Genomic DNA, 56404 nt, shown 5'->3' with positions numbered 1-56404 from the left:
GGCCAGCAGCAGCGCGATGGCCGCTCCCGCGTCGGATACGCACTGATCAGGTGCGGAGCGCCGAACAGGCCACGAACGCCCGTTGCGGATCCAGATTGTGCGTAGGCCGGCTCGACGACCTCCATCGATGTCGGTCTCTGGGTTTTCGCCCACCATCCAGCCGCCTTGGGAGAGGCGGGAGCCACACGCTACGGCTGCCGCCTCGAAGATGGCGGCCGAGGGCTTTCGTGCACCGACGGACTCCGAGACGCAGACGCCATCAACGCGACCGATCAGGCCGGTTGCCTGGAGCTTGGCGTTCTGGATGTCGGTCGCCCCGTTGGTGGCGATACCAACTCGCCAGCCGGTGGCTCGTAGGGCGTCCATGCCCGCGAGCACACTCCCAGGACACCTGACCGCCGCCGCGATGTCGGAGCAGTACTGCCTCCACAGCGAATCGGCGGTGGGTCGGAGACGGTGTTGCACCCGTATGGACTCGAAGGTGGCCGGAAATGCTCGCTCTTGGACCGCCTCGATCAATTGCGTGGAGGCGTGGTCAGGGAGGGAGTACCGAGCGGTGAACTGAGCGGCCCACTCTCGGATGGCGCCGTTCCTGTCGATCAGGGTGTTGTCGAGATCGAAGAGCACCAGCTTCTGCATAGGTGACGACCCTAGTCGGAGTGGAGGCGTCGCTACGGAAGAAGGGACTTCACGGTGGTGACAACCTTGGAGCCCTGATCAGCCGAACGCTGGACTTCCCCCGGCACCTCCGCGGTGTGCCTCGGCAGAAGGGCATGCGTCTCATCCGCGAGCCGACGGAGAGCAGCAGACGGCTCAGCTCACGGAGGTTTCCGTCCAGCAGGCTCTAGGCGCAGCGGTGAGCGAGGTTAGGGCACTCGACGGTGTCGAGCTGTACCTCAAGGAGGCCCGCATCGACGCCTGAGATGGAGTCCGGCGCCGGCGCCCACATCGGTGGGCCGGCGCCGCCCACGTGGGGCTCTGTGCGGCACCGTGAGGCTGAGCGGTACGCGCTTGATGCGGCCTACTCCGCCGGGGCCTGCCGCCGTACAGCGAGCTCGTTCATGGGGTTCCACCGCGCTGGTAGCCGACCCACAGCCGGCCGCCGACCTGCTTCAGCACCTCGTCCACGACTGCCGTCAGAGGCTCAATCCGCCCAGCGCATACTTCACGCAGGCCATCGTGCAGGCGCATGCTGAGCCCCGGCGCTGTGGTCTCAAGGCGGCGGGCCAGCCACTTCCCACCCCCGTTCCAGGATCCGCCCGCGGTCAGCGCCAACTCGGCTGTTCGCCGCACCAGTTCGGTGGCAATGAACAACCGTTCAGCCTGGTCGGTGCTCCCCGCGAGATCGTCCAGCAGGTCGGTGATCGCGTAGCGGCGGTCATCGATCTCTTCGGCCGACGCCGCAGGTGGCCCTGCGGCGGTCAGCTTTCGGGCCTCAGCGGCGAGTTGCGTCCCGACTCCATCCTTGTCGAAGAGCAGGATCCCGTCGGCACACATCCAGAGCAGCGGTGACCGGCGCTTGCGTACCTCCCGCTGGATGTAGGTGTGCCACGTCGCTTCGGTGTGCACGAACATTTCCACCGGCCACGTACCTCTACGGAGGCTTACCCGATAGGGGGCTGGGGATCCGTGGAGGAGCACCACGATGTCGAGGTCCGACATCGCCGTGCGGCGGTCCGTCACGGCACTGCCTCCCAGGAACGCAGCCCGCGCGGCAGGGTGACGTTCCTCTACAACGGCACGCGCAACATCAATCGCATCCATTCAGCAACTATCAGCACTCTGCCCAACGTGCGCACGGGGTTTCTTCGGGCATACGGGCTCAGTCCGACGTCGGCGGGTTCCAGTTCGCCGGAGGCAGACAGAAAAGAGCCGCGAAAGACTGGCCAGCGGGTGCAAGGGGATGTCAACGTAGACGACCTCGCGAAACCACAGGTCAGAGAGGTGATTGCCGTGACCGTGGCATCTATGAGACCCGGTTTCTCCACCACCGTCGAGGCCCTGAAAATGCGCGACTGGCAGCTCGGCCCGGGCCAGCCCACGCTCGTGACGGATCAGTTCTCCGCCGAGGATTTTCACATGGTTGTGGACGACCGCGCTGACGTCCACATCAACTCAAAGGACGGCCGGTTCTACTTGGGCTGGTTTCCGCGCGGCCGCCCCGGGGGCGACGGCGAAGGCTGGAAGATCGCCGTCACCGGTTCCACGAAGGTCCCTGGCTACAGCATCTCCTTCGACGCCGACACGCCGGCCGATATCGTCGCCGCCGCTGTGACGCGCGTGCTGGAAACCGCCCATCCCCGGTAGGCCCGATCAGCTGGCGTTGGCTGACTCGATTACTTTCAGCTACCCCCGCCCATGGGCGCGGTGGTCATCCCGCGTCCGTCGGCCCGCTGCCCGGAAGTAGGACGATTCCAGCAGCTCCGCACTCAGCCCTTGGAGGCGCCCTGTATCCCAACCCTCGGCTCAACCCGTCCACCCCGAACCGGGGCGCTCTGCCTGCGTACTGGGTCGGTCCCCGGCACCTGGCCGGCGACGACGGATGTCTCTACGACGTCGTCGCCGACACTCTCGTCGGCTTCGGTTGGACGAGCCTCACAACCGTCCGCGGGCGACGTGAGCTCGACGAGTCGTTGGAGGACCGCCAGGTCCTGCGCAGCACCGTCCTGCACATCAGTCCCGACGCCCGCCGGTGGGCTCAGTGGACGCTGTCGGACGAACCGTTTCACCTCGGTGGGCTGCCGATCGCGTGGCAGATCTCTGCCCGCTCGGATGCGAGCAAGTCGTTCGCGGACTGGTCCGCCTACTTCACTCCCGGCATCCCCGGCGAGGCTATCGCCGACTTCCTTCTTGCGCTCGATGTGTGCGGTCAGCCCACCGACGCATCCGCCGGTCGCGAGACCGTTCTCGACGCGGCGTCCGCGCATGGTTGGCTCCGTGACGCCGACCAACCCCATGCGGTGGCGATGCACCCCACCTTCACCTCACGCCTCGGTCTTGGCGAGATGCCACCGCTCATCCAGGATGCCGACCCCTGTGCTCTGATCGGCGAGGGCGATGTGCCAGGGGCGGCGGGTTGGCAGGCGTGGGCCGAGCTGGGCGCGGGTGCCGCGTACTTGTGGGCTGCGTCGTTCAGTTCCAGCGTGCCGTACGGCCTCGTTGCCGCGTTCGCCTCTTCGCTCAGTTCCACCGCACCGGTTCTACGCCGGGTGCTGCCGCAAACTACGCGGGACCGGCTCCTGTGCGTCCCTGCCGGTTGAGCCGTACTTCCTCGCTACGAAGCCGGGCCTCCCGTGGGGAGGCCCGGCTTCGCGCTGCTCTGTGAGCTTCTGTGTGGAGCGGACAGCTACCTGACCGGGCGGGTGTCAGTGCTGAATGCTGTATTCAGCTCGGATGTCCCCTTGAGAGGTGCTGATCTCATTCTTCCTGTCTCCGATTACCGGAAGACGGAAGTGCCCTGGGCAGGCGCTTTCCGCGCCGTGGCCAGTGAGCGACGCGGCCCGTTGTCAGAAGGCGTAGGGAGTGAAGGGCCGTATCCGTTCGTCCGCGAGGGCGAGGAGGCGATTGAACTCTGCCAGTTCGTCCTTGCTCATGAGATCGATGGCCTTACCGAGCTTCTTCTCGGTGAGCTGCCTCATGAACGGGGCAAGGAAGCGCTGCATGGCATCAGGAGCGTCGTGTATCGCCTGCACGTATTTCATGTACCGCTTGTGCTGTGCACTCAGCTCTTCGAGTTCGGTGCGGGTTGCCCTGTCGGCGAGGGCCTGTTCCTCCTTGCTGAACGGACGGCCGTCGCGGTGGGACCACGTTCCGGTATCGTCTCGGCGTTTCATGTCCGAGTCGCAGAGAAGGGCGAAGATCCAGGGGTTGAAGTCGGGGTTGGTCATACGGGTGTGATGCTCCTCGTGGATCGGTTGGGGTGCATCAATGGTCTGGAGAATCGCCGGTTTGGCTAACCGGCGATCGTCGGCTATGTTGCGCCCGCCTTTCGGGTCAGGGCCGACGGCTGGAGTAGTTCGCCGCCTTGGCCGCCGGTGGCGTGGCGGGGGGTGTCGGCGAGGCGCGTCGGCTATCTCGGGCGGAAGTGGCCGGAGGGCTTTCGGGCGCGGCGGGCAGGTGGGCGCTGCGGCGCAGGCGCCAGACGAGGACGTCGCTGATGGAGTCGGCGGTGTCGAGCTCGCGACGGTGGGTGACTTCGGCGAGCAGTGCGGCCGGGTCGTGGCCCGCATGCCGGGCATCGGCGAGTGTGGCGGACAGGGCGGGCCAGCCGGGCTCGGCCTGGATTCGCTCCGCGAGCTCTGGCAGCGCCTGGTACAGGAGATCGGCGTGCCGCTGCCGGATCCGTGGCGTCAGACGCTGGCCACGCTGGCGGAGGGCAGCGATGGGGTGGGCTGCGGCGGCCTGATAGGCGGTGCGTAGATGTTCGGCGGCTTGCTGGGCTGCGGCTGCCTGCTGGCTGTGGTGCCTTTTGGCGTGCCAGTTCGCTGCGGCGAAGGCGAGGAAGACGGCCATGTCGATGACCATCGCCGTGGTGGCTCCGTCTTCGCCGCGGCCGAGTGCGGGGCCACTGTGGACGAGATCGTGTGCGGCCTGCCGCAGAGCGTGGTCATGCCCGCGTACGGCGCGGACATGGGAGCGGCCGGCCCGCTCGAACGCGTTGGCCGCCTCCCGCAGTTCCGCACGGGTGTGCGCGGCAGAGGTCTTGGCGAGCGCGTCCAGGACCTCACCCGCTCCGGCGATCTGCGCTGCCGCCATGCCGTCGTCGCCGTGGTCGATGATCAGTAGGGCCTGCCAGCCGGCGGCTGCGGCCCGGCGCCGAGCGAACGCGGGATGGGTCACCTGCGGCAGGGCGGGCTGCGCCGGCTCGGAACCACCCTCGGAGACCGCCTCTGCTTGGAGGGACCAGCGTTCACGGATGCGGGGCAGGGACAAGTCGGGTGCGAGGGTGGAACCGGCATAGAAGACCGGCTCGTCGTCCTTGTTGCGGTCACCGGGCAGCGCGACCTTGTAGCCGAGCAGATCGCCCGAGGGCGCGATCCGCTTGCGGATCAGAAGACCGTCGGCGGCCAGACGGTCGAAGAACTCATCTGTGGAGGCGGCGCCGGCCGACGCACCGCGCACGGTCTCGCGCAGCTCCTCCCGCACCGTGCGCTCTCGCCCTTGGCGTTCGGCCTTGTGGCGCTCGGCGCTGGTGGGGCGTTTGGCCGCGGTGCCGTCGCCCGGGGCAACGCGATACAGGTCGTAGTCAGCTTCGATGACACGGGCTTCGGCTTGGGCGCGTTGGCCGGAGCGGTGGTGATTGGGGCGGCGGCCGTCCTCGCGTACGAGGGTGCCGATGATGTGGATGTGGTCGTCGGCGTGGCGGACGGCGGCCCACCGGCACCCGGCGTCGTCTGGGCCGCCGGAGTCGATGCCGGTGGCGGCCACGATACGGCGGGCGATGGCGCCCCATTCCTCGTCGCTCAGGACGCGGTCGGTGCGGGCTGCGCGGACGGAGCAGTGCCACACGTGCCGGTCGGGCCGCTGGTCTGCGTCGAGGAGGTGCAGTGGCTGGTCGAGAAGCCGCTGGAGGTCTTCCTTCGTCGCGGAGGGGTCGCGGCCGGGGTCTGGCGCCATGTCGTCGAAGGAGGCGACCAGGTGCGGGTCAACGTGCTCTTCGCGGGTGCCCTTGCCGTAGAGGTAGTTGAGCAGGCCGCGGGTGCTGCTGCCTTGCTTGTGGATGCTGGGGATCAAGTGGTCTCGTCTATCTGCCGGTTATTGATCCGCTCGACGGCCGCCTTGGTGGCAGTGGCCGCGCGGCGGACGTAGGTGAGGGTTTCCTTGAGGCGGGCGCTGTCGATATCGCCGCCCGAGTTGAGCGTCTTGGCCACCTGGTTGAGGTTGCTGCCGGCCCAGCCGAGTTTGCGGCCGGTGGCGAAGAGCTCGGTGAGGACGTCGTGGTCGGCGGCGATGGTGGCCGCGGTGCGGGTCTGGTCGCGTGCGGCGGCGAGCGCGGAGTGGGCGAGGAATCCGGCGATACTCATGCCGACGGCATCGGCGCCGGCCTGGATGAGGGTGCGTTCGCGTTCATTAAGTCGGACGCTGTGGGCGGGACGCTGCTTCTTGTCACGCGGGCGGGGTTTGCCCTTGGTCAGGCGGGTGTGACCGGCCGTACGTGGCTGCGAACCGCCCTCGGTCGCAGCCCTCCCGTCCGGCGCCCCCTGGCGCTGGTTGGGCCCCGCCACCCCTGGGGCGGGGTCGGGTTCGGACGCTCCCCCTGCGGGGGAGTGCCCGAACCTCCAACTTGCTCCGCTTTGGGCTGGCGTGGCTTGGGGCGCGTTCTGATGCTCTGGGCTGTGGGTGCACGAATCCTGCATGGAGAGCAGCTCCTGGTTGAGGGGAGAGGGCAGCGGACCAGGTCGACGTACGGGCAGCTTCCCCAACGCCCGCTGGTTCGAGCGGTGAGTCCGAGGGAGGGCCGTGCGTGCCTGGTCAAGCGGTGCCAATGGGGCGGGGCCGTGGGACCAGACGGGGTGCTGGTCCACGGCCCCCGTTCGGCGTTCTGGGCTGACCGGATATCCGGTCAGCCCGTGGGGACGGCGGTCTCGCAACACTGCTCTGTGGCCAGGAGGGCCTTGAGTTCGGTGAGCCTGTCCTCGGAGATGGGGAGTTCGGCCTTGCGGATGGCGTTCCGTAGCACGGCGCGGGTGGCTGTTCCGTGCATGGCGATGGCCGCGCGGCCGATCGCCAGGAGTTCGTCCATCTCGGCACCGGGAGGACGTCCGTAGCGTTGCGTCGCAGGGACGTCGTCCTCGTGGGAGGGCTCGGTGGCCTCGCGGGTGGGGTCCGAATCGTGCAGGGGAAGTTGGTTCTGCACGGATCGAGGGGGCAGGGACTCAAGACGAAGGTTGGAGTCGGCGTGATCCCCGGCTTCCTCGCTCGTCAAGTCGAAATCTGCACCCGATCGGCTGCGCGGCGGAGTCGTCTCGACATGGCGAATCACGCCTTCGTTCTGAGTGAAGGCGGTCCAAGGCGATGGCAGTTCGATCGTGGCCAGCGCTGTCGCGTGACGGCGGACGGCAAGCTGGTGCAGCAGCACTTCGCGCTGGCGCTGGTCGATTCCCACAGACGCTTGGGCGACGGCGCGGGAAAGCCGTCGCGCGGTTCGGCGGCCTCGCCAGCCGACGCGCTGCTTCGGGGTTCGCTCCGCAAGGTGCGCGGCCAGGGCGACGGCCCTGCGGGTGGCACGGTCGCGGCTGATCTGCGAGGCGTCACGATCGTGTTCGGCGACCCCAAGGCGCGAGAGGCCGCGTTCGCGTGCTTCGCGCCCTATCCGGGCGAGGAGGCCGTGGGAGGCCGCCTCGGGCGTGCGGATGCGCAGTTCGATGCCCATGGTCTGATGCCAGAGCAGTGCGGCCATGACCGGTCCCACGAAGGCCCGCACCGTGCCGCCGACCACACCCGACTCGGCGTACGCGGGGATCACCTGTACAGCGGTGATCACCCAGGTCAGGACGCCGGGCAGGCCGGGTGCTTGCTTGGGGCCGTGCAGGTTCTGCCGCGCCAGCAAGGCCGTGGCGAAGAGAGCGAGTTCCGCGGCGGCGAACATCGCGGTGCGCTCGGTGGTGCCGCTCATGTCGAGGTAGTCAGCGGCGAACCTCCAGCTGGTGTCGGCGCTGTAGGCGGTACATCCGACCGCGGCCAGTGCGGCGACCCTGACTGCGGGCGTTCCAGACTGTCGCTTGGCGTGGTTTCGGGGAGAGCGTCGGTAGATCAGCCAGCTGACCAGCAGCACTGTGCAGGTGGCCAGGAGAGCAGCGAGCGCGACAGGCATCGCGTTCCAGTACCCGAGTGCGGGCATGGCAAGTTCCGTCATGCAGGGGTCTCCAAAGGGCCCGCCGCACCGCGGGGGCAGGTGCGGGCGCGGACGGGCGGTGTGGTGAAGGTGAGCTGGTGCGGGGCGGCGCCGTGCGGTCAGGCGGAGAGCCGGCGTCTGCGGTCGGCGCCGGTGAGGACGACGGTGGTGGTCATCTCGGCGAGACGGGAGGCGACGCGGTCGCCGACGGCGTCGCGGAGCGCGGCGGTCGGCAGATTGGTCGTGAGGAGGGTGGGGAGCAGGTCGGTGTAGCGGCGGTTGATCAGCCGGTACGTGATCTCCTCGGTCCACTCCGACTGCTTGGCTGCGCCGAGGTCGTCCAGGATCAGCAGCGGGCAGGTGCTGAGGGTGGCGAGGTCGCGCTCGGCGTCGTGGCCGGGGCGTGGGCGCAAGCGGGCGTACAGGTCGGCTGTGGTGGCTGCCTCCCACCGCAGCCGTACTCCGGCGGTCAGCAGCGAGCGCACCGCGCCGTACGCCTGGTGCGTCTTGCCGGTGCCGGTGGGCCCGGCGATCAGCAGGGACGGTCCGAGTGCGATGCCCCGGGTGCCGCTCGGTCCGGGCCGTGCGGCGAGGGCCACCTCGTCGACCCACGCGGCAACCTGCTGGTTGTCGGCGAGGGCATGGCGGTAGCGGGGCGGGATGCGGGCCGCGGCCAGGTCCAGCGCGGTCACCCGCTCCGGAGGGGCGTCGGCAGGTGACGTAGTTGGATCGATGCCCCGTTCGGCGAGGATGGTGCCGAGGCGGGCCGCGAGGGTGTTCACGCGCTGCGGCTCGCGGCTGGTGGTGGCTGTGGTCACAGCTGACCCCCGTAGGCCGCCTCGACGTCAGCGGGCGCCGGATTGGTCCATGCCCGGTGCGGGGCGGCAGCTGCTCGTGGAGCGTTCATGGCCTCGTCGACCAGGCTCGGCAGCAGCCCAGCGGACAGCCCCTTGGTACGCATGCGGTCCATCCCGGCCCTGATGTGGTCGGGGGACAATCCCTCGCCGAGCAGTTTGCTGACCACCTTGCCGAGGTGGCCGAGGACGTCGCTGGGCGGGCGGTGTTGGCATGCGGCGACGTGCTCGGCGACCAGATCCTTGGCCGAGACCGAACCCGAGACGGCAGGGGGCGTGGGGGCGCTTGCGCTCCCCACCAAAGGTGATCCTAGATCCAGGATCCTAGGTCCTAGATCCGGACCCTGAGTCCTCACCGCAGTCTCCCAGCGTTGTGGTGAGGGCTCACTGAAGTTGCCCTGACCTGCGGTTTCCCGGTTCACGGAGGGCTCGCTGCGTCCGCGTGACGCATCAGGGTGTCCACCGTGAGGGCTCACGGCCTGTTCACGGAGGGCTCCATGAACAGGCGAGGCAGTCTCGTCCGACCGGCTGCCCTGGTGGCGCGGGCAGGCCGGGCAGCGGCTGCCACTGGGCCGGTTGATCCTCTGGTGGCGGGCCCAGGTGACGATGTGCAGGTACCGCTTGCCGTCGTCGCCTTCGTACCGGCAGATCAGACCCGCACTGTCGAGCTGCGTGAGGTCGTCCTCGACCTCCAGCGGGCCGTGCTCGGGGCGCAGGGACCACAGGGCGCCGGCGATGACGGCGGCCTGGTCGCGGAAGCGGCCATGGTCGTCCGCCTGCGTAAGTAGGCCGAAGAAGGTCCGCTCGGCATGGACGCTCACCGCGGCGAGCGACTCGGAGATGAAGGCTTCCGGCTTGATGGTGCGTATCCGCGCCATGTCTATCGCCCCGCCTTCGTTGGCCGAGCAGGCGAGTTCGGCGACGAGGATGCGACTACGGCCACGAAGGCAGTAGCTTGTTGGGGCATGCACAGTTCCTCACCCGGTGGCGTTATGACCGCCACCGTCTTGATCGTTCAGGTACGGGCGATATCGGTAGGGACTTCCTGGCCCCCGGCGTTGGCCCGCCGGGGGCTTCTTCATGTGCTCGGAACCGCAGGGGTTTCCGGGCGCATGGCCAAGACAGCCACATCTTCCCCGCACAAGTCCAGCATTCCGCCGGGAAAGCCAACAGCTCTCGGCGAACGTGTCGTGCGCGGCTTCCTTAAAACGGTAGACCCGAATCGCCGGTTGACCAAGAAGTTGCATAAAGCGGGCAGTTGGCCAGTGAATCCGTGGCCGGCGCTGGTGAGCGCGCGATGCAAGATGCCCACGTCGAGCACCACGTAGGTGCTACCAGCATGAGGGCAGCAGGTGATTTGGTCATCCGCCAATTCCGGTCTATGTTGCGCCGCTCGCAAGGAGCCTGGGGACCAGATCTGACAAAAAAGATGCGAAACATAGCAGCACATCGCCGGTTACCCAAACCGGCAATGCAGAGCTACAACTGACCCATGTCTGAAAGCCCCTTGGGAATTGGTCCGGCCGGCGTGCTGACCGCCCGCGCCATTACCCGTGCCCGCACAGCGCGCGGATTCGCCCAGCGCCAGCTGGCCGAACGTGTCACCGCGCTCGGCCGACCCATGACCATCACGATGCTGTCCCGCATCGAATGCAGACAGCGCCGCTGCGATGTCGACGACCTCGTCGCCATCGCAGCCGCTCTCGGCCTCTCCCCGCTCGCCCTGCTCGCCGAGACGAGTTAGCGGAACGAGCCCCAACAGCGCTCCCCGGGTGGGCCAACACCCGGCAGCCGCTACGCACATCACCCCGCCCGTACCTGAACCACCAAGACCGGCGTACCCGTCTCCGCACGGCCGCGCCAGAGAAGGAACCTCCTTGCGCCGAGAGGCCATTCCCCCTGCCCTGTTGCCGTTCCGCCTCCGTACCGCGAAGGAGGCGATCTCGCATGGCTGAGCAGCCAGGCACCGGTGTAGCGCCGCCCCGCCTCTACCGTCCCGAGGACCTTGCTGTTGTTCTCGGCTGCTCTGCCTGGTGGGTCAAGGACAGGGCCCGCCGACGGCTGATCCCCTTCACTCGGGTCGGCCGCGCGTATCGCTTCACCGCAGAACACCTCGCAGAGATCATCCGCCTCCACGAGGAACGGCCCGCACGGGCACACCAGCCCGTCACAGCTCGGGCCGCCGCCAAGGCTGACGCACAGCAGGCGAAGGCGCCCCAGCGTGCCGCGCCCACAACCCGCCTGCGGGCGCGGCCTCCGGCCCGCGCCAGGCAGAGCCAGTTCAGCACCGTCGCCTGACACGACCGCGTACCAAGGGAGAGGAGGAGCGTGGGTTTCGCGGAGAAGCGCGCGAACTACTGGCGTGGCCGGTACAAGACCGCACCTGGGAAGCACCTCACGGTCGTCGACGAGCAGGGCAAGGCGATCAAGTTCGCCACCAAGGGCGAGGCTCAGCGCGCCGCGAGCGAGGCCGAGAACAAGTACCGGCGCGGCGACTGGCGTGACCCGGCACTCGGGCAGGAGACGTTCGGCGAGTACGCGAGCCGCTGGTACGAGGCCCAGGACCTGGCCGCATCGACGATGCAGAACTACAAGCGTCATATCGAGGAGCACCTGCTTCCCGACTTCGGGGACCATGCGCTCGCCGGCATCCTGCGCTCGGACGTCGACCGGTGGGAGAAAAAGGAAAGGGCCCTGTACGCGGCCTCCAGCGTCAAGACCTGGCGCTCGACGTTCCACCTGATCTACGAGGACGCGATCGACGAAGGGCTGATCACGTCGAACCCGGCGACCAGGCGGCGTGGGCGGGGCAAGCGCGCGGGCCGCTCCCGTGACCGAGGCCCGGAGAAGGTCGTCACCGATCCGCTCGGCATCCTGTTGATCGCCGAACGAGCAGCACTGCTGTCCGGCCGAGATGACGAGTTCGTCGCCGTCGTCCTCAAGGGTTACACCGGCATGCGCTGGGGCGAAATAGTCGGACTGGAGACCGAGTTCGCCCGACCTGGGTCCGTCCGTGTCGAATGGCAGCTGTACGAACTCGACTCGGGCGAAATGGTGCGCTGCCCGCCCAAGGACGACAGCTATCGCACCCTCGACTCGGTGGACTGGCTGTCCGCCCTGGTCGCCAATCACGTCGCCCGCACGAAGCCGACGCCCTGCACCTGCCACGGTAGGACCTACGTCTTCCGCGGGCAGGGCACGGCTCGTACGGGCGGCCACCACGGTGCGAAACTCGTCGACGTCGCACGCCGTGCCGAAGTCTCCACGGGGACGGTGTCCAACGTCCTCAACCACCCCGATCGCGTCGCTGAGGCGACGCGAATGCGGGTGGAGGAGGCCATCACGGACCTCGGGTTCGTACGAGGCGGCGCGGTGGTGGAGCCTGCGGCCCACTGGCGCAGGAACGGTTTCGCGACGTGGCTGTTCACCCCGGCGGTATCGGGCTGGTACCCGAAGAAGGCCCCGCAGGAGGCACGACCCGTGCCGCTACTCGGCGAGCCGTGGCCAGGAGTCCCCGTGCGAGGGCGGGGCGCCGGCCAACGAGCTGACGCCTGCTGGCTCCCGATCGCCAAGGGCCTCACGCCTCACGGACTGCGCCACGCCCATAGGACCGTGATGGAGGACCTCGGCACCGAGAAGGTCCTCATGGACCAGCGCATGGGACACATCGACGGCTCCGTCTCGGCGCGCTATGCCCATGTCACCCCTGGCATGCGCAAGCGCCTCATGCTCGGCCTGACCGAGCAGTGGGAGGCAGCACTCGCTGCCCGCCTAGCTATGAGGCACGGATCACCGGTGCGCGTTCTCGACGCGCTGTTGCAGGCACGCCTCACTGCTCGATAGTTGTAGGTCAGATCGGGGGCACCCGCTGTGTATGGGGCGCCACTATTTGCCGATGTACCAGAGAGATACGGAGGGAGCCCTTGAGGAGGGCTCCCTCCGTTGTGGCGCTATCCGTTGGAGCGGGTCATCTGGCGCTCGGCGACTCGTGTCCAGTAGCTGATCTGTGAATGAGCGTTCATGAGGTGGCTGAGGAGTTCGTTCGGCTTTGCCCAGCCTTCCTTGTCGAGGAGCGGTCCGCCCTGGGTCTCCTCCACGTTGGCGAGCTCTTCGACATCCAGGTTGACCTGTTCGATGTATTGGGCGATCTGGCTCTTCAGCCGGGTTGCCTTCATGCGGGGTGTCTCGTTGGGTGGGGTGACCGGCCGCGGCAGGGCAGCCCCTGTGGGGTAGACCTCGTACCGCAGCCATGCGTCCTCGATGGGCATGGGCGTACCGGAGGGGTCCTCCTCCCAGACTCCGTACTTGTCGCGAACACCGCGCTGGTAGTCCCCGCTCTCGCTAAGGCGACGGGGATGTGTTCCGGCACGCCCATCGATGATCGCTTGGGCAAGCAACCGCAAACCCTGATCGTTGCTGAGCATCGATTCCAGGATCTGCTGGGGCCCTCGCTTGTCTGCCTCGGTATCGCCCATGACTTCCCGCTTTAGCCCGCCCCATGCTGTTAGGTGGTACTGGGCGATGGCCGCCAGCTCCAGCCGATTCACCCACAAGCCAAGGTCGGAATGGGAGCTGCTGGAATCAGCGCGGAGTTCCTCCAGGGCCGCTTCGAGGAGTTCCTCGGGCGACCTACCAGTGACTGCCCACTCGACCTTTCCATATCGGGCAAGCCGGGCTGTGCGGAGGTACGGAGCGCGCATTCGTTCGGCCCGTTGGCGCTCAGGGTCCTTCGGGTCCAGGGTCGTGGCGATGCTTCGGGTGGCTCTGAGGGCCAACTCCGCGATCACGTCGGTTCGTCGGCCGGGGCTGACGCTCTTCTTGGCCGTCACGTCTTGGATGCCTCGATTGACGAGGTCGCGGTGCTGCTCGCGCAGCAGGGCGGCGAGGACGAAGGCCGCCTGCTCGTCTCGTTCTACGGGGAGTTCTTCATCCTCGGCTTGCTCCGGGGTGAGGAGGCCCGCGAGGTAGTCGTGGACTGGGTCGTCGAGTACATCTGCGCCTCGGAGCACCTCCAGGACGGCCTCGGCCATGGCTTCGAGCTTGCCCGTCTGGCTCCACGGTCGGGGAGGGTCGACGTGGAGCATGCCGACGAAGGCGTTGACGGCGCGGGCGTAGTCGTAGCCTTCCCTGGTCGGGGTGAAGCGGAGGAACACTCGGGCTGGCGTGATCAGCGCGTTGCGCTGTCGGATCAGTCGATTGCGGGCGGCGGGACGCAACGCGTCGGGTTCGGCCTCGCTAATTGCGCCGGTGAAGCGTCGGTAGTCGTCGCGGTTTGCGGGGTAGTGGTAGTGGGTCTGTGCGTCGGTGAGCCCCAAGACCTGCTGGGCGTTGGTGATGCGGCTGGAGCCGTCAGCTGTCCCCAGGAGTGGCATGGAGGGTTCGCCGTCGCGGTGGCGCAACTCGAAGAAGACGACGTTCACCGGCATGGCGATGCCGCGCGCGGCGATGGACTCGCGCAGGTTGTTGTTCGCCAGGATGAACTCGCGGGCACGCTCCGTCTCGTCCAGCACATGGCTCACGCCCTCGCCCTCGATCCAGAGCGTGGTGGTCGCGCCGGAGGCGGAGCGGGGTCCCGCCAGGGGACCCGCGTACCCGTCGGCACCGGCCGCTGGGTACACCCTCTTTTCCATCGTGCGGTTGTTGGTGGGTAGCGGTACCAGGCCGGGCACGTAGAGGTCGAGGTCTATGGCCTCGATAACGCCGCCGGCGATGTTCACGCGCGTCGGGCGTCTCAGCAGAGACCTCAGTTCACTGGGGTCGACAGCGGCGTGGGCCAACGCGGTGGCGAACTCGGGAGGCAGCCCGGCCTGCGCGCCCGCCGTGGCGGCGCGGTTCACCGCCGCCATCTTCGGCAAGGCTGGCAAGTCGCTGTCGCCGAACCGCGACCAGATCGCCGCGCTGTCCTGTTCCGCGTCGAACTCATCGGCCACGGTGTCGTACTCCTCCATGTCCGGTGTCGCCTCCTCGTACTCGGTGTCGTTCTGAACGGTCACGTTGTCCTCCGGGGGCGTGGTGATCGGTGGTGAGGGTGCACGGTTGGTTCTGGGAACGGTCCAGGTACGGGCTGTCGGCCCTGGTGGGCCGCCGACAGCCGGTCGCGTTAGGGAGTGGGGGCCTTGCCGGAGTGAGGCTTTCCGAGCTCGCGCAGGTCGCTGCGGATCGAGCTCTCGTCCCGCTGGAGCAGCCGCGCAATGACGGCCGTCGGCACGCTCAGGGCGTGCAGCTCGGCTACCCGGCGGCGCCGCTTGGCGATCTCGCCGGACTTCGTCTGCTTCTTGCGCCGCTCCTCTGCGGTCTCACCGGCCAGGAACACGTGCTCATCCTGGCTGTCCTGGGCATAGCGGCGGCAGCTCTCCAGCAGGAGGCACGTACAGCACATCGCCCGGGCCTGAGGCAGGTCGCGCTCCGCCACGGCGAGCTCGCCGTCGAAGGCTGCCCGCTGCCTGCTCATACTGGGGAACCGACTCGGATCCCAGGTGCCGCACGTGGCGTCGCCCAGGGGCGGTCCGAACGGTTCCATTGCCCTGAACAGGGCATCGTGCGGAAGCACGTCTTCGATTTCGTCGTGGGGCTCCACAGCACTCCTCCTCAGACCGCGGCTCGCACGGTGTTGAGGACGAGGGGGTCACACCCAGGTTCTCTTGATCGTCAGATGGCGCCGTTCGAGTCTCTGGATGTGCGAGACGATCAGTACTGGGCAATTCCCAGTCCTGTCGCGTGTCTGCGCCGTTCGGCGCTCGCACTGCCTGCGGAGTGACCCCCGAAGCGAAGCCACTGCCAGTGTGACACCCGACTCCGCCGATCCGGGAGAAATGAAGGGATCGATCGAGGAGCGTCTGGCGCGCTCGACTTTGCGGGTGTCGTGTTCTGCCGACAGGAGCCCTGTGAGTGGGGGCTCTGGCATCCGTGCCAGCAGCTGGGGAGCCGGATTTCGAGGTTGGCTCCCAAACGGCTCCCAAGACGCCCCCGGAAACCACTCAGGGGCCTGATCCACTAAGTGGATCAGGCCCCTGACCTGGTCTTACGGCTGTCGGGGTGGCGGGATTTGAACCCACGACCTCTTCGTCCCGAACGAAGCGCGCTGCCAAGCTGCGCTACACCCCGATCGCCGCCGGTCTCCCGGCGACATCGATTACTTTAGCCCACCGGCGCCCGGAGACGAAATCCGCTTTTTGTGCCGATCGCGCGGGCGCCGACCGTCACACGTCCCGGGCCGTCAGGGTCAGCAGGGTCGCCTCCGGAGGGCAGGCGAAGCGGACCGGGGTGTAGCGGTTGGTGCCGCAGCCTGCCGAGACGTGGAGGTAGGCGCGGTGGCCGTCGGCCGTGTGGCTGGAGAGGCCCTTCACCCGGTCCGTGTCCAGGTCGCAGTTGGTGACGAGGGCCCCGTAGAAGGGGATGCACAGCTGGCCGCCGTGGGTGTGGCCGGCCAGGATCAGCGGGTAGCCGTCCGCGGTGAACGCGTCGAGTGAGCGCAGGTAGGGGGCGTGGACCACGCCGATGGAGAGGTCGGCGCCCGTCTCGGGGCCGCCCGAGACCTCCGCGTAGCGGTCGCGCTTGATGTGCGGGTCGTCGAGGCCGGTGAAGGCCAGCTCCAGGCCGTCGAGCTTCAGGCGGCCGCGGGTGTTGGTCAGGTTCAGCCAGCCCGCGTCGTCGAAGGCGTCGCGCATCGGTTCCCACGGGTTGTGGACCACGCCGACCGCCGGAGCGTTCCCGTTGAGACCGTGCTTGCCCGCGGCCTTCTCGAAGAGGTAGCGGGCGGGGTTGCGGAGCTTGGGGCCGTAGTAGTCGTTGGAGCCGAACACGTACACGCCCGGGAACTCCATCAGCGGGCCGAGCGCGTCGAGCAGCTCCGGTACGGCCTCCGGGTCGGAGAGGTTGTCGCCGGTGTTCACGACGAAGTCCGGGCGCAGCCCGGCAAGCGACTGCAGCCAGGCCCGCTTCTTGCGCTGGCCGCTGACCATGTGGACGTCCGAGATCTGCAGGACGCGCAACGGGCGTGCCCCGTGCGGGAGTACCGGGATGGTGACCCTTCGCAGGCGGAACGAGCGGGCCTCGAATCCGGCCGCGTAGGCGAGACCGGCGGCGCCGGCCGCGGCGGTGACCGCCGTGATTTTCAGGGGTACTCCGTAGCGTGCGCGCATGCGCCCATCGTCGCAGACAGGGCGTGCCCACAGGAAAACCGGCGGGCGGCGGGCACCCCGCACCTGCCACAATCACCCCATGACCACGCTCAAGTCCAAGCTCAAGGAAGACCTCACCACGGCCATGAAGGCGCGCGACGAGCTGACCTCGTCCACGCTCCGGCTGACCCTCACCGCGATCACCAAGGAGGAGGTCGGCGGCAAGACGGCCCGCGAACTCTCCGACGACGAGGTGCAGAAGGTCATCGCCAAGGAGGCCAAGAAGCGCCGCGAGGCGGCCGAGGCCTTCGCGAAGGGCGGCCGGACCGAGCAGGCCGAGCGGGAGACGAAGGAGGGCGAGCTCCTCGACGCCTACCTCCCCAAGCAGCTGAGCGACGACGAGCTGACCGCGGTCGTGGCATCCGCCGTCGACGAGGCGAAGGCCGCCGGGGCCGAGGGGCCGCGCGCCATGGGCGCCGCCATGAAGATCGTGAACCCGAAGGTCGCGGGGCGCGCCGAGGGCGGCCGGGTGGCCGCCGCGGTGAAGAAGCTCCTCGCGGGCTGAGCCGGCGAGGCACGGCGGGGGCGGCGGGCAGCCCAGTGGGCGGCAGACAGGCAGCCCAGCGGGCGGCACGCAGCGCCCAGCACGCAGCAGACGCAGCGCCCAGCACGCAGCGGACATGGAGGTGGGGCGCCCTCGGCCCGGGGGCGCCCCACCTCCATGTCTGACAGCCGTACGCAGCCGGTGACGCGACCGGCGGCCCGGTCAGGGGCCGTTCGTCCCGCCGTCGTTATGACCGCGGCCGTTCCCGTTGTTTCCGCCGAGCAGGTCCGGCGGGATGCTGATACCGGGGAAGGGATTGTCGTCGCCGGACTTGTCGTCGTCGCCCGGCTTCTTCTTGTCCCGGCCCTTGTTCTTGTCCTTGTCCACCTTCGGCTTTGCCCGCGGTACATCGACCGGGTTGAAGGCCGGAGTCTCGGAGGCGTCCAGGGAACCGGTCATCGCCGTACGCCAGATCGGCCCGGGCAGACAGCCACCACAGACGTCCTCGTAGTACTGACCACCGATGGTGATGTTGCTCATCGGGATCTGCTTCGCGCCGTCGCTGCCGACCCACACCGCCGTGGACAGGTTCGGTGTGTAGCCGACGAACCAGGCGTTGATGCGCTCGTCGGTGGTACCGGTCTTGCCCGCGTTGTCACGGTCGCTGAGACCGGCCGACTGCCCGGTGCCGTCCTCGACGACGCCCTTGAGCATCTGGTTGATGGTGTCGGCCGAGTGCTCGCTCATCGCCTTGTCGCACCGCGACTGCGGGACGCCGATCTTCTTGCCGTCCGGCTTGGTCACCGACAGGATCGCGATCGGGGAGCAGTACGTGCCACGGTTGGCGAAGGTGGCGTACACCGAGGCCATCGCCAGCGGCGTCGACTCCTGGCCGCCGAGGGTGGTGGAGGGAGACTGCCGCAACGGCTTGTTGTCGCCGCGGTCGTAGCCGACCTTCTTGGCCATCGTGATCGTCTCGCAGAGGCCGGTCTTCTGCTCCAGCTTGGCGAAGTAGGTGTTGATCGACTTGCCCAGCGCGCTGGTCATGTCGAACATGCCCTTCTCCGACTCCGTCTCGTTCTCCACGTCCCACGGAATGGTGTCCGCGGGGCCGCCCTCACAAGTGCGGAACGCGTCCGCGGGCAGAGTTATCGAGGAAGGAGTGTCGAAGCTCTGCGCCGGGCTGATGCCCTTCTCCAGCGCGGCCGCCGCGGTGATCGGCTTGAAGGTCGATCCCACCTGGAAGCCGGCGTAGCTGCCGCCCATCTTGTGGTCGACGGAGAGGTTCAGCACGGTCTGGTGCTTGGATGCGTCCAGTCCGTAGGGACGTGACTGTGCCATCGCCAGGATCTGGCCGGTGCCGGGCTGGACCTGGACGACCGAGGTCGCGACCTTGTCGTCCTCGTTCACCCGCGAGGTGGCTGCCTCGTTGGAGGCGGCCTGGGAGCGCGGGTTCAGCGTCGTCTTGATGGTCAGCCCGCCGGTCGCCCAGAGCTTGGCGCGGTCCTTGGCGGTCTTGCCGAAGGCCGGGTCGCTCGTGACGATCTGGCGTACGTAGTCGCAGAAGAAGCCGGACCCGCTGACCGCGGTGATGCAGCCGTTCTTCGGCCGTTTCACCTTCAGCTTGATCGGGGTCGCCTGGGCCTTGGCGGCCTCTTCCGGCGAGATGTCCCCGACGTCGGCCATCCGCTGGATGACCGTGTTGCGGCGCTTGGTCGCCTCTTCCTTGTCGTTGACGGGGTCGTAGCGGCTGGGCGACTGCACGATGCCGGCCAGCAGCGCCGCCTCCTCGATCTTCAGGTCCTTCGCCGACTTGGAGAAGTAGCGCTGGGAGGCCGCCTCGACGCCGTACGCCTGCTGCCCGAAGAAGGTGATGTTGAGGTAGTTCTCCAGGATCTTCTTCTTGCCGAGCTCTTCCTCGACCTGGATCGCGTACTTCAGCTCCTGGACCTTGCGGCCCAGCGTCTGCTGGGTGGCCTGGGCGACCTTGGTGGGGTCGTCACCGGCCTCCTCGACGAAGACGTTCTTCACGTACTGCTGGGTGAGGGTCGACGCGCCCTGCGCGGTCCCGCCCGCCTGTACGTTGCGGTTCATCGCACGCAGGATGCCCTTGAGGTCGACGGCGCCGTGCTCGTAGAAGCGGGCGTCCTCGATCGCGATGATCGCCTTCTGCATGTATGGAGAGATCTTCGCCAGCGGCACCACGGTCCGGTCCCGTGAGTACACCGTGGCGATCTGGCCGCCCTGGTTGTCCAGGATTGTGGTGCGCTGGCTGAGCGGCGGAGTCTTGAGGTTGGCCGGGATCTCGTCGAATCCGTCGACCGTTCCCTTGGCGGCGAGACCCAGTGCTCCGGCGGCCGGCAGCGCGATGCCCGCCAGGACCACTCCGGAGAGTGCGGCGACACCGAGGAACTTGGCGGCCTGCTGGGTCGTCGTGAGACCCCCGCCCGAGCGCTTCTTTGGCATGGGGGCAGCCTACGTTCTCATTCGCCGGACACACGTATATGCCTTGGCCTAAGCTGCTCTCAACTGTCACAGCAGTCCGGTTTCGTATCAACCCCCCTGCATGACCCTGTGCATGACCCGGCCACGAGTTCAGGCGCTCCCGAAATCGCCTCGTGTGTCATCGACCGTCCGTTATGCCTCAGGTGATCTGTCCCGATTCTTCCGGGATAGTCGCGCATGTCCTTGCCTCACTCCCCTGGGTGATCTGCCGCGTACGCATAGTCCGTTCGGGCCATTCAAGATTGGGCCCGAAGGGGGTGTTGTGCTGTCGCCACCTTCCGTAACGTCCTCAACTGGCAGCGGTGAATATGCCGCTACCGCCGTGGGGGAGCCTCGATTCGGGAGAGGACGGCGCCGGGATGGGCTGGGTAACCGACTGGAGTGCGCAGGCAGCCTGCCGCACTACCGATCCGGATGAACTGTTCGTACAAGGGGCAGCGCAGAACAGGGCCAAGGCGGTGTGCACCGGATGCCCGGTGCGGACCGAGTGCCTTGCCGACGCGCTCGACAATCGCGTCGAATTCGGCGTGTGGGGTGGAATGACCGAGCGGGAGCGCCGCGCACTGCTGCGCCGGCGCCCGACGGTCACGTCCTGGCGCCGGCTGCTGGAGACCGCGCGCAGCGAGTACGAGCGGTCCACGGGCATTCTGCCCGTGGCGATCGGGCTGGAGGACGACGAGCTGCACGAGACGCTTGCCGCCGTGGGGTAGCCCCGGGCGGCAGGGCGGACGACGGGGTGACTACGCAACTCCGGCCGGGGCGGAACCGGTCGCGAGCCGGTCCCCGATGGCTCGCAGCCCTGCGAGGTCATGGACATCTCCGGGCAGCGCGGCCACGGCGGTCACGGCCACCTCGGGATGCAGTGCGGCGAAGCGGTCGCGTGTGCGCTGTTCGCGCGCGACCACCTGCATCCGTTCGGCGTGCAGACGCAGCAGACCTGCCGTCAGCTGGTCGACGGTCACGGCGTCTGTGAGCACGGGGTCTGATGCGGCGGCGGTAGCGGCGTCGGCATCGATGTCCGGGAGGTCGGCGGGGTCCTGCTCCGAGGCATGCTCGGACGGTTCGGGGGTGGCGGCTCCTGCGGTGTCCGGGGGATGTGGGGAACCGGCCGCGGGGGATTCGGCGGGCTCACGAAGTCCAGCCTTCCCGGCACCCTGATCCACAATGCCGTCGGCCTCAAGATTTTCTGCGGCGGCGAGCGCGCGCTCCGCGGAGAGCCGGGCGGCGTCACTGCCGTGGACCCGGTTGAGCACCAGACCGGCCAGCGGCATGTCCTCCGCGGCCAGCCGTTCCACGAAGTACGCCGCTTCGCGGAGCGCGTCCCGCTCCGGTGTCGCGACGACGAGGAACGCCGTGCCGGGTGCCTGGAGAAGCTTGTACGTGGCGTCGGCGCGGGTGCGGAACCCGCCGAACATGGTGTCCATCGCGGCGACGAAGGTCTGCACGTCCCGCAGGAACTGGCCGCCGAGCAGCTTGCCCAGCGTCCCCGTCATCATCGACATGCCCACGTTGAGGAACTTCATTCCGGCGCGACCGCCCATTTTGGCCGGGGCCATCAGCAGCTTGATGAACTTCCCGTCCAGGAACGAGCCCAGCCGCTTCGGCGCGTCCAGGAAATCCAGCGCGGAGCGCGACGGCGGGGTGTCGACGACGATCAGGTCCCACTCGTCGCGCGCCCGCAGCTGACCGAGCTTCTCCATGGCCATGTACTCCTGCGTGCCCGCGAAACCGGCCGACAGGGACTGGTAGAAGGGATTGTCCAGGATCGCCCGGGCCCGCTCCCCGTCCGCGTGCGCCTCGACGATCTCGTCGAAGGTCCGCTTCATGTCGAGCATCATGGCGTGCAGTTCGCCGGTGCCCTGCGTCCCGACGCCCTTCACCCGGCGGGGGATGTTGTCCAGGGAGTCGATGCCCATGGACTGGGCGAGCCTGCGCGCCGGGTCGATGGTGAGGACGACGACCTTGCGGCCGCGCTCGGCCGCGCGTACGCCGAGGGCTGCCGCGGTCGTGGTCTTGCCGACGCCGCCGGAGCCGCAGCACACGATGATCCGGATGCCGGGATCGTCGAGCAGGGCGTCGGTGTCCAGGGCGGGGGCGGGGGTGGGCCCCGGGTCCGGTTCCTTGCCCGGTTCCGTTACCGACTCCGTGTCCGCGGCCGCTCCCGTGCCCGATGTCATGAACCCACCCCTTGTTCCCCCGCCCCTTCGCCCACGCCCTGCTTGCGCAGCTCAACCGCCAGCTCGTACAGCCCGGCCGGATCCACGCCCTCGCCGATCAGCGGGAGTTCGTACCCCGGCAGCCCGAGCCCCGCCAGCACGGCCCGCTGCTCACGTTCCAGCTCGACGCGCTGAGCGTGCTCGGCCGCCTGTTCGACCAGGGGGCGTACGAGCCCCGCGGAGCCGGTCACGCCGGCCCGGGTCAGCGTCTTGGCGATCTCCTTGCGCCGCCCGCCCGCGGCGGTGCGCAGCGCGTCCTCGTCCAGCAGGTGCGGGCGCACCATGTTCACGATGACCCGGCCCACCGGCAGTTCGGCGGCCCGCAGCTCCGCGATTCCGTCGGCGGTCTCCTGGACCGGCATCTCCTCCAGGAGGGTCACCAGATGCACGGCCGTGCCGGGGGACTTCAGCACCCGCATCACGGCCTGGGCCTGATTGTGTATCGGGCCGATCCGGGCCAGCCCCGCCACCTCGTCGTTCACGTTGAGGAAGCGGGTGATGCGGCCGGTCGGCGGGGCGTCCATGATCACGTAGTCGTAGACGAACCGGTTCCGCTTGTCCCTGCGGCGTACCGCCTCGCACGCCTTGCCCGTCAGCAGGACGTCGCGGACGCCGGGCGCGATGGTGGTGGCGAAGTCGATCGCGCCGAGCTTCTTCAGCGCCCGGCCCGCGCTGCCGAGTTTGTAGAACATCTGGAGGTAGTCGAGGAGGGCCCGCTCGGCGTCGATCGCGAGCGCGTACACCTCGCCGCCGCCCGGCGCGACGGCGATCTTGCGCTCCTCGTAGGGGAGGGAATCCGCCTCGAAGAGCTGGGCGATGCCCTGCCTGCCCTCGACCTCGACCAGGAGGGTGCGCCTGCCCTCGGTCGCGAGGGCGAGCGCGAGGGCGGCGGCGACCGTGGTCTTACCGGTACCGCCCTTGCCGCTGACGACCTGGAACCTGCTCACGTATTCGAGCCTAACCAGTCGCGCCGCAGGCTACGCACGAGGCTGCGCATGGCAGGGATGGCCCAGGCATTACAGTCGGGCCATGACCAAGTGGGAATACGCGACCGTGCCCCTTCTCGTGCACGCGACCAAGCAGATTCTGGACACCTGGGGCGAGGACGGCTGGGAGCTCGTCCAGGTCGTCCCCGGCCCGAACAACCCCGAGCAGCTCGTGGCCTACCTGAAGCGGGAGAAGCACTAGTGGCGGGCGCCGTCGAGGCGAAGCTCGCCGAACTGGGCCTCGCCCTGCCGGACGTCGTGCCGCCGCTCGCCTCGTACCAGCCGGCCGTGCAGTCCGGGCCGTACGTGTACACCTCGGGCCAGCTGCCGATGGTGGACGGCAAGCTCGCCGTCACCGGCAAGGTCGGTGCGGAGGTCACGCCCGACGAGGCCAAGGAGCTGGCGAAGACCTGCGCGCTCAACGCCCTGGCCGCCGTGAAGTCGGTCGCCGGTGACCTGGACCGGATCGCACGCGTCGTGAAGGTCGTCGGCTTCGTCGCCTCCGCCACGGACTTCACGGGCCAGCCCGCGGTGATCAACGGCGCGAGCGAGCTGCTCGGCGCGGTGCTCGGTGACAAGGGCGTACACGCCCGCAGCGCCGTCGGCGTCGCCGTGCTGCCGCTGGACGCGCCGGTCGAGGTCGAGGTCCAGGTCGAGCTGACCGGAGCCTGAGCCGAAGCCGTATCGCGCCGGGGCTCCGCCCCGATTCCGTGGGATCCCGTCCGGTCGTGACGACCGGGCGGGATCATCTGTGTACGGGGCATGTACGGATCACCCGGCCCTCGAACATCGTCGCGGTTCCGGATAGCCTCCGGCCATGTCCAATGGTCAGTGGTACCCACCGGAATGGCCCGACCGGATCCGGGCCCTCGCCGCAGGCGAACTGACGGCGGCGACCCCCAGGCGCGCCGCCACCGTGATGCTGCTCCGGGACGCCGCCGCGGGTACCGGGCAAGGGCCCACGGTCCACATGCTGCGCCGGCGCACCTCCATGGCCTTTGCCGGAGGGGCGTACGCCTATCCGGGTGGCGGGGTCGACCCGCGCGACGACGACCGGCTCGTCCGCTGGGCCGGGCCCGCGCTGGAGAGCTGGGCGTCGCGGCTCGGCGTCGGGACGCCCGCCGAGGCACAGGCGATCGTCTGCGCCGCGGTCCGTGAGACGTACGAGGAGGCGGGCGTCCTGCTCGCCGGACCGACCGCGGACACGGTCGTCAGGGACACCACCGGCGAGGACTGGGAGGCCGACCGCGAGGCGCTGGTGGCGCGGGAGCTGTCGTTCGCGGAGTTCCTCGACCGGCGGGGGCTGGTGCTGCGGTCGGACCTGCTCGGCGCGTGGGCGCGCTGGATCACTCCGGAGTTCGAACCGCGCCGTTACGACACCTGGTTCTTCGTCGCCGCGCTGCCGGCCGGCCAGCGCACCCGCAACGCCTCGACGGAGGCCGACCGCACGGTGTGGATCGGTCCGGGCGAGGCGGCCGACGGATACGACCGGGGTGAGCTGCTCATGATGCCGCCGACGGTTTCCACGCTGCGTGCGCTCAGGCCGTACGCCACCGCCGCGCAGGCGCTTGAGGCGGCATCGGGCCAGGACCTCACCCCCGTGCTCGCACAGGCCCGCCTGGAGGGCGAGGAGCTGGTGCTGAGCTGGCCGGGGCACGAGGAGTTCACCAAGCACATCCCGGCGGGCGGTCCGGGCGGCAGGAACGGCGGGGCGGCATGAGTGACGCGGCCGCGCTGCCCGGTCAGCCGCGCGGCGGGGTGCTGTCCGGCCCCGCCACGACCCGTACGGTCAACGTCCTCGCGCCCAACGCGTCGGCGATGACGCTGGACGGCACCAACACCTGGATCGTGGCCGAACCGGACTCGGACCTCGCGGTGGTCATCGACCCGGGCCCGCTGGACGACGCCCATCTGCGGGCGGTCATCGACACGGCCGGGCAGGCGGGCCGCCGGATCGGGCTCACCCTCCTCACCCACGGCCACCCCGACCACGCCGAGGGCGCGGCGAGGTTCGCCGAGCTGACCCGTACGAAGGTGCGGGCGCTGGACCCGGAGTTCCGCCTCGGCGACGAGGGCCTGGGTGCGGGGGACGTGATCACGACCGGTGGGCTGGAGATGTACGTGGTGCCGACGCCGGGTCACACCGGGGACTCGCTCTCCTTCCATCTGCCCGCCGATGGCGCGGTGCTGACGGGGGACACGATCCTCGGACGCGGGACGACGCTGGTGGCGCACCCGGACGGGCGGCTGGGGGACTACCTCGACTCGCTGCGGCGGCTGCGGTCGCTGACGGTCGACGACGGCGTCCACACGGTGCTGCCCGGACACGGCCCGGTGCTGGACGACGCGCAGGGCGCGGTCGAGTTCTACCTGGCGCACCGCGCGCACCGCCTGGCCCAGGTCGAGACGGCCGTGGAGGCCGGGTATCTGACGTCGTCCCAGGTGGTGGCGCATGTGTACGCGGACGTGGACCGGTCCCTGTGGCCTGCGGCGGAGCTGTCGGTGCGGGCGCAGCTGGAGTACCTGCGGGAGCACGGACTGATCTGACGGGCTGCCCGGGCAACGTACGCGAGGCCCCACGCATGTACGCGAGGCGCCCGGGCGTGCACGCGAGGCCCCCGGGCATGGCTCAAGGCCCCCGGGCATGACTCGAGGCCCCCGGGCATGACTCGAGGCCCCCGGGCATGTACGCGAGGCCCCCGGACATGTACGCGAGGGCCTCGGAAACGTACGCGAGGGCCTCGCCGGTACCGGCGAGGCCCTCGGGCGTTTCGTGTGTCAGGCGTTGCGTACCACGACGGGCTAGCGGGACCGCTTGGCCAGCCGCTCCACGTCCAGCAGGATCACCGCACGGGCCTCGAGTCGCAGCCAGCCGCGGCCGGCGAAGTCGGCGAGAGCCTTGTTGACCGTCTCGCGGGAAGCGCCGACCAGCTGGGCCAGCTCCTCCTGCGTCAGGTCGTGCACGACGTGGATGCCCTCTTCCGACTGGACGCCGAAGCGGCGCGACAGGTCGAGGAGGGCGCGGGCGACGCGGCCCGGCACGTCGGAGAAGACCAGGTCGGACATCTGGTCGTTGGTCTTGCGCAGGCGTCGGGCGACGGCGCGCAGCAGGGCCGTGGCCACCTCGGGGCGCACGTTCAGCCAGGGCTGAAGGTCGCCGTGGCCGAGGCCGAGGAGCTTGACCTCGGTCAGCGCGGTCGCGGTGGCGGTGCGCGGGCCCGGGTCGAAGAGCGACAGCTCACCGATCAGCTCGCCGGGGCCGAGGACGGCCAGCATGTTCTCCCGCCCGTCGGGGGACGTGCGGTGGAGCTTCACCTTGCCCTCGGTGACCACATAGAGGCGGTCTCCCGGGTCACCCTCGTGGAACAGCGCGTCGCCGCGCGCGAGGGTCACCTCACTCATCGAGGCGCGGAGCTCCGCGGCCTGCTCGTCATCGAGCGCCGCGAAAAGCGGGGCGCGCCGCAGAACGTCGTCCACGAGTTCTCTCCTTGTCGGCCTGTTCAGGGAACCGTGGTCCCCATCATGCCGGACGGTAAAACAGTGCGATCAATCACAAACCAGTTTGACGCACGCGCGTGCCGGAGCGTACGGCAGGGGGCCGATTGAGGTCGGATCTCCCGTGAACCGGGTGGTTGCCGGTGGTGGCCACTGGACCGGCCGGGTGACGGGAACGCCGGTGAGAGCGCAGGTCGCGGGGGCTGACCGGGGTGTCTGCGGGCCGCGATTCCGCTGTGGGCGAACAGGTCGAACGGGCCCGGCTCATACGGCCAGTGCCCGCCTTGCGGTCGCGGGTCAGGCGCCGGGGGCGGAATAGGGGAGGATACCCCCGGCCGGTATCAGAATCAGGGTTGACCGCTTACCCCCGGGGGGTATGTACTGCGAGTGTTGCCCCGTACCTCTCCCGTCCGAACCGCCGAGGAGTCCGCCATGAACACCGCCCTGAGGATCACCGCCTTCACCGCCGGCCTCGCCGCCGTCTTCGGCACCTCGTACGGCATCGGCCACGTCACCGGCACCACCTCCCCGAAGCCCTCCACCGCGGCCCACGCGGGGCACGCGTCCGCTGCCCCGCCTTCGGATCCGGGCGGCGACGGGGCGCCGGCCGGCGCGGACCGTCTGCCCGGTGGCCTGCAGGTCTCCGAGCGCGGCTACACGCTCAGCCTCGGCGACCCCTACGTCACGGCAGGCGCCTCCGCCGACCTGCGCTTCCGCATCCTCGGCGCGGACGGCAAGCCGGTCACCGCCTACCGGTCCGCGCACGGCAAGGAGTTGCATCTCATCGTCGCCCCGCGCGACCTCTCGACCTTCCAGCACCTGCACCCCACCCGTGCCGCCGACGGCACCTGGCGCACCTCCGCGGCCCTGCCCGCCGCCGGCGAGTACCGCGTTTTCGCCGACTTCACCCCGGCCGGCGCCGCGCAGGGCCTCACCCTCGGCGCCGATCTGCACGCCGCGGGCGACCTGCGTCCCGTGCCACCGGACAGGACGGGGCGCACCGTCACCGTCGACGGGTACCGCGTCACCCTGGCCGGCGACCTCACCCCCGGCCGCTCCACGCGTCTCAGCCTCGCTGTCACCAAGGACGGCAGGCCCGTCACCGATCTTCAGCCCTATCTCGGCGCGTACGGCCATCTGGTTGCCCTGCGCGCCGGCGACCTCGCCTATCTCCACGTCCACCCCGACGGTGAGCCGGGTGCCGCCGGCACCGCGTCGGGCCCGGACATCACCTTCACCACCACCGCGCCGAGCCGAGGCGTCTACCGCCTGTTCCTGGACTTCCGGCACGGGGGCGTGGTCCGTACCGCGGCCTTCACGGTCACGGCCGCCGATGGGCCGACTACCGCGACCACCCCTTCCCCTTCCCCTTCCCCGTCGGCTTCCGCTTCCGAGCCCGCAGGGCATGACGGCGATCATCAGCACTGAGCCCGAGGCTCACGGTCACCGCGCCGGGCGAGGACATACGCCGACATCGTGACCGGCTCCTGAAGCGGCCGCGGCGGTTCGGCCCTTCGGCGTAGCCTTCGTGCATGGCAGAGAGCAAGGTCCGTAAGCCCGCGGCCGAACCGGCGGTGAAGGCGGCTGCGAAGCCGGGGAAACCGGAGTCCCGCCTGGCGATGGTGCGGCGGGCGCGGAAGATCAACCGAGTCCTGGCCCAGACGTATCCGTACGCCCATCCGGAACTGGACTTCGAGAATCCGTTCGAGCTGCTGGTGGCCACCGTGCTCTCGGCGCAGACGACGGACCTGCGGGTGAACCAGACGACGCCGGCGCTGTTCGCGAAGTACCCGACTCCGGAGGACATGGCGATGGCCGTCCCGGAGGAAATGGAAGAGATCATCCGGCCGACGGGCTTCTTCCGGGCCAAGACCAAGTCGCTCATAGGCCTCTCCGTCGCCCTCCGGGACCGTTTCGGCGGTGAGGTGCCGGGGCGCCTGGCGGATCTCGTGACGTTGCCCGGCGTCGGCCGCAAGACCGCCAACGTCGTCCTGGGCAACGCCTTCGGCGTTCCGGGCATCACGGTCGACACCCACTTCGGCCGGCTGGTCCGCCGCTGGAAGTGGACCGAGCAGGAGGAGCCGGAGAAGGTCGAGGAGGCGGTCGCGGCGATCTTCCCCAGGAGTGAGTGGACGATGCTGTCTCACCGCGTGATCTTCCACGGCCGCCGCGTCTGCCACTCCCGAAGGCCCGCCTGCGGCGCGTGCCCGGTCGCCCCGCTCTGTCCCTCGTACGGTGAGGGCGAAACGGACCCGGAGAAGGCCAGGAAGCTGCTGAAGTACGAGATGGGGGGCCAGCCGGGCCAGCGGCTGAAGCCGCCGCCGGACTACCCGGGCGGACCCGCCCCCACTCTGGGCGCCGGCTGACAGGCCCGGACCGCGCCGGAACGAAATGCGGGACGCCGGGCGTTGGGAGACGAGGGGTGCCTATGAAGACGCATGAACACAGCACGGACGCGGCCACCACCGCCGGACAGAACGCCGCCGCACAGGACCGGCCCGGTGCGGCCGCCGCACGCGACGGCCGCGAAGCCGCACGCAACACCGCAGACGGCGCCGACACCGCGGACGGCGCCGCGATCGACGTCACCGCCGAGGGTCTGCCCAGCTGGCTGGAGCCCGTCGCCCGGGCCGCGCGGACCGTCGAACCGCGGCAGCTCAGCCGCTTCCTGCCGCCCGCGAGCGGCGCCGGGCGGCAGTCCGCCGTGCTCGTCCTGTTCGGCGAGGGTGCCCGGGGGCCGGAGCTGCTCCTGATGGAGCGCGCCGGAAGTCTGCGCTCCCACCCTGGCCAGCCCTCCTTTCCCGGCGGTTCACTGGACCCGGCCGACGGCGACCAGGCGACGACGGGACCGCTCCGGGCCGCGCTGCGCGAGGCCGAGGAGGAGACCGGTCTCGATCCGCGAGGCGTGCAGATCTTCGGAGTGCTGCCGCGGCTCTACATCCCCGTGAGCAGTTTCGTGGTGACGCCCGTCCTCGGCTGGTGGCGTTCGCCCAGCCCGGTCGGGGTCGTCGACCCCGCCGAGACCGCCCGGGTCTTCACGGTTCCCGTGGCAGATCTCACGGATCCCGCCAACCGGGTGACCACGCACCACCCCAGCGGTCACCGGGGCCCGGCATTTCTGGTCGAATCGGCACTCGTGTGGGGGTTCACGGCCGGGGTGATCGACCGGATTCTGCACTTCGCGGGCTGGGAGCGCCCCTGGGACAAGGCCAAGCAGGTGCCGCTCGACTGGCGCGCATGACAGGCTGGCTCCCGTGCTCCGCCGCCGGGCTCTGCCGGCCACGGGAGACGTGCGGGCCCGGTGACGAATCTGCGAGGCAATAGACGGTGAACGTGCTGGACATCCTGCTGCTGGCCGCCGCCGTGTGGTTCGCGGTCATCGGTTACCGCCAGGGGTTCGTCGTCGGCATTCTGTCGGTGATCGGGTTCCTGGGCGGCGGTCTCGTCGCCGTCTATCTGCTGCCCGTCCTGTGGGACCAGGTGACGGACGGCTCCGAGGTCTCGTCGACGGCGGCCATCGTCGCCGTCGTCATCGTGATCGTGTGCGCCTCGGTGGGCCAGGCCTTCACCACCCACCTGGGAAACAAACTCCGCCGGTACATCACGTGGTCGCCCGCCCGCGCCCTCGACGCGACCGGCGGCTCCCTCGTCAACGTCGTCGCGATGCTGCTGGTGTCTTGGCTGATCGGCTCCCTACTGGCCGGTACGTCCATACCGACGCTGGGCAAGGAGGTCCGCAGCTCCTCCGTCCTGCTCGGCATCGACCGAGTGCTGCCGCCCGAGGCCTCCACGTGGTTCACGGACTTCTCCTCTGTCCTCGCGCAGAACGGCTTCCCACAGGTCTTCAGCCCGTTCGCGAACGAACCGATCACCGAGGTCAGGGCCCCCGACCCGGCCCTGGCCGGCAGCCCCGTCGCGGCCCGCGCCAAGCAGTCGATCGTCAAGGTCGTCGGTACGGCCCCGAGCTGCGGCAAGGTCCTCGAAGGCACCGGATTCGTCTTCTCGAGCCGCCGGGTGATGACCAACGCCCACGTCGTCGGCGGCGTCGACGAGCCGACCGTGCAGATCGGCGGGCAGGGACGGCTGTACGACGCGAAGGTCGTGCTCTACGACTGGCGGCGCGACATCGCCGTACTGGACGTGCCCGACCTGGACGCGAAGCCACTGCAGTTCACCGACACCGACAACGACGCCTCGACCGGGAACAGCGCGATCGTCGCGGGGTTCCCGGAGAACGGATCGTACGACGTACGCTCCGCGCGTGTCCGGGCCCGCATCGACGCGAACGGGCCCGACATCTATCACCGGGGCACCGTCCAGCGCGATGTCTACTCGCTCTTCACGACGGTCCGTCAGGGAAACTCCGGCGGCCCGCTGCTGACACCCCAAGGGAAGGTGTACGGAGTCGTCTTCGCCAAATCGCTCGACGACCCCGACACCGGTTACGCCCTCACGGCCGACGAGATCCGCGAGGACATCACGCGGGGCCGTGCCGCCAACCAGCAGGTCGACAGCCAGGGCTGCGCGCTTTAGTCAGGCGGGTGCGGGCCCGGGCGGAGCCGGTTTGCGCGGGCCGCGGGTCATCCGCGCGGGTGACGCAGCCGCGCCGAGACCCAGCGTGCCCGGCGGCGCAGAATGTGCGGAATGCCGAGCCGGGGATCATGCAGAACGTGAATGGTGTGCACCCGGCCCTGGAGGCCGCCCCCCTCGTGAGTGCCCGGAGCCGCCGTGGCGGTCGAGCGACGATTGCGTGCTGTGTCACCGAAGTCGTGCGTCCAGCCCATACCTCGACGTCTGCCCGTGACGCATGGTCGGTAACCGCCCATTCGCCAGCCAATTGGCCTATGCGTCAGGCAAGTGGCTGTTCGACGGACAGGTGTGCGCGTCAGCTACCGGTCGGGCTCGGAATCCTTGAGCCAGTTGATGAGTTCGGCCGAGAACCCGTCCGGATCCTCCTCGTGGGGGAAGTGCCCCAGACCGTCGAAAAGTCGCCAACGGTACGGTGCCTCGACGTATTCGCCGGACCCCGCCGAGCTCCGGGTGCGGACCGCCGGATCGAGTGAACCGTGCAGGTGCAGCGTCGGCACCCGCACCGGCCGCTTCATGCGCCGGTTGAACTGGATGCCGTCCGGACGCGCCAGCGAGCGCACCATCCAGCGGTAGGGCTCGATCGAGCAGTGCGCGGTCGACGGGATGGACATGGCCCGCCGGTAGACGTCCACCGCCGCGTCGTCCGGGAAATCCGCGGTGCCCGGCCCCGCCCACTCGTGGATCAGCCGCCCCACCAACGCCGCGTCGTCCGCCACCAGCTGACGCTCCGGCACCCAGGGCCGCTGGAAGCCCCAGATGTACGATCCCGCACGCGACTGGGCGAAGTCGGAGAGCATCGAGGAGCGCCACCGGCGCGGATGCGGCATCGAGGAGACCACCAGTCGGCGCACGAGCTTGGGACGCATCACCGCGGCCGTCCAGGCGAGGTAGCCGCCCATGTCGTGGCCGACCAGCGCGGCGTCCGGTTCGCCGAGTGAGCGGATGACGCCCGTGATGTCGAGCGCAAGATTGGCGGGGTCGTAGCCGCGTGGCGTCCGGTCGCTGCCGCCCACCCCGCGCAGGTCCATCGCCACGGCCCGGAATCCCGCGTCGGCGAGTGCCGGGAGCTGATGGCGCCAGGTCCACCAGAACTGCGGAAAGCCGTGCAGGAGGAGGACCAGCGGCCCTTCACCCATTTCAGCGATATGGAAGCGGGCGCCGTTGGCCGCGACGTCCCGGTGCGTCCAGGGGCCGTCGATGCGTACGGGACCGCCGGCCGCGGCCGCGGGGCCCGGCGGACCGCCGGGAGCCGGGGCGGCCGGGGCGGGAGTGGGGCCTGCCGGGCCCACGGGCTTCTCGTGGCCCGCCCTGTCCTCCGGGCCCACAGGGCGGGATGCGCTGGAATCGGGGACCGTCATGTGGACGAGCGTGCCACAGCAGACGCCTTGTCCTGGACCGGACGGTTCTCGATGGCCTTGTCCGCAAGTGTGCTGCCGCCGACCGGCAGGATCGCGTCGGCGCCGATGCTCGGGCGCGGGTGCGGCTTGACACCTTGCAGGACGGCTGCGGTCTGCTTGGCCGAGGCGATGGACTTCTCCGGCGGCTTGACCTTCTTGAACTTGGCGTAGCCGAAGAGCGCGAGCAGGATCCCCAGCAGGATGAACGCACAGCCCACGATCAGGAACGACCAGGCGAGGCCGAGTCCCAGGTTGTGGATTCCGTACGCGGCCGCGAAGCTCAGCACCGGGATCGCGAACAGGATCAGCACGCCCGTGACGATGAACGCCACGCTGCCGATGACGCCGCGCTTGACGTCCTGTCGCACCTCCGCCTTGGCCAGGGCGATCTCGTCGTGCACCAGCGCCGACAGTTCGGCCGTCGCCGAGGCGACCAGCTGCCCGAGACTGCGGTCGGCGCTGCCCGCGTAATTGCCGGGGTCGCTCATCCCTGACTCCCTCTCCTGTTCAACACATCCGATGTCAGATCATGCCGGACTGTCCGGCTTGTTGCTCGCTGCCCCCGCCAGTTGGGCAAGGCGGCGGTGCTCGGCCGCCTTCTTCTCGTAGAGCGCGGCCATCCGCAGGTGGTACTCCGGATCGTCCTGTTCGTAGATGTCCGGAACCCCGGACGCGTCCTCGTCGAGTTCCTCGGCGTCGAACAGCGCCCGGTATCTGCGTACCCGCAGTTTGAGCAGTACACCGGAGAGTACGGCGGCAATCACGGAACCGATGAGAACCGACGCCTTGATCTCGTTGATCATGTCGTCGTCGCCGGTGAAGGCGAGCTCCCCGATCAGCAGCGAGACCGTGAAGCCGATGCCGGCGAGTGAGGCGACCGCGAAGACATCGGCCCAGGCCAGCTCCTTGTTCAGCTCCGCCTTGGTGAACCGGGTGGCAAGCCACGTACCGCCGAAGATGCCGATCGTCTTGCCGACGACGAGTCCCAGGACGACACCGAGCGCCTCGGGCCGGGTGAACACGCCGGCCAGTGAGCCGCCCGAGAGGGAGACCCCGGCGGAGAAGAGCGCGAACAGCGGTACGGCGATTCCGGCCGACAGCGGTCGGACCAGGTGCTCGATGCGTTCGCCGGGGGAGTGGTCCTCGCCCTCGCGCCGGGTGCAGCGCAGCATCAGCCCCATGGCGACACCGGCGATGGTGGCGTGGACGCCGCTGTTGTACATCAGCCCCCAGATGACCAGGGCGAGCGGGACGTAGACGTACCAGCCGCGGACGTCGAACCGCAGGAGCAGGTAGAAGACCGCCAGACCGGCGAAGGCGCCTGCGAGCGCGACGAAGTCGATGTTCTCGGTGAAGAAGACCGCGATGATCAGGATGGCGAAGAGGTCGTCGACGACGGCGAGCGTCAGCAGGAACGCGCGGAGCGCGGCCGGCAATGAGGTGCCGATGACGGCGAGGACGGCGAGTGCGAAGGCGATGTCGGTGGCCGTGGGGACGGCCCAGCCGTCGGTGGATCCGTCGCCGACCAGGTTCACCAGCGCGTAGACCACCGCCGGTACCGCCATGCCGCACAGCGCGGCGACGACCGGGAGTGCGGCTGCCTTGGGGTCGCGCAGTTCTCCCGCGACGAGTTCGCGCTTGAGCTCGACCCCCGCGACGAAGAAGAAGACCGCCAGCAGCCCGTCGGCCGCCCAGTGCTCCACGGACAGATGGAGGCCCAGCGCCTCAGGCCCGAAGTGGAAGTCGCTGACGTCCGAGTAGCTCGATCCGAAGGCGTTCGCCCAGACGAGCGCGGCAACGGCGGCGACCAGCAGGATGACTCCCCCGACGGTCTCCGTGCGCAGGGCGTCGGTGAGGTAGTTGCGCTCGGGGAGCGGCAGACGTCCCAGGAAGGTGCGGCGGGAGGAGGGGGGTGCGGGGGTGGGCGTGGCCACGGGGGGAGACCTCCGGGTCGGTACGACAGCGACGGCATGGCTGATGCACTTGCCGACCAGACTTCCCGGCACACCTTGTGGAGATTTCTTATCGTTTTATTGATCAGCTGCCACTGTACCCGGGGCGTTGCTGGTGGAGGGGGCGTTGGGTGGACCTGGGGCGTGCGGGGCCGTGACCGGCGATCGTCACACTAGGGCCTGTATGGAGTTGCCCCGCGACGACGCGGGCCGACTCCATGCAGGCCCTGAACGCCCTGAACGCCCGAAGGGCATCCGGCGCGGTACCGGATGCCCTTCGGCGCGTGCGCTGTCTCTGGGACCGGCGGGTCCCCGGGCCCTCAGTCCTCGGAGGAGGACTGCGGCAGCTGCGTCTGGATCAGGTCCATGACCGAGGCGTCAGTGAGCGTCGTGACGTCTCCCAGAACGCGGTTCTCCGCGACGTCACGCAGCAGACGCCGCATGATCTTGCCGGAGCGGGTCTTGGGCAGTTCGGCGACCGGCATGATCCGCTTCGGCTTGGCGATCGGGCCGAGGGTGGTGCCGACGTGGTTGCGCAGCTCCGCGAGCAGCTCGTCGGAGGTGGTGGCGGTTCCCCGCAGGATCACGAACGCGACGATGGCCTGGCCGGTCGTCTCGTCCGCGGCGCCGACCACGGCGGCCTCGGCGACCGATGGGTGCGACACGAGCGCGGATTCGACCTCGGTGGTCGAGATGTTGTGCCCGGACACCAGCATGACGTCGTCGACGCGGCCGAGGAGCCAGATGTCGCCGTCCTCGTCCTTCTTGGCTCCGTCGCCCGCGAAGTACTTGCCCTCGAAGCGCGACCAGTAGGTGTCGAGGAAGCGCTGGTCGTCGCGCCAGATGGTGCGCAGCATCGACGGCCACGGCTCGGTGAGGACGAGGTAGCCACCCCCGCCGTCCGGCACCTCGCGCGCCTCGTCGTCGACGACGGTGGCACAGATGCCCGGCAGGGCGCGCTGGGCGCTCCCCGGCTTGGTCTCCGTGACTCCGGGCAGCGGCGAGATCATCATCGCGCCCGTCTCCGTCTGCCACCAGGTGTCCACGATCGGGCACTTGTCGGCGCCGATGTGCTTGCGGTACCACATCCACGCCTCGGGGTTGATCGGCTCGCCGACCGAACCGAGGACGCGCAGCGACGACAGGTCGAACTTGGCAGGGATGTCGTCACCCCACTTCATGAACGTGCGGATCGCGGTCGGCGCGGTGTAGAGGATCGTGACGCCGTACTTCTGCACGATTTCCCAGAAACGCCCCTGGTGCGGCGTGTCGGGCGTGCCCTCGTACATGACCTGCGTCGCGCCGTTGGCCAGCGGGCCGTAGACGATGTACGAGTGGCCGGTCACCCAGCCGATGTCGGCGGTGCACCAGTAGACGTCGGTTTCCGGCTTGAGGTCGAAGACCGCGTGGTGCGTGTACGCCGCCTGCGTGAGGTACCCGCCGGAGGTGTGCAGGATGCCCTTGGGCTTCCCGGTGGTGCCGGACGTGTACAGGATGAAGAGCGGCTGCTCCGCCTCGAACGCCTCGGGGGTGTGCTCGGTCGACTGGCGCGCGGTGATCTCGTGCCACCAGACGTCACGGCCCTCGGTCCACGCGGTGTCCTGGCCCGTACGCCGGACGACGAGGACGTGCTCGACGCTCTCGATACGGGAGACGGCATCGTCGACCGCGGGCTTGAGCGCGGAGGGCTTGCCGCGGCGGTATCCGCCGTCGGAGGTGATGACGACCTTCGCGTCCGCGTCCTGGATGCGCGCGGCGATGGCGTCGGCGGAGAAGCCGCCGAAGACGACCGAGTGCGCGGCGCCGATGCGGGCGCAGGCCAGCATCGCGACGGCGGCCTCTGGGATCATCGGCAGGTAGACGGCGACCCGGTCACCCTTGCCGACACCGAGCTCGGTGAGGGCGTTGGCGGCGCGTGAGACCTCGTCCTTCAGCTCCGCGTAGGTGATGGCGCGGCTGTCGCCGGGCTCGCCCTCGAAGTGGATGGCCACCCGGTCGCCGTTGCCCGCCTCGACGTGACGGTCCACGCAGTTGTAGGCGACGTTGAGTTCGCCGTCCGCGAACCACTTCGCGAAGGGCGGGTTGCTCCAGTCGAGTGTCTCGGTCGGTTCGGTGGCCCAGGTCAGGCGGCGCGCCTGCTCGGCCCAGAAGCCCAGCCGGTCCGCCTTGGCCTGCTCGTACGCCTCCGCTGTGACGTTGGCGTTCGCGGCCAGATCGGCAGGCGGTGCGAACCGCCGCTCCTCACGAAGCAGATTGGCCAAGCTTTCGTTGCTCACGACATCTCCCAGTCCCAGGGTGTCCGTTGTGTCCCGGGGCATAGCTCATCAGGCCAAGGGCCGGGTGACAAGTGTCTGCCGGGAATTGGTTTAGACCTGTGCCTTCGTGTATGGAGGCGCAGTCCCGCTTCCGCGGCGGGGCGATAGTGCGTGTTGCTGGTGTACACGCGCTGGCGTGCGCAAGCGCTGGTGTGCGGAAGCGGGACCACAAGGTCTCACGGACCCGGACGCTTTGCGGTTCAGGCGCCGCTGCGCGCCAACGCGACCGGATCACCCGGACGGGGTGGTTCGGCCGGGCGGCCCGGATCTTCCAGGCCGGCCGAGGGGTATGGAGGGGACAGGCGGGTCGGGCTGATCGCGTCGAACACCTCGTCGAGCCCGTCGCCGGCACTCGCGCCCTCGGTCAGCAGATACGACTGCGCCTCGCCGACGTGGAAGTACATGCCATGGAGCTGGAGGCCGCCCTCGGCGAGGCGCCGTGCCACCGAGGTGTGGGCCCGCAGATGGTCCAACTGCTGGACGACGTTGGTGAGGCAGAGCTGCTCCACCGCGTCGGCGGGCATCCGGCCGGAGACCCGCGCCCACGGCCGGTCGCGCGAGGCCATCCGCTCCAGGCTGGGCAGCCCGTGGCGGAGCCAGCGCCAGAGAGCCGTCTCAGGGCCCTCCGGCCTGTCACCGAGCAACGCGTTCATCGCACCGCAGCCGGAATGCCCGCAGATGGTGATGGACTCGACCCCCAGCACGTCCACGGCGTACTCGATGGCCGCACCGACCGAGTGGTCGCCGGTCTCCGAGTCGGGCGGTGGCACGAGATTGCCGACGTTGCGGACGGTGAAGAGGTCACCTGGGCCGCTTGCCGTGATCATGCTCGTGACCAGCCGGGAGTCGGCGCAGGTGATGAACAACTGCGAGGGGCGCTGCCCTTCCCTGGCCAGTCTCGCCAACTCTTCCCGGACCAGCGGCGCCGTGTTGCGCTGGAACGAACTGAGGCCACTGACCAGCCGTTGACTCCCGGTCGGAACCGGCCGTGCGGCCGGATGGTCGGGGGCGAAGTGGTCCGCGTGCTCCGGTGCTGGGCGCGGGGTTTCCCCCTCTCCGCGGCCGGCTGTGTCGGGAGCGCGGAAAGCGCCGGGCCGTGGACCTTCGGAGCCCGGTGCGTGGCCATCCGGACGCGCATGGGGATCCTGACACGCATGGCGATCGGGACGTGCCTGTGCGGGTGCTGCATCCGGTGTGCCGAGCGTGGGGTGGACGGGAATGGCGTCGGCCGCAAGCGAAGGTGCGGTCGCCGGCACCGCCGGACGGTCGTGACAGTGGTGATTGCGCCAGGGGGTCCACGGACGGCAGCAGGAGTGCGCCGCGGAAGCCGGCTCGGCGATCCTGCCGCCGGACCTGCCGGTGAAGGCGACCCGGCCGCCATGGGCTGCGTGGGCATTGCTCCAGTCATGGATCAGTTCGTACGCCGCGTGATCCATGAAGAAGCCGTCCAACTCCACTACCACGTCCGCGTCCTGGGGCAGCTGGCCCAATGCCCTGCTGAGACGGGGCACGGCGAGGAACGTCAGCTGGCCTCGTACGACCATCAGGTGCTGTCCCGCGTGGTCGGAGACGGTGATCCGGGTCCGGGCCAGCCGGTGCAGGGCGACGGCAACTGCCACGGCGATTCCGATCGCCACGCCTTTGAGCACTCCGAAGAGCAGCACGCCAGTGATCGTCGCGCCGTAGACGAGGAATTCCCGATGCCTGTGAACGTTACGGATATGGGCGAAGTTCACCATCTGGACGCCGACCACCATGACGAGCGCGCCCAGAGCGGCCAGCGGGATCCACTCCAGTGCGGTGACCAGCAGGCCGGTGGCGAGCAGGACCCAGATGCCGTGCAGCACCGTGGATGCGCGCCCGGTCGCTCCGGCCCGTACGTTCGCCGAACTGCGCACCGCGCCACCGGAGACCGCCAGCCCGCCGAGCAGGCCGGAGACGGCGTTGGCGATCCCCTGTGCGCGTAGCTCCCGGTCGAGGTCGGAGCGTTTGAGCGGGGGAGCGACTGCGGCGGCGACCACTCCGGGGTCCTCGGTGCCGGGTTCGTCGGGCCGGCTGTCCTGGCCTTCGGCGGCGGGTCCGGCCGAGCGCTCGCGGCTCCGGTCCGCAGTCAGCTTGTCCACTGCGACGGCGGCGAGCAGGGATTCCAGACTGGCCACCAGCATCATCGTGAAAACGGCCGTGGCCAGGCCGAGCACCGGCCCCTGAGGCATTTCCGGCAGCGCGTGCGAGCGCCAGGAGGGCAGGTCGACCCGGGCGATCGAGGGGGCCGCCAGTGCGGCCACCGCGGTTGCCATGGCCACCGAGGCCAGGGCTGCGGGGATTCGACGCACGCGGCGCCCGGCCCGCCCCGGAAGCCTTGGCCAGAGGACCAGGACGGCGACGGTGAGGCAACCGATCAACGGGGCCGCGGGCTCCACCCGTTGCAACTGGGCGGGCAGATGAAGGGCGTTGGAGACGGCCGAGCTCTCCGGAGAACCGCCGAGCACGATGTGCAGCTGAGCGAGTGCGATCGCCACGCCGATGCCGGCGAGCGTGCCGTGGACGATGGCGGGGCTGACGGCCAATGCGCTGCGTGCGGTGCGCAGAGAGCCCAGCACGATCTGCAGAAGACCCGCGCCGATAGTGATCGCGCAGGTGGTGCGCCAGCCGTACAGCTGGATGAACTCGGCGGTTACCACGGTCAGTCCGGCGGACGGACCCGAGACCTGCAAGGGGGTGCCGCCGAGCAGTCCGGCGACGATGCCGCCGACTGCGGCGGAGATGAGGCCCGCTTCCAGCGGAGCGTCCATGGCGACGGCCAGGCCGAGCGACATGGGGACGGCGAGCAGGAAGACGGTGATCGATGCGGACAGGTCGGCGCCCGCGATACGGAATCGTCCGCCGCGCGGTGGCGGGCTGTGCGGTCGCTTGACTCCCGAGGATCGCGAAGGGCGCGAACTGCGGGATGAGTGGTCATGACGAGTGGGGACGCAGGCAGACATGTTTCCCGTCTCCTCCGGGGCAGCGCGGTCGCGGAACGTGGGACGCGGCCGTGGGTCACGGCGTGCAGCGGCGGGATTTCTCAACTCTCGGTAAACAGATCGTAATGGAGAGTAAAGAGGGTGTCCAGGATTAGGGGCAAATGAGCCTTTCAGGCACCCGATCCAGTGAATAAGCATCTTTTCATCCGGCCTGTCGCCCGGATTTGTGTGCGGGGCGTGCGACTTTGGCCGCGCCGTGGGGGAGGGCGGCACCTCAGCGGAAGCTACCTGCAAGGAAGAGGGTGGGCGGATGATGGCCGCCACGAAGAGGGTTGCCCTGACTGTCCTGTCCGTTGCGCTGGTCGCGGGGGCGGCCGGCTGCACCGGGACGGGTTCCGGCCCGAACGGATCCGGCCCCGGGGCCGCGAACGGCGCCGCAGGGGCGAAGAAGAAGGCAGCCGAAGCAGCGGCCCCCAAGAGCGCGATCCGCCTCATCGGTGACGGGTCGACCGCCTTCACGGGCGCCCAGCCGAAACAGCCGGCCGTGCACCGCCTGGCGTCCGGTCAGAAGCCACCGCAGTTCGTGGTCTTTTCCTGGGACGGGGCAGGGGAGGACAGCCAGAAGCTCTTCTCGCACTTCCGCACGGTGGGCAAGAAGTACCACGCGAACATGACGTACTTCCTGAGTGGCGTGTACCTGCTGCCGGAGGCGAAGCGCAAGCTCTACGACCCGCCCAAGCACAACGTGGGCAGCTCCGACATCGGGTTCAACGACACCAAGGGCATCAGGGACACCCTGACGCAGGTCCGTGGCGCCTGGCTGGACGGCAATGAGATCGGCACCCACTTCAACGGCCACTTCTGCGGCAAGGACGGTGGTGTCGGCACCTGGTCGGTCGACGAGTGGAAGAGCGAGATCCAGCAGGCCAAGTCGTTCGTGAAGGGCTGGAAGAGCAACGATCCCGGCCTCAAGGGCGAGAAGTCGCTGCCCTTCGACTACGACAAGGAACTGATCGGCGGCCGGACTCCCTGCCTGGAGGGGCAGAAGAACATGGTCTCGGCGGCACGGTCGATGGGATTCCGCTACGACTCCAGCGGAGTCAACGACCAGGTCTGGCCGAAGAAGAAGGACGGCGTCTGGGACCTCTCGATGCAGCTCGTGCCAGTGCCCGGGCGCGAGTTCGAAACGCTCTCCATGGACTACAACTTCATGTTCAACCAGTCCGGCACGACCAAGGGCGATCCGGACCAGCACGAGTACTGGGGCAACCAGATGCGGGACGGCCTGATCCAGGCCTTCGACCGCGCGTACGACGGGAACCGTGCCCCGCTGATCATCGGCAACCACTTCGAGTCCTGGAACGGCGGCACGTACATGCGCGCCATCGAGGAGACGATCAAGACGGTGTGCACCAAGCAGGGCGTGCGCTGCGTGTCCTTCAGGCAGCTTGCCGACTGGCTCGACGCTCAGGACCCGGCCATGCTCGCCAAGATGGGCACGCTGAAGGTCGGCCAGGCGCCGAAGGCCGGCTGGGCATCGTTCCTCGGCGGGGCCGCGAGCCCGGGCACGAGTGAGAACCGGGGCAGGGCCGAGGCGAAGGCGCCTGCCGGGCCCGCGGGGAAGCCGGCCGCCCGCTAGGTGTACTGACCCACAGCGTGGTTGACGCGCGTGGCTGGCCGGTCGGTGGGCGCTGTCTGTACAGGGGCTGCTCGGGAGCGGCGCTCGCCCCGCCCTGCCCCGGCGGGCCGGGGCAGGGCCGGCTCGGGCGGCAGCCACTCAGGCGGGCTGGGCAGCCCCGGCTCGCGCGTACCGCTCGTCGAGTACGAAGGCGGGGTCGACCTGGGCTGCCAGGTCGGCCCCCGTCTTCTCGTTGCCCCAGCTCTCCGCGTTCTTCAGGTGGAAGTGGACCATCTGCCGTGTGTAGCGCTCCCAGTCCCGCTGCCCGTACGAGTCCTCCGCCGCGTTCTGCAGGACCTGGAGAGCCATCCGGTTGTCCGCCTCCAGCAGCTCGAAGCGGGCGGGACGCCCCTTCTCCATGGCCCGCACCCAGTCGGAGTGGCCGATGGTGACCAACAGGTCGTCGCCGACCTCGGCACGCAGGAACTCCAGGTCGTCCTCTCCCTGCACCTTGTTGCCGACCACCTTCAGCGCCACACCGAAGTCCTGGGCGTACTCCTTGTACTGCCGATAGACCGAGACGCCCTTGCGGGTCGGTTCGGCGACCAGGAAGGTCATGTCGAACCGGGTGAACATCCCGGAGGCGAAGGAGTCCGAACCGGCGGTCATGTCGACCACCATGTACTCGTCGGGGCCGTCGACGAGGTGGTTGAGACAGAGCTCGACCGCGCCGACCTTGGAGTGGTAACAGGCCACGCCGAGGTCCGATTCCGTGAACGGCCCCGTGACCATCAGCCGGATGTCCCCGTCGTCGAGCCCGACCGTGCGGGCGCAGGCGTCGTAGACCGGGTTGTCCTCGCACACCCGCAGCAGCCGGGAACCCTCGCCGGGCGGGGTCGTCTTGATCATCGTCTCGGCGGAGGCGATGCGGGGATTGCTGCCCCGCAGATACTCCTTGATCAGTGGCAGCTGCGCCCCCATGGCGGGCAGTGCCGCTGCCTCCTCGTCGTCGAGGCCCAGCGCGGCCCCGAGATGCTGGTTGATGTCGGCGTCCACCGCGATGACGTGAGCTTCATTGGCGGCGAGGTGACGGATGAAGAGCGAGGACAGCGTGGTCTTGCCGCTGCCGCCCTTCCCTACGAAAGCGATCTTCATGTTCACCTAGGGTAGCGGCATGATTGCGGTCCGCTGTCGCACTTCGTGAAGAACGCCACTCCGGCCCGGTAGCTGCGCGATGGGCGCGTAGCCTCGCTACTTATGAGTACGACTTCCTCGGACCCGCTCGCCGCCCTGGGTGCCCTGCCAGGGGTGACCGATGCGGTGGACTCCGTACGCAAGGCTGTCGACCGGGTCTACGGGCACCGTGTCATGCGGCGCCGCAGCAATGAGGTGACCGCCGAGGCGGCCCTGCGGGGTGCCCGTGGTTCGGCCGCGCTGTCCGGTGCCGACTGGAATCTTGAGGAGGTGCGCCGCCGCACCGACTTCAGCGGTGACGGCGAGGCGCGCGTGATCGGAGCGGCTCTGCGTTTGACGGCCGAAGCGGGCCAACTCCTTTCCATCTGGCGTCAGTCTCCCCTGCGTGTTCTTGCGCGGCTGCATCTGGTGGCGGCCGGCGGGGCGGCGCCCGATGATGCGGTGGGGCGGCCCCGGCTGGCGGGTGAGCCGGTGGATGAGCCTTTGATCGAGGCGCCCCTGCCGGGCGCCGACGAGGTCGCGGGGCGGCTTGAAGGGCTCAGTGGGCTCATCCTTTCGGGGAGTGCGGCGCCCGCTCTGGTGACGGCTGCCGTCGTGCACGGAGAACTGCTCGCGCTGCGCCCGTTCGGCTCGTCCAACGGCTTGGTCGCGCGGACTGCCGAGAGGATCGTGCTGATCGGAAGCGGGCTCGACCCGAAGTCGATCTGTCCGGCGGAGGTCGGCCACGCCGAGCAGGGGCGGGCCGCTTATGTGGCTGCCTTCGAGGGTTATCTGTCCGGAACGCCGGACGGCATGGCCGCCTGGATCGCCCACTGTGCGCGCTCGGCGGAACTCGGCGCCCGGGAGTCGACCGCGGTATGTGAGGCGCTTCAGCGCGGCGCTGCGTAACGCGTGGTGCCGCGCCGGGGGAGTGGGAGCCTGCGGCGAGCTGCTTGCGGCGCCGGCCGCTTGGTGCGGTGCGGTGCGGGTCGCTTCGCGGCCGGGGGCAAGAGTTGCGGCGGTACCGGTCTCGGTACCGCCGCTGGCATGTCCGCCCAGTTACCAAGCGTCCTCGATATATGCCCATCAGGTCGGGTACTTTGCCCGTCCCTGGTGCGGCTGGCCCGTAATCGACGGGTCGACGTCGCGTGGGTGCCCGGCTTTCATGCGCGGTCCGTGGGGCCATCTCTGCGTTACAGGTCATCCTCTCGGATGTCCTTGGTCTCGCGGGCCGTTGAGTCCTTTGTACTCCAAGGACCGGGCCGGCGGAAGTGGTGGCCGCACTTCTTTACTTTTAGGTTCAATTACGGATGGGTCGGGCTAAACGGGCGGACGGGGCGGGCGGTGGCTCCGAGCGGGACGCCTGGAGGTTGGAAGCGGGGCGAGTGCGGCGCCCGGTACGGGTGAGGCGCCGGCGTGGCCGCTGTGCGGGGCGGTGCATTCGGGTGGCCCCTGTGCCGAGCCGAGCCGAGTCACACCGGCGTCGTGACGCCGCGACGCCGGGTGGCGTACCAGACGAGCCCAGCCGTGAGGGCTGCCGCGCTCACCGCTGCCGCGGCCATGAGCGCCGGCCGTGGCGGCATCGAGAAGGCGGGCAGGCGTTGCTTGAGCCGGACAGGGCGGTCGAAGACGAGAATCGGCCATTCCCTCAAGGCCGCCTCGCGCCGCAGGGCGCGGTCCGGATTGACCGCGTGGGGGTGGCCGACGGATTCCAGCATGGGCACATCCGTCGCCGAGTCGCTGTATGCGTAGCAACGGGCCAGGTCGTAGCCCTCGGAGACGGCGAGAGCCCTGATGGCCTCGGCCTTCGTCGGTCCGTACGCGTAGTACTCCACCTCACCGGTGAAGCACCCGTCGTCGCCGACGACCATGCGGGTGGCGACGACGCGGTCGGCGCCCAGTAGCTCGCCGATCGGTTCCACCACCTCGGCGCCCGAAGTCGACACGATCACCACATCGCGTCCGGCGGTGTGATGCTCCTCGATGAGCGTCGCGGCTTCGTCATAGATGATCGGGTCGATCAGATCGTGCAGGGTCTCGGCGACAATTTCCTTCACCTGCTGCACGTTCCAGCCCTTGCAGAGCGAGGAGAGATATTCACGCATGCGCTCCATCTGGTCGTGATCTGCGCCCCCGGCGAGGAACACGAACTGTGCGTACGCAGTGCGCAGTACGGCGCGGCGGTTGATCAGCCCGCCTTGGTAGAAGGACTTGCTGAAGGTCAGCGTCGATGACTTCGCAATGACCGTCTTGTCCAGGTCGAAGAAGGCGGCGGTGCGCGGCAAGAAGCGGTTTTCCACAAGGCAGAGCATAGGGGCCCACCATTCGGCGTAAACTCCGGCGCGTGGGTTTGCCTGAGAAGGCTCTCGGGTACACCATGGAAGTCACGGATCGTTCGCGACCGTGCTAACCCGGTCCGGCTCCTCCCCCCCGAGTCGGCCGTGGGGACGACCCCCGCTCTCCCCCCCGGCGGGGGTCGTCGCATGTCCGGGCGCGGTTATGCCGCTCGGAATCACGCATTTCTCCTCCTTTTCGGCCGTGATGGCCTGTCTCCGCACTCGGCTCTCACCAGCATGCACCGTCACAGTGTGTCACGGAAGCGCTGCTCTCGGGAGTCGCCGGTTCGAGTGACGGAGTTATTCACGGCGGGGAAGTTGTCCACAGTTTTTGAGCAAGATCCACAAGATTTCCCGAAGCGCTGCACCGTGATTCCACCCGTGATGTTCACGGGTTCCGGAATCACCGTTCTCGGAACGTTCCGAGAACGCCACGAACCGTGGTGAAGGTGAGTGAAGAAGGGGGCGCAGATCGTGGCTGAATCCAGTGCACGGGGTCGTCTGCCGGGCGCCGAGGCGCGACGGGGCGGACCGCTGATCGTGACCGAGGACGTGGAACTGCTCGACGATCTGCTGCGTCTGTGCGCAGCTGCGGGAGCGGAGCCCGAGGTTCATCACACGCTGCCCGACCGCAGAGGGGGATGGGAGCAGGCCCCCATGGTCCTTGTGGGGGACGATGCTGCGGCTCGGTGCCGCGGGGCGGCCCGCAGGCGGGGCGTGATGCTCGTCGGCCGGGACCAGGACGCGCCCGACGTGTGGCGCAGGGCTGTGGAGATCGGGGCCGAGTATGTGCTGCGCCTGCCCGATTCGGAGAACTGGCTGGTCGACCAGATCGCAAACGCGGCGGAGGGGGTCGGCCGGCCGGCGCTGACCGTCGGGGTGATCGGGGGCCGGGGTGGTTCCGGTGCCTCCACGCTGGCCTGCGCCCTGGCGGTGACCGCGGCGAGGGCCGGCCGGCGGACGATGCTGATCGACGGCGACCCGTTGGGCGGCGGCATCGACGTCCTGCTCGGTGGAGAGCGGGCGGAAGGGATGAGGTGGCCTGATTTCGCCCATTCGAAGGGGCGGGTCGGTGGTGGGGCACTGGAGGAGTCGTTGCCCGCCCTGCACGGGCTGCGGGTGCTCAGTTGGGGGCGTGACGACTGGGTGGTCATCCCGCCGCAGGCCATGCAGGCGGTGCTGGGTGCCGCGCGCAGGCTCGGCGGGGTGGTGGTGGTCGATCTGCCTCGCAGGATCGACGAAGCGGTGGCGGAGGCCCTTGCGCAGATGGACCTGGGCCTGCTGGTGGTGCCAGGGGAGCTGCGGGCGGTCGCTGCCGCGAAACGGGTGGCATCGATGGCCGGGATGGTGCTGGGCGACCTCCGTGTGGTGGCGCGCGGACCGTATGCGTCCGGCCTCGACGAGCAGTGGGTGGCGCATGCCATCGGGTTGCCGCTCGCCGGTGAACTCCCCTTGGAGCCCGGGCTGCTGGCCGAGCAGGATCTGGGGGAGCCGCCCGGTGGAAGTCCTCGTGGGCCGCTGGCGAGGTTCTGTTCGGCCTTCTGGGACCGGGCACTTGCGGGTGAGGGAGCCGGTGGGCAGGTCATGGGTGGTGGGTCATGACCGAGGCGTTGCTCGACGCCGTTCGGCAGCGACTGGCCCATAGTGGTGCGGCACCGACTCCCGCGGGGGTGGCGGCGGCGCTGAGGGCACAGGGGCGGTTGCTGGGGGACGCCGAAGTGCTGGGCGTGGCGGATGAGTTGCGCGGGGAGCTGATCGGGACCGGCGTGCTGGAGCCGCTGCTCGCCGATCCCGCCGTCACGGATGTGCTGGTGTCCGCGCCCGACCGGGTGTGGGTGGACCGGGGCCGCGGGCTGGAGCTCACCGGGGTGACATTCGCGGACGCCGCGGCTGTCCGCAGGCTGGCACAGCGGCTGGCGGCCGTTGCGGGGCGCCGCCTGGACGACGCCAGGCCCTGGGTGGACGCTCGGCTTCCGGATGGGACCCGGATGCACGCCGTGCTGCCGCCGGTCTCGGTCGGATCGACGTGCCTGTCGCTGCGGGTGGTCCGGCCGAAGGCGTTCACGCTGGGGGAACTGGTAGTGGCGGGGACGGTGCCGCCGGGGGGCGACCGGGTGTTGCGGGCCCTGGTGGAAGCCCGGGTCTCCTACTTGGTCAGCGGCGGGACTGGAGCAGGAAAGACGACGCTGCTGTCCAGCATGCTCGGTGTGGTGGGGGAGCGGGAGCGGATTGTTCTGGCCGAGGATTCGGCCGAACTCCGGCCCGACCATCCGCACGTGGTGCGTCTCGAATCGCGCCCTGCGAATCAGGAGGGCGCCGGCCTGGTGACCCTTCGGGACCTGGTGCGACAGGCCCTTCGTATGCGCCCCGACAGGCTGGTGGTCGGAGAGGTGCGAGGCGCGGAGGTCACCGAACTGCTGGCGGCCCTCAATACAGGTCACGAGGGTGGTGCCTGCACGCTTCACGCCAATGCCGCCGAGCACGTCCCGGCCCGGCTGGAGGCGCTGGGAACCGCTGCGGGGCTGGACCGGACGGCCCTTCACAGCCAGTTGGCGGCGGCGTTGTCGGTGGTGGTCCATCTCGTGCGGGACCGTACCGGCCGGCGGCGGATCTCGGAGGTCCAGGTGCTGGAACGCGATGGGGCGGGGCTGGTGGTGACCGTTCCGGCCCTGCGCTGGGGAGCCGACGGATTCGTGCGTGAACGGGGCTGGCAGCGGCTGCGGGCGCTGATCGGGGAGGAGCGGTGAGCGGTACGGCGGTGGGCGTGCCGGAGGCGGTGCACGCGGCCGCGCTGTGCGCGGGGGCGGCAGCGGGATTGGCGGTAGCCGGGGGGAGTCAGGGACGCCGGAGAGCCTGGGTCCTGTTCGGGCTCGGGGCGGAGCAGATGCCGCTGCGAGCGGGCTGGGAGAGCGGCCGCGCCCGGCTTGGAGGGTGGCTGAGCGGCCGGAGGGAGTGGTTGTGCCTGCCGGTGGCTCTGGTCCTGGCCGGCCTGGGTGACTCGGTGCTGCCGGTGATCGCGGGGGTGGCCGCGGTCCCCGTGGTGCGGCGGTGGCTGGGGAGAAGGAAGTTGCGCAGGGAGCGGGAGCACCGAGCCGATGGCGTGGTGGACCTGTGCGGCGCGGTGGTGGGCGAGCTGAGGGCCGGGCACGAGCCGGGGCAGGCACTGCTTGTCGCGGTCCACGGCACGGGGGCGCTGGGAGCGGCGGGCCCCGCGGTGTCCGCGGCGGCGCGGTTCGGGGGCGACGTTCCGCGAGCACTGGGGCAGGCGGCGGGTGAGCCGGGACTGGAGGGTCTTGCGGGAGTTGCGGCCTGCTGGCGGGTGGCGGCGGACGGCGGGGCCGGACTCGCAGCCGGGCTGGACCGGTTGGAGGGAGCGTTACGCGCCGAGCGGCGTCGGCGCGAGGAACTGCGGGCGCAGTTGGCCGGCGCCTGGTCGACGGTGGCGGTGCTGGCGGTGCTGCCGGTGATGGGTCTGGGGCTGGGAACGGCGCTCGGGGCGGACCCCCTGAGGGTTTTGCTGCACACTCCCGCCGGGCTGGCCTGTCTGGTGGTGGGCGCGTTGCTGGAAGCGACCGGGCTGGTCTGGGCGGCTCGGATCGTTCGTAAAGGAGAGGTCGCGTGAGCGCCTGGTCAGGTGAAGTCGTCCCCAGGGTCGGGACGGTGGGGCTGGCGCTGGGCGTGTGCGTCCAGCCGGCCCTCGCCCTGGCTCGACGCCGGACCGGGCAGCGGGTACGCCGACGCGGTCTGGCCCTTCTCGCCCTGGCCCCCGCCGCGCCGGTGCCCCTTGGCGGACGTGCGGGCCGGGTGGACATGCGCCTGGGCCGGATGCGGTTGCCGGCCTCCCTAGCCGGCGCCAGGCGGGGGGTGACGGTGCTGGGCGTCGTCCTCGCGGGCTGGGTTCTGGTGGGCGGCCCTGTGGGGTGGTTCGTCGGGCTGGCGGCAGCCTGCGGCACCTGGAGATGGCAAGGCTTGCGGCTCCGGCAGGCTCCGCGAGCCACTGCCGAGGAGGTGGCGCGAGCGGCCGAGTCGGTGCGTCAGCTTCCGCTGGTCGCCGATCTGCTGGCGGCGTGCATCTCTGCCGGCGCCGGTCCGCGCGAGGCCGCAGAGGCGGTCGGGGAGTCGCTGGGCGGGCCGGTCGGTGAGCAACTGGCGCGTACGGCGGCGGAGATCCGGCTCGGCGGTGATCCGGCTGTCGCCTGGGGGAGGTTCGGGGCCATACCGGGCGCAGCCGCTCTGGCGCGCTGTCTGGACCGGGCCGGTTCGACCGGCGCTCCTGCGGCGGAGCAGGTGGCGCGGCTGGCCGAGGCCATGAGGGCCGAGAGGGCGAGCGCGGCGGTGGCGCGGGCCCAGCGGGCCGCCGTGCTGATCACCGCGCCTGTCGGGCTCTGTTTCCTGCCCGCCTTTCTGACGGTGGGCGTGGCGCCTGTGGTGATCGGGCTGGCCGGCGGGCTGCTCCAGCCTTGATGGCCGGGAAGAAATGGCCGTAAGCCGCTTATCGGCGAATTTACGCAGAAAAGATAATCATCGGGGGGTTTGAAGTGATGCGGAAAATCATGCGGTGGGTACGGACTGTGGTGCGCAAAGTCCGGGCGGACACCGGAATGACGACGTCGGAGTACGCGGTCGGAACGATTGCGGCCTGTGCGTTCGCGGCGGTGCTCTACAAGGCGGTCACCAGTGCGCCGGTGATGGCGCGGCTGCAATCGCTGATCGAGGAGGCCCTCGATGCCAAGTTCTGAGGGCGGAGCCGGGGCGGTGACGGGCTCCGGGGCATGGAGACGGGCCCGGTGGGAGCGGTGCCCGCGGGACGGGGCCGGGCCGGCCGGGCGGTGGGATGAGCAGGGGGCGGTGACGGCGGAGGCGGCCATGGCGATCCCGGCGATGGTGATCTTCGCCCTCGCCCTTCTGTGGGCGTTGATGACGGCCTCGGCTCAGATCCGGTGTGTCGACGCGGCCAGGGCCGGCGCCAGGGCGGCAGCCCGTTCCGAACCGGAGGCGCAGGTGAGGGAGGCCGCACTTTCTGCGGCACCCGAACGGGCCCGGATCGAGGTGGAGCGGGCGGGGAACCTGTGGCGGGTCACCGTGGCAGCACCGGCACCGGGCCCTGGGCCGCTGGCCGTGACGCTGAGCTCGGAGGCCGTAGCGGCCGCCGAGGACGTGGTGGGGGCTGGGGGTGGCGTGGCGGCTGCGGGCGGGACGGAGGCCGAGGGCGTGGTGGGGTCTGGGCGCGGCGCGGCGGCTGAGGACCTGGCGGAGGTGGCGCCATGACGGGGCAGGGTCCTCGAAGGCCGGGCCTGAGGTGGCGGCGGGTGCGCGGGAAACGGCGGGATCAGGGGGTGGCGACCGTGTGGGTGGCGGTGACCACGGCGACGTTGTGCGTGGTGTTCGGGGCTGTCCTGGCTCTCGGGCAGGTGGTGGTCGCACGGCACCGGGCCGGCGGCGCGGCCGACCTGGCCGCGCTGGCCGCGGCCGACCGGGCGCTGGAGGGACCGGCTGCCGCCTGCCGGTCGGCGCGGGAGGTGGCAGGGGCGCAGGGGGCGGAAGTGGTGCGCTGCACCGTCCAGGGGGAGGTTGCCGATGTGACGGCCCGGGTGCGCCGCGGGCTGTACGCACCCGAGGTCAGGTCCCGGGCCGGCCCGCCGTCCGCGGCGCCCGCCGGGCCGCTCGGCGCTCCCGGGAGCCCGGACGCTCCGGAGACCGTGGTGGTCCCTCCGGAGCGCCGGCTGCCGACCGGCGGCCGGACTACTGCGACGGGCCCCGTTCGTCCGCGCGACCCGGCTCCGCCGCAGCGTCCGGCTCCTCCCCAGGGCGTGCCTGGACCGGCCCGCGCACGCCTGGAGCTTCCGCTGAGTCCGCCTCGTCCAGCCCCGCCTCGTCCAGCCCTGCCTCGTCCAGCCCTGCCTCGTCCAGCCCCGCCTCATTCAGCCCCGGCGGGGCGGATCGGAGGAGTTCCGTGAGCAGGCGGACGGCGCCTCGTTTGTGCAGGGGCTCGTTGCCATTGCCGCACTTGGGGGACTGGATGCACGACGGGCAGCCGGCCGCGCACTCACAGGACGCGATCGCCTGGCGTGTGGCGGTCAGCCAGGCGCGGGCGGTGTGGAAGGCGCGTTCGGCGAAGCCGGCGCCGCCGGGGTGGCCGTCGTACACGAAGACGGTCGGCAGCAGAGTGTCCGGATGCAGCGGTACGGACACCCCGCCGATGTCCCAGCGGTCGCACGTGGCGAAGAGCGGCAGCATGCCGATCGAGGCGTGCTCGGCGGCGTGCAACGCGCCGCCCAGGATCTCCGGGTTGATCCGTGCCGCGTCGAGCTGGTCCTCGGTGACCGTCCACCACACGGCACGGGTGCGCAGGGTGCGGGGAGGGAGGTCCAGTTTGGTCTCGCCGAGCACTTCGCCGGTGATCAGTCTGCGACGGAGGAAGGAGACGACCTGATTGGTCACCTCCACCGATCCGTAGCAGAGCCGCCCGTCCCCCCAGGGGATCTCCGTATCGGTGTCCAGGACGGCGATGGCCGTGGTGTCGCGTGCGGTCGTCGAGTACGGCGGACCGGCTTCCTCGACGAGGGCGACCGAGTCCTCCAGGTCCAGTTTCCGGACCAGATAGGTGCGGCCCTGGTGGAGGTGGACGGCGCCCTCGTGGACGGCGGTGTGTGCGGCGGACTCGTCGACGGTGCCCAGCAGCCTGCCGGTGCCCTCCTCGACGATCTGGACCGGGCGACCGCCCTCGCCCCGGATGTCGGTGAGGTCGGCGGCCCGCTCACGCCGGGTCCAGTGCCAGCCCGACGTCCGTCTGCGGAGCAGTTTCGCGGCTTCCAGCTGCGGCAGCAGCTCGGCCACGGCGGGGCCGAAGAGGGAAAGGTCGGATTCGGTGAGCGGCAGTTCCGCGGCTGCGGCGCACAGGTGGGGAGCCAGGACATACGGGTTGTCCGGGTCGAGGACGGTCGACTCCACGGGCTGCTTGAACAGCGCTTCGGGATGGTGGACGAGGAAGGTGTCCAGCGGGTCGTCGCGGGCCACCAGGATGGCGAGGGCGCCCTGCCCGGCCCGTCCGGCGCGGCCGGCCTGCTGCCACAGCGAAGCTCTGGTGCCGGGGTAGCCCGCGATGACGACGGCGTCCAGGCCGGAGACGTCGATGCCGAGTTCGAGGGCGGTCGTGGCGGCCAGGCCGAGGAGGCTGCCGGAGTGCAGTGCGCGCTCCAGGGCCCGGCGTTCCTCGGGGAGGTAGCCCCCGCGGTAGGCGGCGACCCGGGAGGGCAGGGAGCGGTCGATCTCGGCGAGGCGTTCCTTGGCGATGACGGAGATGAGCTCGGCGCCACGCCGTGAGCGTACGAACGCGACGGAGCGTACGCCCTGCACGGTCAGGTCGGTGAGCAGATCGGCGGTCTCGGCCGTGGCGGTACGGCGCACGGGCGCGCCCTTCTCGCCGGACAGCTCGGTCAGGGGCGGCTCCCACAGGGCGAAGACCAGTTCGCCGCGCGGGGAGGCGTCGTCGGCGACCTCGGTGACCGGGAGGCCGGTGAGACGGCCTGCCGCGACCGAGGGCTCGGCCGCGGTGGCGGAGGCGAGGAGGAAGACCGGATCCGCGCCGTAGCGGGCGCACAGCCGACGGAGACGGCGCACCACCTGGGCGACATGCGAGCCGAAGACGCCCCGGTAGGTGTGGCACTCGTCGATGACGACGTAGCGCAGGGCGCGCAGGAAGGAGGCCCAGCGGGGGTGGGACGGAAGTATCCCGCGGTGCAGCATGTCGGGATTGGTGAGGACGTAATTGGCGTACTGGCGCACCCATTCGCGTTCTTCGACGGGTGTGTCGCCGTCGTAGACGGCGGGCCGGATCCCGGGACCCAGCGGAGCCGCCAGCGCCTTCACCGACCGTCGCTGATCGGCCGCCAGGGCCTTGGTGGGCGAGAGATAGAGGGCGGTCGCCCCGCGGCCGTTGGGGGCCTCGGAGCCGTCCAGGAGGGCGCTGAGGACCGGAGCGAGGTAGGCCAGCGACTTGCCGGAGGCCGTGCCGGTGGCGATCACCACCGACACGCCGTCCAGCGCGTGCTCCGCCGCGGTCGCCTGATGGGTCCAGGGGTGGTCGATACCGGCCTTCTGGATGGCCGCGATCACTTCCGGACGGATGCGATCGGGCCAGATGGCATGGGTTCCCGCACGCGGGGGCAAGTGCTCCGTATGAGTGATGCGCGCGGACCGGCCCGCCCCTGCGGCGAGCCGGTCGAGGACCACGTCGGGAGAGGGGCGGTAGCCCTCGCTTTCGGGCGGTCGACTGGGGCGGTGATTCTTGGCCATCGGCACCGAGTGTGTCACTGGCAAGGCGGACAATGGTCCCAAGGCGTCGTGCATGGCTGCCTGTAAGTGATTGAATGCCATCGCGGCTGGCGATCCGTCCCCTGGCTCCGCCGGGGAGACCGAGGGGCGACCGCTCGATAGCAAGGTGCTGGAGGATCCGTGGACCTGTCCTTGTCGACTCGCAATGTGTCCGGCCCTGGTGGCGACCGTACGGTCGTCGAGGTCGGTGGCGAGATTGATGTGTATACCGCGCCCAAGCTGCGCGAGCAGTTGGTCGAGTTGGTGAATGACGGCAGCTACCACTTGGTTGTCGACATGGAAGGCGTCGACTTCCTCGACTCCACCGGCCTCGGCGTGCTCGTGGGCGGCTTGAAGCGTGTGCGGGCCCATGAGGGCTCGTTGCGCCTGGTGTGCAACCAGGAGCGCATTCTCAAGATTTTCCGGATCACCGGTCTGACCAAGGTGTTCCCGATCCACACCACGGTCGACGAGGCCGTGGCGGCAACCGACTGACGTCCCGTCCGCGCGCGGTCGGACCGGCTCCGAGCCGGTCCGGCGGCGGCCGGTGCGGCAGCGGTGCCGCACCGGGGCCGGGGTGAATGGTGGCCGCCGACCCGCGGCCGGTGATCCCGGCGACGGGTGTCGGACACCCTTCCGTCACCCGTTCGGCGGTCTGCCGCTGATATTTCTTCTGCCGGTCGGCAGTTGACCGACAGCCGGTCGGCGGCCGGCCGATCAGCGGCATGCGCAGACAGAGCTCAGGAGCACCGCGCCGCGCGCCCGGTTCCATGAGTGCATTTACGTACGTTCGAGGGGGATCGCATGGCCACCGTTGAACTCCGCTTCAGCGCCCAGCCCGAACACGTCAGGACGGCTCGCCTGGTGGCGGCCGCCGTGGCGCGCCGGGCCGGAGTCGACGAAGCCGTGCTCGACGAGGTCCGGCTCGCCGTCGGAGAGGCCTGCAGCCGAGCGGTCGGGCTGCACCGCAGCCACGGCATCACGGCGCCTGTCACGGTCGTCCTGATCGAGGACGAGAAGTCCTTCTCCATCGAGGTGGGTGACGAGGTGCCCGGCCCGGGTGCCGACGGGTCCGTGCCCGGCGGTGTTTCGGGACGCCGCGACCCCGCGCCAGGCGTGGGACCGGACGAACCGGAACCGGAGGGCGACGGTGAGGACGAGATGGGCCTCGCGGTCATCAGCGGTCTGGTCGACGACGTGGAGGTCAGGTCCGGCGCTGAAGGCGGAGTGATCCGTATGAGCTGGCCGAAGACGCCCGTCACCGTCCTTCCCTGAGGCGGCTCGGGTTCCGGGGCGGTTCAGCCACCCCGACGGCGTAGTCGGCCACCCGTGATCGAGATTTCCGAGGCCCTGCTGAGCAGGGCCTTTTTCGTTTCTTCCCGATCGGTGATCTTCCGCAATGCGTCTGTCCCATTACTGCATTCGGTCCAGGCGGAGAACTCGATCAATTGCCGTTCGGTGGACGAAGGGCAATTACATTTACCGCGCACTGTTTTGATCGTGTTCCGCTCCCTACAATCCGTCCACGTCTTGAGCGCTGAGCGTCAAGGAGGACGTATGGCGGGGTCCGGCATCACACCACTGGCAGAACCGACGCACTTTTCCGCACTTTCCGACCCACCCACCACTCTCGCGGCCGCGGTACTCACCGATGACAACCGCGTCATCGTGATCGTCGTCGCGGTCGTCGCAGTGGCCGCACTGATCGTCGCCCAGCTGCTGGTACGCCAGGTGCTGGCGGCGGGCGAGGGCACCGAGCGCATGAAGGAGATCGCGGCGGCGGTCCAGGAGGGCGCGAATGCCTATCTGGCCCGGCAGCTGCGCACGGTCGGTGTATTCGCCGTCGTCGTCTTCTTCCTCCTGCTGCTGCTTCCGGCCGACAACTGGTCCCAGCGCTCCGGCCGCTCCGTGTTCTTCCTGGTGGGCGCGCTTTTCTCGGCAGCCACTGGATACATCGGCATGCGGCTGGCCGTACGGAGCAATGTGCGGGTGGCGGCCGCCGCGCGCGAGGCGACTCCCGCGGAAGGCGAACCGGAAAAGGATCTCACCGCCGTTTCACACAAAGCGATGAAGATCGCTTTCCGTACGGGCGGCGTGGTCGGCATGATCACCGTGGGGCTGGGGCTCCTGGGCGCCTCCTGCGTGGTGCTCGTCTATGCCGCCGACGCGCCGAAGGTGCTGGAGGGCTTCGGGCTCGGCGCCGCGCTGATCGCGATGTTCATGAGGGTCGGCGGGGGCATCTTCACGAAAGCCGCCGATGTCGGTGCCGACCTCGTCGGGAAGGTGGAACAGGGGATCCCGGAGGACGATCCCCGCAACGCCGCCACCATCGCCGACAACGTGGGCGACAACGTCGGGGACTGCGCGGGCATGGCGGCCGATCTCTTCGAGTCGTACGCCGTCACGCTGGTCGCCGCGCTCATTCTCGGCAAGGCAGCCTTCGGTGACTCGGGCCTGGCCTTTCCCCTGATCGTGCCGGCGATCGGTGTGATCACCGCGATGATCGGGATCTTCGCAGTCGCCCCGCGCCGCGCCGACCGCAGCGGGATGACCGCCATCAACCGCGGATTCTTCATCTCCGCCGTCATCTCGCTCGTGCTGGTGGCCGTCGCGGTCTTCGTCTACCTGCCGTCCTCGTACGCCGAACTGGACGGAGTCACCGATGCGGCCATCACCTCGCACGGCGGCGACCCGCGGGTCTTCGCGCTGGTCGCCGTCGCCATCGGCATCGTGCTGGCAGCCCTGATCCAGCAGCTGACCGGCTATTTCACCGAGACCAGCCGGCGCCCCGTCAGGGACATCGGCAAGTCCTCACTGACCGGACCGGCGACCGTCGTGCTCGCCGGAATCTCCCTCGGCCTGGAATCCGCCGTCTACACCGCGCTGCTGATCGGGCTCGGCGTCTACGGGGCGTTCCTGCTCGGCGGTACGTCGATCATGCTGGCGCTCTTCGCGGTGGCGCTGGCCGGTACGGGGCTGCTCACCACTGTCGGCGTGATCGTCGCCATGGACACCTTCGGCCCCGTCTCCGACAACGCGCAGGGCATCGCCGAGATGTCCGGTGACGTCACCGGCGCCGGTGCGCAGGTCCTCACCGACCTGGACGCCGTGGGCAACACCACCAAGGCCATCACCAAGGGCATCGCCATCGCCACGGCCGTCCTTGCGGCAGCGGCGCTGTTCGGGTCCTACC

General features: G+C 69.7%; 50 protein-coding genes, 1 tRNA gene and 1 pseudogene (2 of these 52 only partly in view). 27 read left to right on the top strand and 25 right to left on the bottom strand.

Translation table 11 applies throughout. The features are described 5' to 3' along the window. Positions 1–639, bottom strand: the 5' portion of a protein-coding gene (locus ABTX18_RS12105) for an HAD family hydrolase (RefSeq protein ID WP_352122625.1). 30 nt of this gene lie to the left of the window's left edge; only the first 639 of its 669 coding nucleotides appear in the window; its start codon is at positions 637–639; the stop codon falls past the left edge of the window. A gap of 420 nt (positions 640–1059) precedes the next feature. Next, on the bottom strand, positions 1060–1764 hold the full coding sequence (locus ABTX18_RS12100) for a nucleotidyltransferase domain-containing protein (protein WP_352122624.1): 705 nt from the start codon (positions 1762–1764) through the stop codon (positions 1060–1062). A 204-nt stretch (positions 1765–1968) separates the two neighbouring features. Here ABTX18_RS12100 and ABTX18_RS12095 point away from each other — a divergent pair, with 204 nt between their 5' ends. Both ABTX18_RS12095 and ABTX18_RS12090 read left to right on the top strand, forming a co-directional pair. Further along, positions 1969–2307 (top strand): SPDY domain-containing protein, encoded by a 339-nt coding sequence (locus ABTX18_RS12095; RefSeq protein ID WP_352122623.1) that lies wholly within the window; start codon positions 1969–1971, stop codon positions 2305–2307. A 140-nt stretch (positions 2308–2447) separates the two neighbouring features. After that, positions 2448–3260, top strand: coding sequence for an SPDY domain-containing protein (locus ABTX18_RS12090; protein ID WP_503061144.1), 813 nt, complete (start codon positions 2448–2450; stop codon positions 3258–3260). 246 nt (positions 3261–3506) lie between these two features. On the opposite strand, the gene ABTX18_RS12085 is transcribed toward ABTX18_RS12090, so the two are convergent. The 6 genes from ABTX18_RS12085 to ABTX18_RS12060 all read right to left on the bottom strand — a co-directional run bounded on the left by ABTX18_RS12085 (position 3507) and on the right by ABTX18_RS12060 (position 9566). After that, on the bottom strand, positions 3507–3887 hold the full coding sequence (locus tag ABTX18_RS12085; protein ID WP_352122622.1) for a hypothetical protein: 381 nt from the start codon (positions 3885–3887) through the stop codon (positions 3507–3509). Positions 3888–3993: 106 nt separating this feature from the next. Next, positions 3994–5733 (bottom strand): mobilization protein, encoded by a 1740-nt coding sequence (locus ABTX18_RS12080; RefSeq protein WP_352122621.1) that lies wholly within the window; start codon positions 5731–5733, stop codon positions 3994–3996. Further along, positions 5730–6023 (bottom strand): mobilization protein, encoded by a 294-nt coding sequence (locus ABTX18_RS12075; RefSeq protein WP_352122620.1) that lies wholly within the window; start codon positions 6021–6023, stop codon positions 5730–5732. The genes ABTX18_RS12080 and ABTX18_RS12075 overlap by 4 nt, the downstream gene beginning before the upstream one ends. A 539-nt stretch (positions 6024–6562) precedes the next feature. Beyond that, on the bottom strand, positions 6563–7855 hold the full coding sequence (locus tag ABTX18_RS12070; protein ID WP_352122619.1) for a hypothetical protein: 1293 nt from the start codon (positions 7853–7855) through the stop codon (positions 6563–6565). A 98-nt stretch (positions 7856–7953) separates the two neighbouring features. Next, the gene (locus ABTX18_RS12065) at positions 7954–8652 is read right to left on the bottom strand and encodes an ATP-binding protein (RefSeq protein ID WP_352122618.1); all 699 of its coding nucleotides are present in this window, start codon (positions 8650–8652) and stop codon (positions 7954–7956) included. Continuing rightward, on the bottom strand, positions 8649–9566 hold the full coding sequence (locus tag ABTX18_RS12060; RefSeq protein WP_352123077.1) for a hypothetical protein: 918 nt from the start codon (positions 9564–9566) through the stop codon (positions 8649–8651). The genes ABTX18_RS12065 and ABTX18_RS12060 overlap by 4 nt, the downstream gene beginning before the upstream one ends. 614 nt (positions 9567–10180) lie before the next feature. Here ABTX18_RS12060 and ABTX18_RS12055 point away from each other — a divergent pair. The 3 genes from ABTX18_RS12055 (at position 10181) to ABTX18_RS12045 (ending at position 12531) form a co-directional block, all read left to right on the top strand. Then, positions 10181–10432: a helix-turn-helix domain-containing protein gene (locus ABTX18_RS12055; protein ID WP_352122617.1), complete on the top strand. Its 252-nt coding sequence runs from the start codon at positions 10181–10183 to the stop codon at positions 10430–10432. 203 nt (positions 10433–10635) lie between these two features. Next, positions 10636–10986 (top strand): helix-turn-helix domain-containing protein, encoded by a 351-nt coding sequence (locus ABTX18_RS12050; RefSeq protein ID WP_352122616.1) that lies wholly within the window; start codon positions 10636–10638, stop codon positions 10984–10986. Between the two features lie 30 nt (positions 10987–11016). Continuing rightward, complete coding sequence (locus ABTX18_RS12045; RefSeq protein WP_352122615.1) at positions 11017–12531, top strand: LacI family DNA-binding transcriptional regulator; 1515 nt, start codon at positions 11017–11019, stop codon at positions 12529–12531. A gap of 107 nt (positions 12532–12638) precedes the next feature. On the opposite strand, the gene ABTX18_RS12040 is transcribed toward ABTX18_RS12045, so the two are convergent. The 4 genes from ABTX18_RS12040 to ABTX18_RS12025 all read right to left on the bottom strand — a co-directional run bounded on the left by ABTX18_RS12040 (position 12639) and on the right by ABTX18_RS12025 (position 16829). Then, complete coding sequence (locus tag ABTX18_RS12040) at positions 12639–14681, bottom strand: hypothetical protein (protein WP_352122614.1); 2043 nt, start codon at positions 14679–14681, stop codon at positions 12639–12641. Positions 14682–14788: 107 nt separating this feature from the next. Further along, on the bottom strand, positions 14789–15208 hold the full coding sequence (locus ABTX18_RS12035) for a WhiB family transcriptional regulator (RefSeq protein WP_352123076.1): 420 nt from the start codon (positions 15206–15208) through the stop codon (positions 14789–14791). A 510-nt stretch (positions 15209–15718) separates the two neighbouring features. Next, positions 15719–15792: transfer RNA gene (locus ABTX18_RS12030), tRNA-Pro, on the bottom strand. Between the two features lie 95 nt (positions 15793–15887). Next, positions 15888–16829 carry a metallophosphoesterase gene (locus ABTX18_RS12025; protein ID WP_352122613.1) on the bottom strand — a complete coding sequence of 314 codons (942 nt, stop codon included), beginning with the start codon at positions 16827–16829 and terminating at the stop codon, positions 15888–15890. Positions 16830–16908: 79 nt separating this feature from the next. Between ABTX18_RS12025 and ABTX18_RS12020 the strand changes: the two genes are divergently transcribed. Continuing rightward, a complete protein-coding gene (locus tag ABTX18_RS12020) occupies positions 16909–17373 on the top strand; it encodes a GatB/YqeY domain-containing protein (protein ID WP_352122612.1) in 465 nt (154 codons plus the stop codon). Between the two features lie 201 nt (positions 17374–17574). On the opposite strand, the gene ABTX18_RS12015 is transcribed toward ABTX18_RS12020, so the two are convergent. Next, a complete protein-coding gene (locus ABTX18_RS12015; protein WP_352122611.1) occupies positions 17575–19818 on the bottom strand; it encodes a transglycosylase domain-containing protein in 2244 nt (747 codons plus the stop codon). 398 nt (positions 19819–20216) lie between these two features. On the opposite strand from ABTX18_RS12015, the gene ABTX18_RS12010 reads away from it, so the two are divergent. Beyond that, on the top strand, positions 20217–20567 hold the full coding sequence (locus ABTX18_RS12010) for a WhiB family transcriptional regulator (protein WP_185092287.1): 351 nt from the start codon (positions 20217–20219) through the stop codon (positions 20565–20567). A gap of 30 nt (positions 20568–20597) precedes the next feature. On the opposite strand, the gene bagB is transcribed toward ABTX18_RS12010, so the two are convergent. Together bagB and bagA are read right to left on the bottom strand one after the other, a co-directional pair. Then, positions 20598–22034 carry an ATPase BagB gene (gene bagB / locus ABTX18_RS12005; protein ID WP_352122610.1) on the bottom strand — a complete coding sequence of 479 codons (1437 nt, stop codon included), beginning with the start codon at positions 22032–22034 and terminating at the stop codon, positions 20598–20600. Next, positions 22031–23020 carry an ATPase BagA gene (gene bagA / locus ABTX18_RS12000; protein WP_352122609.1) on the bottom strand — a complete coding sequence of 330 codons (990 nt, stop codon included), beginning with the start codon at positions 23018–23020 and terminating at the stop codon, positions 22031–22033. Before bagA ends, bagB begins: the two co-directional genes overlap by 4 nt. 82 nt (positions 23021–23102) lie before the next feature. On the opposite strand from bagA, the gene sp36 reads away from it, so the two are divergent. The 4 genes from sp36 to ABTX18_RS11980 all read left to right on the top strand — a co-directional run bounded on the left by sp36 (position 23103) and on the right by ABTX18_RS11980 (position 25606). Next, on the top strand, positions 23103–23261 hold the full coding sequence (gene sp36 / locus ABTX18_RS11995; protein WP_352122608.1) for a Sp36 family protein: 159 nt from the start codon (positions 23103–23105) through the stop codon (positions 23259–23261). Continuing rightward, on the top strand, positions 23261–23731 hold the full coding sequence (locus ABTX18_RS11990; protein WP_352122607.1) for a RidA family protein: 471 nt from the start codon (positions 23261–23263) through the stop codon (positions 23729–23731). Before sp36 ends, ABTX18_RS11990 begins: the two co-directional genes overlap by 1 nt. Before the next feature lie 145 nt (positions 23732–23876). After that, complete coding sequence (locus ABTX18_RS11985; RefSeq protein ID WP_352122606.1) at positions 23877–24779, top strand: NUDIX hydrolase; 903 nt, start codon at positions 23877–23879, stop codon at positions 24777–24779. Next, a complete protein-coding gene (locus ABTX18_RS11980; RefSeq protein WP_352122605.1) occupies positions 24776–25606 on the top strand; it encodes an MBL fold metallo-hydrolase in 831 nt (276 codons plus the stop codon). The genes ABTX18_RS11985 and ABTX18_RS11980 overlap by 4 nt, the downstream gene beginning before the upstream one ends. A gap of 255 nt (positions 25607–25861) precedes the next feature. Here ABTX18_RS11980 and ABTX18_RS11975 read toward each other — a convergent pair whose 3' ends face one another. Next, the gene (locus tag ABTX18_RS11975) at positions 25862–26536 is read right to left on the bottom strand and encodes a Crp/Fnr family transcriptional regulator (protein WP_123460131.1); all 675 of its coding nucleotides are present in this window, start codon (positions 26534–26536) and stop codon (positions 25862–25864) included. Positions 26537–26986: 450 nt separating this feature from the next. On the opposite strand from ABTX18_RS11975, the gene ABTX18_RS11970 reads away from it, so the two are divergent. The 4 genes from ABTX18_RS11970 (at position 26987) to ABTX18_RS11955 (ending at position 31087) form a co-directional block, all read left to right on the top strand. After that, a complete protein-coding gene (locus tag ABTX18_RS11970) occupies positions 26987–27982 on the top strand; it encodes a DUF8832 domain-containing protein (RefSeq protein ID WP_352122604.1) in 996 nt (331 codons plus the stop codon). Positions 27983–28086: 104 nt separating this feature from the next. After that, positions 28087–28920 (top strand): endonuclease III, encoded by an 834-nt coding sequence (gene nth, locus ABTX18_RS11965; RefSeq protein ID WP_352122603.1) that lies wholly within the window; start codon positions 28087–28089, stop codon positions 28918–28920. A 62-nt stretch (positions 28921–28982) separates the two neighbouring features. After that, positions 28983–29795: an NUDIX hydrolase gene (locus tag ABTX18_RS11960; protein WP_352122602.1), complete on the top strand. Its 813-nt coding sequence runs from the start codon at positions 28983–28985 to the stop codon at positions 29793–29795. An 86-nt stretch (positions 29796–29881) separates the two neighbouring features. After that, positions 29882–31087, top strand: a complete 1206-nt coding sequence (locus ABTX18_RS11955; protein ID WP_352122601.1) for a MarP family serine protease — start codon at positions 29882–29884, stop codon at positions 31085–31087. A gap of 47 nt (positions 31088–31134) precedes the next feature. Here the strand turns inward: ABTX18_RS11955 and ABTX18_RS11950 are convergent, their stop codons facing one another. The 6 genes from ABTX18_RS11950 to ABTX18_RS11925 all read right to left on the bottom strand — a co-directional run bounded on the left by ABTX18_RS11950 (position 31135) and on the right by ABTX18_RS11925 (position 39792). Further along, positions 31135–31338, bottom strand: a complete 204-nt coding sequence (locus ABTX18_RS11950; RefSeq protein WP_352122600.1) for a hypothetical protein — start codon at positions 31336–31338, stop codon at positions 31135–31137. Positions 31339–31443: 105 nt separating this feature from the next. After that, positions 31444–32502, bottom strand: coding sequence for an alpha/beta fold hydrolase (locus ABTX18_RS11945; RefSeq protein WP_352122599.1), 1059 nt, complete (start codon positions 32500–32502; stop codon positions 31444–31446). Further along, positions 32499–33029 carry a phage holin family protein gene (locus ABTX18_RS11940; RefSeq protein WP_352122598.1) on the bottom strand — a complete coding sequence of 177 codons (531 nt, stop codon included), beginning with the start codon at positions 33027–33029 and terminating at the stop codon, positions 32499–32501. The genes ABTX18_RS11945 and ABTX18_RS11940 overlap by 4 nt, the downstream gene beginning before the upstream one ends. Before the next feature lie 39 nt (positions 33030–33068). Further along, entirely contained in the window at positions 33069–34475 is a 1407-nt protein-coding gene (gene nhaA, locus ABTX18_RS11935) for a Na+/H+ antiporter NhaA (protein ID WP_352122597.1), read from the bottom strand. Positions 34476–34813: 338 nt separating this feature from the next. Next, a complete protein-coding gene (acs, locus tag ABTX18_RS11930) occupies positions 34814–36811 on the bottom strand; it encodes an acetate--CoA ligase (protein ID WP_352122596.1) in 1998 nt (665 codons plus the stop codon). A 197-nt stretch (positions 36812–37008) separates the two neighbouring features. Further along, the gene (locus tag ABTX18_RS11925; RefSeq protein ID WP_352122595.1) at positions 37009–39792 is read right to left on the bottom strand and encodes a bifunctional SulP family inorganic anion transporter/carbonic anhydrase; all 2784 of its coding nucleotides are present in this window, start codon (positions 39790–39792) and stop codon (positions 37009–37011) included. Positions 39793–40081: 289 nt separating this feature from the next. On the opposite strand from ABTX18_RS11925, the gene ABTX18_RS11920 reads away from it, so the two are divergent. Beyond that, positions 40082–41410 (top strand): polysaccharide deacetylase family protein, encoded by a 1329-nt coding sequence (locus tag ABTX18_RS11920; protein ID WP_352122594.1) that lies wholly within the window; start codon positions 40082–40084, stop codon positions 41408–41410. 138 nt (positions 41411–41548) lie between these two features. Here the strand turns inward: ABTX18_RS11920 and ABTX18_RS11915 are convergent, their stop codons facing one another. Continuing rightward, on the bottom strand, positions 41549–42544 hold the full coding sequence (locus ABTX18_RS11915) for an ATP-binding protein (protein WP_352122593.1): 996 nt from the start codon (positions 42542–42544) through the stop codon (positions 41549–41551). 102 nt (positions 42545–42646) lie between these two features. On the opposite strand from ABTX18_RS11915, the gene ABTX18_RS11910 reads away from it, so the two are divergent. Beyond that, complete coding sequence (locus ABTX18_RS11910) at positions 42647–43471, top strand: Fic family protein (protein WP_352122592.1); 825 nt, start codon at positions 42647–42649, stop codon at positions 43469–43471. 563 nt (positions 43472–44034) lie between these two features. On the opposite strand, the gene ABTX18_RS11905 is transcribed toward ABTX18_RS11910, so the two are convergent. Next, a complete protein-coding gene (locus ABTX18_RS11905) occupies positions 44035–44874 on the bottom strand; it encodes an HAD family hydrolase (RefSeq protein ID WP_352122591.1) in 840 nt (279 codons plus the stop codon). A gap of 564 nt (positions 44875–45438) precedes the next feature. On the opposite strand from ABTX18_RS11905, the gene ssd reads away from it, so the two are divergent. The 7 genes and pseudogenes from ssd to ABTX18_RS11870 form a co-directional block, all read left to right on the top strand. Continuing rightward, a complete protein-coding gene (ssd, locus tag ABTX18_RS11900; RefSeq protein ID WP_352123075.1) occupies positions 45439–46500 on the top strand; it encodes a septum site-determining protein Ssd in 1062 nt (353 codons plus the stop codon). Further along, positions 46497–47645: a TadA family conjugal transfer-associated ATPase gene (locus ABTX18_RS11895; protein ID WP_352122590.1), complete on the top strand. Its 1149-nt coding sequence runs from the start codon at positions 46497–46499 to the stop codon at positions 47643–47645. The genes ssd and ABTX18_RS11895 overlap by 4 nt, the downstream gene beginning before the upstream one ends. Further along, positions 47642–48520: a type II secretion system F family protein gene (locus ABTX18_RS11890; protein WP_352122589.1), complete on the top strand. Its 879-nt coding sequence runs from the start codon at positions 47642–47644 to the stop codon at positions 48518–48520. Before ABTX18_RS11895 ends, ABTX18_RS11890 begins: the two co-directional genes overlap by 4 nt. Further along, on the top strand, positions 48517–49362 hold the full coding sequence (locus ABTX18_RS11885) for a type II secretion system F family protein (protein ID WP_352122588.1): 846 nt from the start codon (positions 48517–48519) through the stop codon (positions 49360–49362). The genes ABTX18_RS11890 and ABTX18_RS11885 overlap by 4 nt, the downstream gene beginning before the upstream one ends. A gap of 77 nt (positions 49363–49439) precedes the next feature. Continuing rightward, positions 49440–49637: a DUF4244 domain-containing protein gene (locus ABTX18_RS11880; RefSeq protein WP_352122587.1), complete on the top strand. Its 198-nt coding sequence runs from the start codon at positions 49440–49442 to the stop codon at positions 49635–49637. After that, the gene (locus ABTX18_RS11875; protein ID WP_503061130.1) at positions 49624–50166 is read left to right on the top strand and encodes a TadE family type IV pilus minor pilin; all 543 of its coding nucleotides are present in this window, start codon (positions 49624–49626) and stop codon (positions 50164–50166) included. The genes ABTX18_RS11880 and ABTX18_RS11875 overlap by 14 nt, the downstream gene beginning before the upstream one ends. Then, positions 50163–50477: pseudogene (locus ABTX18_RS11870) on the top strand (Rv3654c family TadE-like protein); the annotation flags it as partial. The gene ABTX18_RS11875 and the pseudogene ABTX18_RS11870, both read left to right, overlap by 4 nt. A gap of 163 nt (positions 50478–50640) precedes the next feature. Here the strand turns inward: ABTX18_RS11870 and ABTX18_RS11865 are convergent. Then, positions 50641–53274 (bottom strand): DEAD/DEAH box helicase, encoded by a 2634-nt coding sequence (locus tag ABTX18_RS11865; RefSeq protein WP_352122586.1) that lies wholly within the window; start codon positions 53272–53274, stop codon positions 50641–50643. 78 nt (positions 53275–53352) lie between these two features. Here ABTX18_RS11865 and ABTX18_RS11860 point away from each other — a divergent pair, with 78 nt between their 5' ends. The 3 genes from ABTX18_RS11860 to ABTX18_RS11850 all read left to right on the top strand — a co-directional run. Further along, positions 53353–53706, top strand: coding sequence for an STAS domain-containing protein (locus tag ABTX18_RS11860; protein WP_003967428.1), 354 nt, complete (start codon positions 53353–53355; stop codon positions 53704–53706). A gap of 309 nt (positions 53707–54015) precedes the next feature. Further along, the gene (locus tag ABTX18_RS11855; RefSeq protein ID WP_352122585.1) at positions 54016–54486 is read left to right on the top strand and encodes an ATP-binding protein; all 471 of its coding nucleotides are present in this window, start codon (positions 54016–54018) and stop codon (positions 54484–54486) included. 282 nt (positions 54487–54768) lie between these two features. Next, a protein-coding gene (locus ABTX18_RS11850; RefSeq protein ID WP_352122584.1) for a sodium-translocating pyrophosphatase crosses the window boundary here: on the top strand, positions 54769–56404 show its 5' portion. The gene runs 800 nt beyond the window's last position; the window shows 1636 of its 2436 coding nt (coding positions 1–1636); it begins with the start codon at positions 54769–54771; its stop codon lies off the right edge, out of view.

Source organism: Streptomyces sp. NPDC096323 (assembly GCF_040302845.1).
Lineage (GTDB): Bacteria > Actinomycetota > Actinomycetes > Streptomycetales > Streptomycetaceae > Streptomyces.
This window is presented reverse-complemented; position numbering and strand designations above follow the sequence as displayed.

Excerpts from the sequence above, each read along its gene's own strand:
- ABTX18_RS11920 (WP_352122594.1), top strand. The coding sequence starts at position 40,082 with ATGATGGCCGCCACGAAGAGGGTTGCCCTGACTGTCCTGTCCGTTGCG.
- acs (WP_352122596.1), bottom strand. The coding sequence starts at position 36,811 with ATGCCCCGGGACACAACGGACACCCTGGGACTGGGAGATGTCGTGAGC.
- ABTX18_RS12020 (WP_352122612.1), top strand. The coding sequence starts at position 16,909 with ATGACCACGCTCAAGTCCAAGCTCAAGGAAGACCTCACCACGGCCATG.
- ABTX18_RS12015 (WP_352122611.1), bottom strand. The coding sequence starts at position 19,818 with ATGCCAAAGAAGCGCTCGGGCGGGGGTCTCACGACGACCCAGCAGGCC.
- ABTX18_RS11895 (WP_352122590.1), top strand. The coding sequence starts at position 46,497 with ATGACCGAGGCGTTGCTCGACGCCGTTCGGCAGCGACTGGCCCATAGT.
- ABTX18_RS11925 (WP_352122595.1), bottom strand. The coding sequence starts at position 39,792 with ATGTCTGCCTGCGTCCCCACTCGTCATGACCACTCATCCCGCAGTTCG.
- ABTX18_RS11915 (WP_352122593.1), bottom strand. The coding sequence starts at position 42,544 with ATGAAGATCGCTTTCGTAGGGAAGGGCGGCAGCGGCAAGACCACGCTG.
- ABTX18_RS11875 (WP_503061130.1), top strand. The coding sequence starts at position 49,624 with ATGCCAAGTTCTGAGGGCGGAGCCGGGGCGGTGACGGGCTCCGGGGCA.
- nth (WP_352122603.1), top strand. The coding sequence starts at position 28,087 with ATGGCAGAGAGCAAGGTCCGTAAGCCCGCGGCCGAACCGGCGGTGAAG.
- bagB (WP_352122610.1), bottom strand. The coding sequence starts at position 22,034 with ATGACATCGGGCACGGGAGCGGCCGCGGACACGGAGTCGGTAACGGAA.
- ABTX18_RS12100 (WP_352122624.1), bottom strand. The coding sequence starts at position 1,764 with ATGGATGCGATTGATGTTGCGCGTGCCGTTGTAGAGGAACGTCACCCT.
- ABTX18_RS11940 (WP_352122598.1), bottom strand. The coding sequence starts at position 33,029 with ATGAGCGACCCCGGCAATTACGCGGGCAGCGCCGACCGCAGTCTCGGG.
- ABTX18_RS11980 (WP_352122605.1), top strand. The coding sequence starts at position 24,776 with ATGAGTGACGCGGCCGCGCTGCCCGGTCAGCCGCGCGGCGGGGTGCTG.
- ABTX18_RS11865 (WP_352122586.1), bottom strand. The coding sequence starts at position 53,274 with ATGGCATTCAATCACTTACAGGCAGCCATGCACGACGCCTTGGGACCA.
- ABTX18_RS11950 (WP_352122600.1), bottom strand. The coding sequence starts at position 31,338 with ATGGGCTGGACGCACGACTTCGGTGACACAGCACGCAATCGTCGCTCG.
- ABTX18_RS12035 (WP_352123076.1), bottom strand. The coding sequence starts at position 15,208 with ATGGAACCGTTCGGACCGCCCCTGGGCGACGCCACGTGCGGCACCTGG.
- ABTX18_RS11970 (WP_352122604.1), top strand. The coding sequence starts at position 26,987 with ATGAACACCGCCCTGAGGATCACCGCCTTCACCGCCGGCCTCGCCGCC.
- ABTX18_RS12060 (WP_352123077.1), bottom strand. The coding sequence starts at position 9,566 with ATGGCGCGGATACGCACCATCAAGCCGGAAGCCTTCATCTCCGAGTCG.
- ABTX18_RS12055 (WP_352122617.1), top strand. The coding sequence starts at position 10,181 with ATGTCTGAAAGCCCCTTGGGAATTGGTCCGGCCGGCGTGCTGACCGCC.
- ABTX18_RS12070 (WP_352122619.1), bottom strand. The coding sequence starts at position 7,855 with ATGACGGAACTTGCCATGCCCGCACTCGGGTACTGGAACGCGATGCCT.
- ABTX18_RS11905 (WP_352122591.1), bottom strand. The coding sequence starts at position 44,874 with ATGCTCTGCCTTGTGGAAAACCGCTTCTTGCCGCGCACCGCCGCCTTC.
- ABTX18_RS12085 (WP_352122622.1), bottom strand. The coding sequence starts at position 3,887 with ATGACCAACCCCGACTTCAACCCCTGGATCTTCGCCCTTCTCTGCGAC.
- ABTX18_RS12010 (WP_185092287.1), top strand. The coding sequence starts at position 20,217 with ATGGGCTGGGTAACCGACTGGAGTGCGCAGGCAGCCTGCCGCACTACC.
- ABTX18_RS11855 (WP_352122585.1), top strand. The coding sequence starts at position 54,016 with ATGGCCACCGTTGAACTCCGCTTCAGCGCCCAGCCCGAACACGTCAGG.
- ABTX18_RS11945 (WP_352122599.1), bottom strand. The coding sequence starts at position 32,502 with ATGACGGTCCCCGATTCCAGCGCATCCCGCCCTGTGGGCCCGGAGGAC.
- ABTX18_RS12075 (WP_352122620.1), bottom strand. The coding sequence starts at position 6,023 with ATGAGTATCGCCGGATTCCTCGCCCACTCCGCGCTCGCCGCCGCACGC.
- ABTX18_RS12025 (WP_352122613.1), bottom strand. The coding sequence starts at position 16,829 with ATGCGCGCACGCTACGGAGTACCCCTGAAAATCACGGCGGTCACCGCC.
- sp36 (WP_352122608.1), top strand. The coding sequence starts at position 23,103 with ATGACCAAGTGGGAATACGCGACCGTGCCCCTTCTCGTGCACGCGACC.
- ABTX18_RS11910 (WP_352122592.1), top strand. The coding sequence starts at position 42,647 with ATGAGTACGACTTCCTCGGACCCGCTCGCCGCCCTGGGTGCCCTGCCA.
- ABTX18_RS12050 (WP_352122616.1), top strand. The coding sequence starts at position 10,636 with ATGGCTGAGCAGCCAGGCACCGGTGTAGCGCCGCCCCGCCTCTACCGT.
- ABTX18_RS11880 (WP_352122587.1), top strand. The coding sequence starts at position 49,440 with ATGCGGAAAATCATGCGGTGGGTACGGACTGTGGTGCGCAAAGTCCGG.
- ABTX18_RS11985 (WP_352122606.1), top strand. The coding sequence starts at position 23,877 with ATGTCCAATGGTCAGTGGTACCCACCGGAATGGCCCGACCGGATCCGG.
- ABTX18_RS11960 (WP_352122602.1), top strand. The coding sequence starts at position 28,983 with ATGAAGACGCATGAACACAGCACGGACGCGGCCACCACCGCCGGACAG.
- ABTX18_RS12095 (WP_352122623.1), top strand. The coding sequence starts at position 1,969 with ATGAGACCCGGTTTCTCCACCACCGTCGAGGCCCTGAAAATGCGCGAC.